Here is a 57,671-nt window from a genome sequence, read left to right as displayed (position 1 = left end):
GCATTAAATCCACTCGAATTGCAGCAGATAAACCTCCTGGAATCGTATAAGCAGCGACTATAAGCGCAAACACAATTGACAAAGTCAATATCGATGTTTCTGGAAAAATTATTTTCATAACCATTGCTGCTGCATATAAAGAACCAGCAGCATCTAAAAAGATATTTACAATTATGGTAATTGCTGAAAAGTAATATCTTGAAGCAGAGTTAAATCTTTTTTCTAGAAATTCTGGAATTGTAAATATTTTTGATTTGATGTAAAATGGTAAGATAAACCAAGCAAAGAAAACCATCACTAAAACAGAAATCAAGTTATAATTAAAAACTGCTATTCCTGTGCTGTAAGCATCACCTGCTTGACCAATTAGTGTTGAACTCGATATACTTGCTGCAAACAGCGAAAAACCAATTACAGGCCAACCAATTCCTCTACCAGCTAAAAAGTAGGATTTTTCATCTTTACTTTTACTGTATTTTGCCCCTAGGTAAACTATAAATAGAAAATACAATACAATAATAATGACGTCTGCCCATGAAAGTCCATTAACCCAACTTGGTCCGTCAGTTAGAAAATTAGTAGTTTCCATAAATATTAGTTTTGGTTTTGTTCATCACTCATTGTAAAATCAATAAGTTCATGTACGTTGCAAGTTGCTAATCCAATATATTTATCTGCACCACCATAATAAACGTATAAAGTATCATCAACAATCGTATTTCCTGTTGGAAAAACGCACCCCTTATAATACCCTTCAATTTCATAATCAAATTCTGGCTCCATGATATAATCTTTAGTTCTACCAATTACTTTTGTTGGATCATTAAGATCTAACATCACACAACCAACCCTATAATAGCCTAAACCACCATTTTCTACACCATGATATAATACCAACCAACCTTTATCCGTTCTTAAAGGAGGTGTGCTACCACCAACTTTTTCTTCCCAACCACCATTGATTCCTCCAATTATCATGGTGCTTGGTTCATTCCAAACTAACATATCATCAGAAAAACGAATCCAAACAGCAGGTTTTTCAACCCCATACTTTTTGCCAATCCATTCTTTTGGTCTATGTAACATGGCATATTTTCCATTGATTTTTTCTGGGAATAAAATCACATCTCTATCATCTAAATTAGAATCTGTAATTCTCCCTAATTTTATCCAATCTTTAAAATCTTTGGTCATAGCCAAGGCAGAATTCGCCATATTGTTTTTGATGAAATGCGGAGCATGATCTCCATGATCTTTGGTTAAAACTTCATCATGAGCAAATTTCCAATATTGTCCTGGAGGAAAAGGTCTGTAAGCATACGTTACATAATAATAGTCATCAAACTTAATGATTCTTGCATCTTCAACACAACCCATATCTGGTCCTTCTTTACTTGGGCCTAATACAGGTTTATCTGAAACTCTTTCAAATTTATAGCCATCATCACTCACTGCTAATCCAAACCGAATGATATGCTCTTCATCATCACCAGCGGCTCTATATAACATGTAAAATTTACCATTATCATAATACACACCTGGATTACATACGACTAAATTTTCCCAATCATTATTTTTATGTGGACTTAATATCGGATTTCCTTCAAATTTTGTTAGTTTCATTTCTTTTTGTTTAAAATATTTTACGTTGATACTTCAATATTAAAATGAAAGTTGGTTTTTAGGGTTTTCTATTAGGTCAAACAGTATAAAAAAATGGTCAAGCCATAAATTTTAGAAAGATTCCTTTTAAAATAGAATAATTTATCGATGGTTAGATAATAGAGGATTTTGCTCGGAAAATAAACTGAATATATTGTCTTAAAATTTAAATTTGTTCTATATCAAATCCATATTATGAAAAAAGCAGTACTACTTTTAGTTATCATTTTTATAAGTTGTCAAAAATCAACAAAAAGCTCATCAGAAAGTAAAAGACCTAATATTGTTTTTATTTTGTCTGACGATCATGCAACAAATGCAATTTCTGCTTATAGTGACATTTTTAAAGAATTTGCCCCAACACCAAATATTGATAAAATTGCCAAAGACGGTGCAATTTTAAAAAATGTTTTTAGCACCAATGCAATTTGTGGTCCAAGTAGAGCGTCCATAATCACTGGAAAATACAGCCATAAAAACGGATATTACAAAAACTATAAAGGTGGCTATTTTGACAGTTCTCAGTGGTCTTATCCAAAAACGTTGCAAAAATCGGGTTATCAGACAGCTATAGTTGGGAAATGGCACTTAGCTTCTGAACCTGTAGGTTTCGATTATTATAAATATCATATAGAACATGGTGAGCAAGGTGTGTATTGGAATCCGACGTATAATGAAAACGGAACACCAGTAAAAGAAGACGGATATGCAACAAACGTTACTACAGACAGTGCTTTACAATGGTTATCTGCTAAAAAGGAAGATGAACCATTTTGTTTGTTATTACAATATAAAGCGCCTCACAGAGAATGGGCACCAGACAAAAAATATGAACAACTTTGGGAAAATGAAGATTTACCAGTTCCTGCTAATTTTGATGATAATTATAAAGGAAGAGAAAAAACGGCTGGTGATACACATATGACAATGGATTATTTGAATCGAAGAGATTTAAAATTAGAACAAACAAACTCGCTATCGAAAAAAGAACTTCGCAAGTGGTTGGATTATGGAAACCAACCAGGGCAAACGGTTTCTTTAGATAAAAATCTTTCCGCTGAAAAATTACAGGAAGAAAAATATCAAATTTACATTAAAGATTATTTAGCAACTATTAAATCTGTAGATGATAATATAGGAAGAGTTTTAACATATTTAAAAGAAAATGGTTTGGAAGAAAATACAATTATTATCTACGCATCCGACCAAGGTTTTTTCTTAGGAGAACATGGTTGGTTTGATAAACGTTTTATGTATGAAGAATCCTTAAGAATGCCATTTGTAATTAAATACCCAAATGTGATAAAACCAAATACTGTGGTTGATGATGTTATTTCTAACATTGATATTGCACCCACTGTTTTGGAATTAGCTGGAGTTAAAATTCCTGATGAAATCCAAGGGAAAAGTTTTTTTAGTAATTTAAAAGGAAATACGCCAAAAGACTGGAGACAATCAATGTATTATCATTATTATGAATATCCAAAATGGCATCATGTCCAACCTCATTATGGAATACGAACAGATCGATATAAGTTAATTCACTTTTATTATGATGTTGATGTTTGGGAATTATACGACCTAGAAAATGATCCGTCAGAAATGAACAACTTAATTGACTCTAATGAACATGCAACTTTAATTAGTAAATTAAAAGAAGAACTTAAGGAATTGAAAAAAGGTTATGGAAACACCAAGTCTTTGGAAGAATTAAGAGCGATTACTGAAGCAGATTTTGGAGGCCATGAATCCACAAAAAAATAAAAAAAATGAAAAATACATTTAAATTGATAGTCTGTTTACTATTTCCGCTTTTAGCAAACGCGCAAGAAACAAAACCTAATATTCTTCTCATTACATTAGATGATATGAATTGGGATTCGCCAAGCAGTTATGGTGGCATCATCCCAAATCTGACTCCAAATATAGATGCAGTTGCCAAAAAAAGTGTGTTGTTTAAAAATGCCTATGTGCAAGCGCCAAATTGTTCGCCATCTAGAGTGGTGATACAAACAGGTTTATATCCGCATCAATCTGGAATGAGAGGGTTTTATTATGTGAAAAATACCATAAACACAGTTCCAGAACTACTTAAAGAAAGTGGCTATTTTACAGGAGTTATTAATAAAACAGCAGACACAAGTTTGAGTCCAAATTTTAACGATTTTTGGGACACTACACTTGGATTTAAAAAATCAGAAAAAAGAGACGCCAAATCATACGGAAAACAATTTAGTAGCTTTATAAATGAAAGAAACAAAAATAAAAAACCTTTTTATTGTGTGGTAAATATTGCAGACCCGCATAAACCTTTTTTTAATGATGCTGGTGCAACAAAAAAAGAACTTAAAGAATTTAAACCCTCAAAAGTATATACTCTAGATGATGTGGAAGTACCTGCTTTTTTACCAAATCATAAAAAGGTTAAACAAGAAGTATTAAATTATTACAACTCTGTAAGAAGAGGAGACGATTGTGTAGGTTATGTGTTAGATGTGCTAAAAAAAGCCAAATTAGAAGAAAATACGATTGTGGTTATTTTATCAGATCATGGTATGCCATTTCCTTTTGCGAAATCTACAGTGTATCAAAACGGAGTAAAAACCCCTTTACTTATTTCTTGGCCAAAAAAATATATTCCTAGAATTGATTATAATTCTATAGTTTCTGCTATTGATTTAGCACCGACATTTCTAGATATGGCAAAGCTTTCTGTTTCTAAAAGTATGGAAGGCAATTCTATTTTACCTTTGTTGAACCAAAAAAAGCAACAAATGGGAAAATATGTATTCGCCCAATTTGATGAAAACGCAGGCGGAATTCCAAGACCTTCTAGAGCTGTATTAACAAAAAAATATGGTTATGTATTTAATCCTTGGGCAACAGGTGCTTATGTTTTTCAATCTGCGGCAACTTGGCACACTTCCTATAAACAAATGGCAAAATTGGCGAAGGTTGATGATGCTGTAAAACAACGTTTTAATTTTTGGAAATTTAGAGTAGTAGAAGAATTTTACGATTATGAAAAGGACCCGAATGCTCTGAATAATTTAATTGATAATCCAAATTACAAAGAAATAATTGATGAATTAAAACTCCAACTTTCCTCGCAAATGAAAAAAACCGATGATTATGTATTGAATGCATTTGTAAATAAAGCGGATAAAACTTATCTAAATACTTGGATGGAAGACCAAGTTGCAGAAGCCAAAAATAGAAGGGAATCCATCAAATGGAAACGCGGAAAAAATTTTAGCGGTAGCACAAAGAAAAATACCATATTGTTTGATAATACTTTAGATTAGTAAAAAGAAATGACACCCAATTTATTACAGTTTGTAACTTCCAAATAAATGAAATACTTGGGGATGGCGTGAAGTAAAAAACTAAACTTTAATGAAAGCTCACTCAGAAACTATTATGAGTTTATCTTAAGGTAGTTTTGATGACACTTTCCCTGTAAGCAGATAAGTTAAAAATTTCAGAATAACTTTACTTATACACTTTTTGGCTCAATACCTAACCTATTATTAACCATAAAATGAAGAATTTTTATTCAAAAAAATTATTCTGTTTAATCTAATTTTGTTTTTAATTCGATTAACTATAAATTAATATTTTAAAAATTTAAGAATGAAAAACTTTTTACTTTCTATTACCTTAGCCTTTGTTTCTGCAATTAGCTATTCGCAAACTTTTCCAGTACACGACATTGATGAGTGTGTTGTAATCACTGAAGGATTTAATCAAAATGCAACCTATGATCAATCTGTTGCTAACCCAGTACCTGCAGATGCAAGCACAAATGTTTCAAGAATAACTCCAGATACTTCTGGAAATACTACTACACATGGTATTTATTTTACGTTACCTTACAGAATACCTAGAAATGAAGCTGTAAGTTTTTCAGTTCGTACTTATGTTGGTATTGCAGGCTCTGGTGCTTCAGGTTCTGGGCTATTTAAAATTTCTATTCAAGCAACTGATGGTAGCGGTAATATAGCAGCAAGTAACGTTACTTTAGGGCAAGAAAACAATACTGGTGGTTCTTGGCAAACCATATCAGGTTCTGGTTTAAATTTAACTACTGGAAATACTACCACAGATAACGCTATTGATGCAGCTGGTGGTTTTGATGTTTTGGTAATACAGCAAGTTAATCCAGGTTCTTCTGAGGTTTTCTATTTTGATAATGTAGAATTTCAAATAAACCCAAATTTAGCAGACGTAACTGCAGACTTAGACCCTGGAAATTTATGGCTGTATAATAATAGAGAAGGTGATAACCAACTAGCAGCTTCTTCTGAATTTAATGGTTCTGTAACCGAAAATGTTACTACGCCATCTACTAATGGTAATTCAGCTAGTACAGTACTTCAATTCAATAAAACAGGAAGTTTTTCTGTTTTAGAATATGCAATACCACCTATACAAACACCATTTTCGGGTACTGTAAAATTAAGAGTTTATTTAGATGCATGTACTTTAGATAATACTAATAATAGAATCCAAGTTAGATTAAGAACTGCTGCCAATGAAGATACAAACACTGCTCCTGCAGGTGTTATTTCAATTGACAAAAGATGGACAGAGCTTTCTTTTGATCTTTCTACAATAACTGGAACTTCTAGTACAGATTATACTAAATTACAAATTATAGTGGATGGAGGTGCTGCAAATAACACGTATTTCTTTGATGCTATTCAAGGACCTTTTGCTGGCGCTACCACTTTTACAGGTGCTGATAATAATAGTTGGACTAATGCAGCTAACTGGACCAATGGTGTTCCTAATGCTTTGTTTGATGCTACTATCCAAACAGGAAATAATGTAGGTATATTTAATGCACAAACAAGTGTAAATAACTTAACTTTAGAAGGAGACGCAAGTGTGTTTTTACAAGGTACAGCACCAGAGCTTACAGTTCAAGGAACAGTTACCTTAGGTACTGGTGATTTTAATTTTAGAAGAACGCTAGCTAGCAGTAACTGGTATTTAATGAGTGCACCTTTTGGTGGTGACATAAGCGACTTTCAATTAGCTACTGGTCAAGGTTCTAATGTTGGTGTTGGTACTTATAATACTGCAACTAACGACTGGACCTACAAACAAGCAAGCGCAACTTTTACAACCACAACAGGTGTTGGTTTTTCTGTTAAGAAAGATGCAGCAGGAAGAGTACAAGAACTAAGAGGAACTACACTTAATACTTCAGATGTTTCTGTAGCAGTAAGTAATGCAGGTAGTGGCTTTAACTTATTAGGTAACCCATTTGCTTCATCTATAAATAGTGATGCTTTTTTAACAGCAAATACAGGCAATTTAGTTAGCCAAACTATTTGGGTGTGGAATCAAGCTACTAGTAACTACGAAGCTAAAGTAACTGCAGATGCATTTGTACTAGCACCTACGCAAGGGTTCTTTGCAAGAGCTAATGCAAGTACTAACTTAACCATTGCTAAAGGTTCGCAAGCAACAGGAGGTACTTTTCAAAAAGCAGCCAAGCAAGAAGTTCGTTTACAAATGACTGATGGTAGCTCTGAGCGTTTTGCTAGAATTCTTTATGATGAAAATGCGACTACAGATTTCGATAATGGTTACGATGGTGAAGTGTTTGGTGGTATTGCCAACGAATTAGATGTATATACTAACCTTGTGGCTAAAAGCGAAGGTAAAAAATACCAAATTCAAGGTTTACCTAACACTGGCTTAGAAGATATGGTAGTTCCTGTTGGTATTACTGCAGAAGCTGGTAAAACTATTACCTTTACTGCTACAGCGAATAACTTACCTACTGAGCTTAATGTGTATCTAGAAGATAGACTAAACAATACGTTTACCAAACTAGATGAAAATAGTGAGTACACTGTTACTTTAGATGCTGCTGTAGATGGTTCTGGTCGTTTCTTTTTACATACAGCTAGTAGTGTGTTAAGCACAGACGATGTGGCTTTAACTGGCGTTAATATATACCCAGCAAACAACAACTTAAGAGTTACTGGTGTTAATAGTACAGAAGCTAATGTAGCCATCTACAACATACTAGGTAAAAAAGTGTTAGACCAAGATTTTACTTCTAGAGGCACTACAGCTATTAGATTGCCTAAATTGAGTTTAGGGGTTTACATTGTAAATCTTACTACTGAAAAAGGAAAAATTAGCAAGAAAATTGTATTAGAATAATCTAGTAACGTTTAAATAAAGCATATCATGACAAATAATAAGAAACAACAAGAAAACAAAGACAACATCACTCGTAAAGAAGCGATGAAGAAATTAGGAAATTATGGTAAATATGCTGCCTTAACAGCATTAGGTACCTATATGATTTTGAATCCGCAAAAAGCACAAGCTCAAAGTGTACCTGCAGATCCTGGATCAGGTTTCTAAAAACACTTAAATTAAATAATTAAAAAAGGTTGATCTGTTATATTTCAACCTTTTTTCAATATTAACTTTTAAAAAATATAAAACCATGAAAAAATCAATTTTATTTACTCTACTTTTTGTTAGTGTAACAATCGTTTCTTTTGGTCAAAGTAAAAAAGAACAAAGAATTATAAAGCAAGCTAATAAATTTGTAACAAGTTTATCAGAAAACCTTTCTGATGTTACAGAGGAAGAAAAGACTACATTTTTTGAATTAAAAAAAGCCCAAATTATTGAACTTAAAAAGATTAATAAAGAGTATGAAAGAGGAACAGATGAACATAAAACTAAGTTTAAAGCAGTTCTTTTGAATTTTCAGAAAGATGTTAAAGAAAAGTTTGGTAGAAAAAGAGGAACTGAAATAATTAGAGCTTCTTTAGTCCATAAAAAACAATAAACTCGTTTAAACTATTAAACAAAAATAGTTAATAGATAATTACCATTAAAAAAAGATGAGCTTTTAAGCTCATCTTTTTTTATTAATGTGTTTATTTTACCTTATTGTGTAATTTGGAGCAACTTATTAAACATTATATTTAAAGTGATTTTGAGATCATAGAAATTAAATTTATTGGAGATAATTAACTAAGCTCACAAACTGGTTATCTGTATATTTTTAATCACTCAATCATTTGGAGTTGATATATCTCTTATTACAGTTAAAATCGGCAATAGGTTAATGTAAAACAGATTCTATTAACAATTTTAAAGCTATTTTTCTAAACTTATTCAAAGCTTATATGTTTTATTAACTTAAATCTTCAGAAGAATTATTTCTTTTTTTCATTTCTGTAGGAGAAACACCAAAAGTTTCTTTAAAACTTTTACCAAAGTATTTTGGGTTAGAAAAACCAACCATATAAGCAACTTCGTCTATCCTAATTTTTTTATTATCAATAAGAATTTGTTTAGCCCTTTTCATTCGCATTTCATCTAAAAGTTCTTTCCCAGATTTACCAGTTAAACTTTTTACTTTTCTGTAAAAATTAGAGTGGCTCATACCTAGTTTATCTTCTAAAGAGGTTACACTGAACTCAGATTCTGGTATAGCTTCTTCTAAAGCTTCTAATAAGTCTTTTATAAATTTTTCATCTAATGAGTTTACAGTTACTGAAGATGGTTTGAGTGATAAATTTCTTTTTTGAAAAATTTTTCTTAACAATTCTCTTGACTCCAATAATTTTCTAATTCGTAATGCTAAATACTCTATTTCAAAAGGTTTAGGTATATAATCATCCGCTCCAATACTTATACCTTCGTATTTAGATTTTTTATCTGTTTTAGCAGTTAATAATATGATGGGAATATGGCTTGTTTTTATTTTACTTTTAATATGATTACAAAACGAAATTCCATCCATATTTGGCATCATAACATCACTTATAATTAAATCTACATCATTATTTTCTGCAATTTCTATACCTTTAATACCATCCCCAGCTTCTAAAATATTATAATTTTCTTTCAATTCGGATTTCAAAAAGATTCTCATATCAGTATTATCTTCTACTATTAATAATGTTTTTAATGATGTTCTAATTGCTTCTGTTTCTTGAGTAACCTTATCAGTAAAATCTTCTCTATAAATATCGTCTTCACCAATAATTATTTCTTCTGTTTCTTTTTTGAATTTATTAGAATATGGAATAAAAAAACGGATTGTTGTTCCTTGATTTTGTTTGCTTTCTGCTTCAATATAGCCAAAATGCGCTTCAATTAACTGAAAAGTATGAGATAAACCAATTCCATATCCTTTCCCATAAGTGGTATCCTCTTGATAAAATCTTTTAAAGACTTTTTTAAGTTGGTTTGGAGAGATTCCTTTACCGGTATCAGTTACTTCAACTTTAACAAACATGTCAAAATTTGAGTTGTTTAGAATTTGATAATCTTTTTGATTTACTTTTTCGATGAGGACATCTATTTTACCTTTTTCTGTATATTTAATAGCATTTGAAAATAAATTAAAGTACACTTTGGATAACATACGAACGTCAAATCCAACAATTAATTTTTCTTTTGGACAGTTAATAGTATATTCAAGACCTTTTTTACTAATTGCGTAGTTAAAATGTGAAATTTCTTTCCGAGTAAAATCTATAATATCTTTCATTTCAATCTGCACATCTAATTTGCTTTTTTCTGCTCTTCTAACATCTAGCAACTGCTCAATTAAATAATTTAAGCGATTTACGTTTCTCTTAACTAGAAGCAGCTTTTCTTTGGTACCAATCGTTAAATTATTTTCTTTAATAATACTGTCTAAAGGAGCTTTAATAAGCGTTAATGGTGTTCTTAAATCGTGGGAAATATTTATGAAAAACTGGGTTCTTAACTTGTTAAGAGATTTTACTTTTTTATTGTGTTCTTTTTCTAACTGTAATTTATTTTTTGTGTTGTAGCGAATAACAGAATAATAAGAATAGAAAATAAGAGCTGCAAATATAATTAAAGCATAAAGTATATACGCGTACCAACTGTACTTAAAGGGAGTTTGTATGTGAATAAAAATACTCCTGCCCTTATTTTCCCAAATTCCGTCCTCATTAGAGGCTTTGACTTTAAAAGTGTATTTACCAAAATCTAGATTGGTATATTTTACAAATTTTGTGTCGCTTTTTGTGTATTGCCAATTTTTATCAAAACCTTCTAATTTATATGCATATGTAATTTTTTTAACAACAGGATATAACATTGATGAAAAATTAAAACCGATATTATTCTGATTTGGCAGTAAAGTTATGCTGTCTGAAATTGCGATTCCTTTGGTTAAAGGTATAATTTCACTAATTTTTTGATTGGGTTGAATTCGAATATCATCAATAAAAAAGTCAGTGATTGTGGTTTTGGGTAATTTTTTACTTTTTTGAATTTTGTTAGGAAAAAAAGAAGTAATACCATTAATACCTCCCATGAATATTTCGCCATTTTTATTACTAAAAACGGTATGTTCTGAAAACTCATTGCCTTGAATACCATCACTTTCGTAGTAGTTAAAAAAAACAGCTTCTGTTAATGAGAATTTTGAAAGTCCGTTATTTGTTCCAATCCATAAATGTTTATTATTGTCTTCTACAATTGAGTTAATCATGTTGCTAGGCAATCCATCTTTTTTTGTGTATGCAATAAAATCATAATTGTTAGAGATTTTGTTTTTCTCCATTCTATTAAGTCCTTCATAAGTGCCAATCCAAAAAGTATTAAAACTATCTTTAATTATGGATCTAATGTAATTGTTACTTATTGAGCCTTTTTCGCCATTATTTTTATATTTCTTATCCATTATTACTTCATGCTTCTCATCTAAAGTAAGAACATGGAGTCCTCCACCTTCAGTACCGACCAAAAGGGTTGAGTCTTCGTTTTTATAATACAAAACTCTACAGTTGGCTGGAGCTGCTTTCAGGTTTGGTTTTAAAAGGTAGTGTTTATCTACGCTAATAAGATTATTCTCAACTTTTAACCGATACAAACCATTAAAAGAAGCTAGCCAGTAATAATCTTTAAGACCTTCAATAATATAAAAAGTTGCATTTGTTGAAAATTGGTCCAATACAACTACTTTATTATCGATATCTTTTACAAGGTAAAGGCCCTCTCCTGTACAAATAAAAAAATAATTTTGTTTGTACTTTTTGATATAAAAAACAGAGGTATTTCCTAATCCTTTTTTTTCTATGGCTTTGGTAAATTTATCAATTTCATAAAAACCGTTATTATGTGTGCCAGCCCACAACACATTATCGTCTTTCTGAATAATAGACCTGATAAAATTAGAACCATTGCCAGTAGCACTTTGAAGTCTATAATGCTTGAACTTTTTTTGTTCTGAATTATAATAGTTAATACCTGCGCCTATAGTTCCTAGCCAAAGAATATTATCATCAGAAACATATAAATTACGAACCAAATTTGAATTTATACTCTTAGGATTGTAAAGGTTGTATTTAATGTGTTGAAATAGTATGTTTTCTTTATTTTTTTCAGTTTCCTTTATAAGATTTAGTCCATTGTCAAGTGTACCGAACCAAATATTACCATCCATGTCAATAGCAATACTGGAACATTTAAGAGATGATGGTCCATCTTTTGATTTTGATTTATTGAATATTCGCTCTTGTTTCTTTTTTAAATCGTATCTAATTAGTCCCTTTTTGGTTGTTGTAATCCATAAATAATTGGCATTATCTTCTATTAAATCGAAAAAATTGTAGTTTTCGTTTAATACTGGGGTTTCTAAAGTTAATGCATTTTTATTGAGAGGCTCTGCAATAACTCTACGAATTGTTTTATTAGTTTGTAACCAGAACCCCCCAAAACGTGAACTTTTTAAATTGAGGACAGCAGTATTTTTTTCGTTTTCATTTTCTATAAAAATTTCTTCTAAAACAACCTTCTCATTTTTTTGTTCTGTAAAATCATCTAACTTAATTCTGTATAAACCCTTTCCTGTACCCAAATACAAATAATTCCCATATTGCAAAAGACTATGGATGATTAATTTTTGATTTGATAAAGAAACTGGAATTATTTGGTAAACTTTTTCAGATATATAGCTATACATATTTAAGCCATCATCAGTACCTATCCAAATTCTTCCTTGATTATCTTCTAGAAGGGTTCTTATAGTATTGTTTGTTAGCGAGTTTAGATTATCTTTTTCTGTATTAAAAATTTTAATACTATACCCGTCAAACCGATTTAACCCATCTATGGTACCAAACCACATGAAACCTTTACTGTCTTTTAAAAATGAATATACTTCACTTTGAGAAAGTCCATCTTTTGAAGTAATTTGATGAAAAGTTTTATTCTGTGACTGAACAGAAATAGTAGAAATAACTGTAAGAAGAATAAAAAGTTTAAAAGTAAATCTCATACCAACAATAATACAAAGAAATTAGTCTTTTTTTTATTGAATTAATTTCAAATTCAATTTTAAACTAAAATTACCCACAACTAGAACAAATTTATAGCCATTTTAGACTAATTTTTTCCAATTGAAACTAAAAATAAAAACTATTTTTGAAAACAATAATAATTAAAAATTGAGTAAACCCCTTTTTTAATTATCATAATCTTAGTTTAAGTATTATAATTTGTTTTTAAATTAATAATATACTAATTAAGATGATTTCTTACAACAATCACATTTTAATAAAAATCAACCAAATAATTATGAGAATTACTTTAATCGCTTTATTAATGTTTTCCCCCTTTTTTTTATTCTCACAAAAACTTGAGGTCTCAGGAAAAGTAGTAGATCAAAAAACAGGCAACCCAATTCCGGGTGTTTATATTAGTGAAGTAGGCACTAACAATGGTACTACTACCGATTTTGATGGGGTATATTCTATCTCAGTCAAGGATAAGTCTGCTAACTTATTTTTCAAATACTTAGGGTATCAAGAAGAAACTATTTTTGTTGGAAATAATAAAAAAATAGATGTAAAACTAAAAACCGTAGTTACTAATCTGGATGAAATTGTAGTAATTGGGTATGGTACTGCAAAACGAAGAGACTTAACTGGAGCAGTAGCAAGTGTTAAAGGGAGTGATATAGAAAAGGGTAAACCTGTTTCTATACAAAATGGTTTGGCTGGTAGAGTTTCTGGAGTACAAATAAGCCAAACAGACAATTCACCAGGAGCAGGAGTGCGAGTTATAATTCGTGGAGGTTCTACCTTAACTGGAGGAAATCAACCCTTATATGTAATTGATGATTTTCCTATTATACCAGATGATAGTGACCCTTCTCAAAACCCATTAGCAGATTTAAATCCAAACGATATAGCTTCTATAGAGGTACTTAAAGATGCTTCTGCAACAGCCGTATTTGGTGCTTTGGGGGCAAATGGTGTAATCTTAATTACAACCAAACTGGGTAAGTCTGGTAAACCTCAAATCAATCTCGAATACAATCGTGGCGTATCGGTTATGGATAACTCCCCAAATGTTTTAAATGATCAAGAATATTTAGATTTCCAAATAAGTAGAGGTCCTCAATTAAGCTTTTTGAATAGTGGTAACAGGACAAATGTTCAACAATGGTTAGATATTCAAAATTCAGGTCAAAGAGGAAATGTTTGGATAGATAGAATAACACGTCCAGCACAAATGGATCAAGTAGATTTAAGTTTTAGTGGTGGGGCTGAAGGTTTACGATATAGATTATCAACAGGGTTTTTAAATCAAGAAGGAGTAATAAAAAATTCAGAATTCAACCGAACCAACTTAAGTGCTAACATTACACAAAATATAGGCAAATCAATAAAAATAGGCACTAATATAACATACGCATTAAAAGAGACTAAAGGTTTAGTTTCTGTTTGGGATCAAAATTCATTGTTAAGGGGGGTTTTTAGAAATAATCCTTTTGCACCAGATGACTTTGATATTAATGATGACCCAGAAGATGATCCAACTGCCATTTTTAATGCTGAAAACGTGCTTACCTATATAGATGAAGTTCAAAATTTTGCTGAAACAGAAAGAATATTAGCAAATTTATTTTTAGACTATAAATTTTCAAATTCTTTTAGATTGTATACAAGTTATGGTCAAAATAGATTTACAAATACAGACTCTCAATTTTATCCAACATCGGTTAGAAGGGGTCAAGATCCAAACGGTTTTGCAACATTTAGGTCACGAGATACACAAACTTCTAATTTTCAAACACGATTAACGTTTTATAAAAGAATAAAAAAACACACTTTTAACGCTACAGCAGTATTTGAGTCTAGAACTAGACAACAAACCTTTCAAACTTTTGGGGCTTCAGATTTCGAAGAGCAGTCTCAGGGGTTATTCGATTTAACATCAGCAGCACAAACGGATTTTCCATTAAATATTGTTACAAAACAAACAGCAGTCTCTTTTTTAAGTAGATTAGGTTATAATTACGCAGGTAAATATTTAGTAACTGCTTCTTATAGAGGAGACGCTAATTCAGTTTTTGGCCCTAACAATAAATGGGGATATTTTCCTTCACTCGCATTGGGTTGGGTTGCTTCTAATGAGAAATTTATAAAAGATTTAAATGCTTTGGATTTACTTAAGTTTAGAGCTTCTTATGGTGTTACTGGAAACAGTCAAATCAATAGCTATCAATCGTTAGCAAGGTTAAATACACAAAGATATCTTTTTGGAGACGAGCTAGTTGTAGGACAAGTTCCTGGAAGTGTTTCGAATCCAGATTTAAGATGGGAAAGAACTAGACAATTTGACGTTGGTATAGATCTAGCTTTATTAAACAATCGTATATCCATTACAGCAGATGCATACTACAAAAAAACGAATGATTTATTATTAGAAGTACAATTACCTTTAACTTCTGGTTTTACTTCTGCTGTTAAAAATGTTGGGGCTATTAGTAATAGGGGGTTTGAGTTAGCTATAAATACAATAAACTTTGACACCGATAATTTTAAATGGACTACTAATTTTACCTATTCAACAAATAGAACAAAAGTATTAGATTTAGGTGAACGTGAAGAAATGTATTTTTCAAGAATATTTAATTTTAATTTTAGAGATGAAATTGTTTTACGTGTAGGTGAAGAAGTTGGCACTTTTATTGGATATGTAGAGGATGAGGTTTTGAATAGCCAGAATGAAATTGACAATAGCCCAAATAATCAGCTATTAGAAAATGTAGCTGGACAAGTTAAATTTAAAGATATCAATGGAGATGGTATAGTTGATGCAAACGACAGAGTAATTATTGGTAATACACAACCTGACTTTATTGGAGGTTTCAATAGTGAAATGAACTATAAAAATTTTGATTTCAGCTTTTTTCTAAGATGGAGTGTGGGTAATGATATTATTAATGGAAATACCTTATTTTTAGATAGAGTAGGGCAAGGAAACTGGAATACATTAACAGGCTTTTTACCGAATAAATTTACTCCTCTTAATCCTAATGGAACCATACATGGTGATGCGCCAGATACATATTCTAATTTTATGAGAAGTGGGTATGTAGAAGATGGTTCGTTTTTAAAAGTAGATTATATTACATTAGGCTATACGCTTCCAGAAAATATAATGTTCAAAAATCATATTAAAAAATTTAGATTATTTGCAAGAGTTAATAACCCATTTATGTTTACTAGATATAGCTGGTATGATCCAGAAGTCAGTACTGGTTTTGGTACAGTTGCTAAAGTTGGTCCTGGTGTGGACTTTGCTACTTATCCAAGATCAATTAGTTTTACTGTAGGAGTATCACTTAGCTTATAAACTATAAATTAAAAATATAAAAATGAAAAAATTAGCAAAATATTTATCAGTATTTATTATCATAATTTTCTTCAATGCTTGCCAAAGTTTCTTAGAGGAAGAACCTTTATCTCAATTATCACCAGAGAATTACTACAAAACTGCAGACCATGCAGAAGCGGCTCTAATTGGTGCTTATAATGCTTTACAACGTAGTGGTGTTTTAGGTACAAAACAATATTTTATTACAACAGACCTTGTTAGAACTGCAGACTGGAATACCCAAGGAGGTATTGGTACCTACACCTTTTCAGCTGATAATGTACAAGTAGTTTTAGAATTATGGAGAGATCATTTTATTGGAATAAATGAAGCAAATGCTGTGATAACCCATGTACCTAATATTGATATGAATGAAGATCGCAGAAACACATTAGTAGCAGAAGGAAAATTTTTAAAAGCCTTAATGTATTTTAATCTAATACGTTATTTTGGAGACGTTCCTTATTTTGAAACAGAAACTAATTCGTTAGAAAACTTAGAGGTTTCGAGAGACCCTGTAGCTATGATTTATGAAAAAATTATTAATGATTTAGAATTTGGAATACAACATTTAGATACTAGGGCAGAAGCACAACAAGGCAGAGCGACAGTAGGTGCTGCTAAAACATTACTGGCAAAAGTATACTTAACGAGAGCTAGTATGGCAAAACGTGATAATACTGGAAATGGAATTGCAGACCTTGAACTTGCAGCGCAATATGCTAAAGAAGTGATGGATAGTGGTGAGTTTGAATTAGTACCTTATTTTCCAGACGCTTTTATTGTAGAAAATAAAGGAAATAGCGAAATTATTTTTGATGTACAATTTAAAGGTGGTGGTATTGATGAAGGAAGTTGGATTGGCGCACATATGGGGCTTCAAGGAAACCCTCAAGCAGGTGGAAGCTGGGGTAACATTACAGCAACAGATTATTTTCATACCATTTATGAACCCAATGACTTAGTTAGACAAGAATGGACAACTCCGCAAATAAGGGTTAGTGGAAATGGAACTTTAGCTCTGAACAGACCCTCTTGGGAACCTTGGAAAATTGGAAAATTTAGACGTTATCCAGTTAGAAACCCAGGTTATCAATTTAGAGATGCAGATATGAACTGGCCAGTATTTCGTTACGCAGAAGTTTTATTGATTTATGCAGAAGCTACAAATGAGGTTAATAATGGTCCAAATGCAGCAATCTTTGATGCCCTAAATCAACTAAGAGCTAGAGCAAGAAATGTAAATGGAGATGGATCAAGAGAAACTTTACATGAAGATATTTTACCTAGAAAGCTTACAACAGATCCTAGTATTTTACCAGATATTTCAGCTACTGATTACCCAGATTATGCTTCTATGAAAGAATACCTAATGTTCGAAAGGGCAAGAGAATTAGGTGGTGAAGCGAAACGTTGGTTTGATTTAGTTCGTTGGGGAAATTTGGTTGATCAAATGCAAGCACCATTAAACACAACACCTGTAGAAAGTAGAGGTTGGAATATCACAGCAAATAATGTTAAAGACTTCCATCAACTACTTCCAATTCCAAATACAGAATTGCAATCAAATCCAAATTTAACTCAAAACACAGGTTACTAAGTCATTAAACCAAAACTTATCACAATGAAACATTATTTGAATTTTTTAATATTAATTTTCACTACCAGCATTCTAATTAGTTGTAGTGAAGAGGATTTACCAAATGTAGGCTTATCCATTAGTAATTTAGAACCACTAGCTGGCGAGTCATTAACATTTACAATTTCAGGGTCTGCAGATACTTTTGTAATATTTACAGGAGATGAGAATCATGATTTTGAAAAAAGTCATATCGCAATCACTACCGGACAAGATTTAGACCAAGAAATAATAGTATTGGTCTCAGATAGTTTACCAAAGATAAAAGATTACTTAATACCTTTTATTACTACCTACAATGGTAATGTCGGTATAAATCAACAATATGATATTGATAATGTGATGTCTGAAATCGCTACTCTAATTGATAAGGAGTATACTAATAAATTAACTGCTGCTTATGAAATTTGGGAATTTATTCCTGAATTAAATGGCGAAACTATTAGAAATATAGTCGATATCTTCTTTGAAAACAATAGTGTAATACTTGCTCCTGATAGTGGCTTTTCAACAGGATTCGCTGTAGATAAATACGAAAAAACTTTGCAGTATACTTACAATAACCCTGGTACTTATATTGTTACATTAATTGCAACGAATTTAAGTGAAAAAAATTATTCTGGTGACGGATATCAAAATGATAGAACTGCATCAGCAGATGAGTATGGCATTTATAGAACTTATAGAGAACTTGTTATTACAGTTCAATAAAATAAAATCCCATTATTTTAAACCTTTTTAATTTGGTTTAAATAATGAGTATATAATATTAGCATCAAAACAATGAAGAATGTACTATTACTATTTCTAATTAGTATAAACCTAAACTACTTAGCTCAATCAAAAAAAGCTGTAGAAATTAAGATAGAAAAAGATGAATATTGGTGGGCAGGCTTAAGCTCATTAGGAAATCAAACACCTTACACAAATCAAACTAATTTTAGTTTCGATTTATATGGCGATAATAAAGGTAATCAGGCACAACCGCTTTTATTATCGAGTAAAGGAAGGTATGTCTGGTCTGAAGACCCAATTAAATATAGTTTTTCTGATGGTTTATTAACGGTAACATCAAAAACCGGGGAAATCTTAACTGGGCAAGAAGGAGACAACTTAAAATCTGTCTACAACTATGTTTCAAATAAATTTTTCCCATCAAATGGGGAAATTCCAGATGAGTTACTATTCACTCACCCACAGTATAATACTTGGATTGAGTTAATGTACGACCAAAACGAAAATGATATTCTTAAATATGCACAAAGCATTATAGATAATGGTTATCCTCCTGGAGTTTTAATGATAGATGATAACTGGCAAGAAGACTATGGTACTTGGGAATTTTCATCCAAAAGATTTAAAAACCCTAAAGCTATGATTGCAAAATTGCATAAAATGGGTTTTAAGGTAATGATGTGGGTTTGTCCATTTGTAAGTGCAGATTCTCAAGACTTTAGACAGTTAGCTGCTGATGGAATGCTACTATTAGATAAAGAAAGAACTCAAGATATATTATGGGCTAATACTAGAAATAAAGCGGCTGTTATCAGATGGTGGAATGGTGCTAGCGCTTGTTTAGATTTAAGCAATCCAAAAGCAATGAAATGGTTTAAAGACAAACTAGACTATTTAATTAAAGAGTATGGTGTAGATGGTTTTAAGTTTGATGCTGGAGATGCACAATTTTACAAAGGTGGAATAATTTCGTTTAATAAGTCTATTCCTAATGATCATACTAGATACTTTGCTGAGCTAGGATTAAACTACCCTCTAAATGAGTACAGAGCATCATGGAAAATGGCAGGTTTGCCATTAGCACAAAGATTGAGAGATAAAAATCATGGCTGGGGAGATTTACGAAAATTAATACCAGATCAAATGTCTCAGAGTGTGATGGGTTATGCCTATACGTGTCCAGATATGATTGGAGGAGGTCAATACACATCTTTTTTAAAAGCTTCTACAATAGACGAAGAGCTCATTGTTAGGTCTGCACAAGTTCATGCATTAATGCCTATGATGCAGTTTTCTGTAGCTCCTTGGAGAGTTTTAACTTCAGAAAAATACAAGCAAATATGTTTAGATATGGCAAAGCTTCATTTAAAATTTGGAGAGCATATTTTAAAATTAGCAAAAGAAGCTTCGAAAACAGGAGAACCCATTGTTAAACCAATGGAATTGGCTTTTCCAGGAAATGGATATGAAATGATTAAAGATCAATTTGTTTTAGGAAATGATATTATTGTAGCCCCAGTAGTTACTAAAGAAACGTATTCTAGAAATGTAATCTTGCCCAAGGGAAGATGGATTGATGAACTAGGTAAAAAATATAGAGGAGGTAAAACTATAGAAATTGAAGTGCCTATTGAAAGATTACCTTACTTTAAAAAAATGAAATAAAAACGTCTATTATATAATTATGAAATCAAAAAAAATTCTACTCATTGTATCAGCATTACTATTATTTTCTGCAGTAATATTCGGTTTTTTACCTAAAAAAGATAAAGATCAAAAAAGTAAAACCAACACAAAACTGGCATATACACCACCTATGGGTTGGAATAGTTTTGATAGTTATGGTGTTTATTTACATGAAGATGCTGCCATGGCCAATTTAGAAGCCTTTGCAAAAAAGTTAAAACCTTATGGATACGAATATTTTGTAATTGATGCAGGTTGGTTTGGAGAGTTCAAACTTAAAGAAGGTACGATGTACCCCGCAGAAAAACATGCTCAAGAATTAAACATCAATGAATACGGACTTTTACAGCCTTCTAAAACTTATTTTCCAAATGGTATAAAACCAATAATTGACAGATGCCATGAACTAGGGTTAAAATTTGGCATCCACTTAATGCGAGGAATTCCTAGGGTAGCTTTCGAGAAAGATACACCAATAAAAGATACTAAATATACGGCAAGAGATATTGCAGATACTACCAGTATTTGTTTATGGAACGATCAAAATTATGGTGTGGACATGTCTAAAGGAGGAGCACAAGAATTTTATAATTCGCTAATTAACCAGATGGCAGATTGGGGGGTAGATTTCTTAAAATACGATGACTTAGTTCCTTTTCCAGAAGAAATAGAGGGTATTGCTAATGCTATAGAACAGAGTGGTAGGCCTATTGTTTTAAGTTTAAGTCCTGGAAATAAAGTTGATTCTTATGCAATTAATTCTTTCAAAAGAGCCAATATGTTGCGGGTTACTCACGATATATGGGATGAGCAGAAAGGAATAGACCAATGTTTTGCTGCTTGGAAAAAATGGCAAGGCAAAGAAGAACCTGGTTTTTGGATAGATATGGATATGATACCTTTTGGCAAACTACAGCTTATGTCTCCTAAACCAGAAGGTGTTAAAGGAGATGAATCCAAAAAAGAAATATTAGATAAAATACAATCTGGAGAATTAAGTAATGTGGAGCTACTTGCAGGTAAAGGTTGGACTAGACAAAGCGATTTAACTAAAGATCAAATGTACACTTTTATCACTATGAGAGCTCTTGCTGCATCTCCTCTAATGATGGGAGGAGACTTACCAACTTTAGAAGATTTCTCTTTAGAATTAATCACAAATCCAGAAGTTATTGCGTGTAACCAAAATGGAGTTATGGGAAGTCTTATTATGGAAAAAGACGGTATAGAGATTTGGAAAACCCCGAAAAAAGGAACAAGTGAAGGCTGGATTGGTATTTTTAATAGGTCAGAAAAACCCCAATTTGTTTCTTTACAAATGAAAGATTTAGCATTTCAAGATAGCAGAAAATTATATGATATTTGGGCTGAAAAAGAGTTGAAAAATTTAGATGTAAAAATCAATGGAAATGGTGTTACATTTTTAAAATTCTAATAAAAAAAATTGAAGTTGGATTACAAGAATTAATCTGTAAATACTAAACTAATATATAGGCTTTATAAGTTAGATAAAATTGCTAATTTATAAGGCCCTTTTTAATTATTCAATAATAATAAAAACTATTATACTTAAATGAATCCACTAATATTTCTTGTTTTCTCCATTTTTTTATTAGCTAGGTGTACAGAGAATAAAAAAGAAACTCAAAGACCCAATATCTTATTTTGTATCATGGATGATGCTTCTCCTCACATGAGCGCTTATGGATATGATTGGGTAAATACGCCAGCTTTTGATAAGTTGGCAGCAAATGGAATCTTATTTACCAATGCTTACACTCCAAATGCAAAATGTGCACCTTCTAGAGCTTCATTAATTACGGGTCGTAATTCTTGGCAATTAGAAGAAGGAGCTAATCATGTCAACAATTTTCCAGCAAAATTCAGAACCTTCCCTGAGGTTCTTAGAGAAAACGGTTATAAAACTGGAAAAACAGGAAAAGGTTGGGGTCCTGGTGATCCTGGAAAAATAAACGGTGAAAAAAGATTGCTGATAGGCGAATCTTATAATACCATCAAAACAAAACCTTGGGCAAATAAAATGAGTAATGAAGATTATGCATCAAATTTTAATGAGTTTTTAAAAGATACTACAGATAAACCATGGTTTTTTTGGTATGGAGCAAGAGAGCCACATCGCAGATATGAATATGGTTCGGGAGTTAGAAAAGGTAGAAAAATAACTGAAATTGACTCAGTTCCTTCTTTTTGGCCAGATAATGAAGTTATCAGAAATGACATGCTAGATTATGCTTTAGAAATTGAATATGCGGATTCTCATTTAGAAAAAATGATAGAAGAACTTGAAAAACAAGGTGTTTTAGACAATACAATCATCGTTTTCACTTCAGATCATGGGATGCCATTTCCACGAGTAAAAGCGCAAGAATATAAATATTCTAACCATGTGCCATTGGCAATTATGTGGGGAAAAGGAATAAAAAATCCTGGAAGAACTGTGAAAGATATGATTAGTTTCATTGATTTTGCACCTACAATTTTAGAATTGGCAGGTATAGATTATCAAAAATCGGGTATGAAAAGTTCTCCTGGTAAAAGTTTGACCGATATTTTTAATTCAGAAAAAAGTGGTCAAGTTAATCCAGAAAGAGATATGATTGTTATTGGAAAAGAAAGGCATGATTACAGTAGACCAAATAATCAAGGCTACCCTATTCGTGGTATTATGTCAGAAGACTATTTGTATCTATATAACTACGATATTTCTCTATGGCCAGCTGGAAATCCAGAAATTGGATATTTAGATATTGATGGTTCACCGACCAAAACAGAAATATTAAATCTATTTAGAGAAGGTAAAGAAGACAAATATTGGAAATGTTCTATGGGAAAAAGAACCACAAATGAAGAGTTCTTTAATATCAAAAATGATGTTGAATGCATGAACAATTTAGCATTTGATGCTAATTTACAAGGATTAAAATCAGACATGAAAGACAGAATGGAAAAGATATTAAAAGACCAAAAAGACCCTAGAATGTTTGGAAACGGAAATGTATTTAATACCTATGGTTATTCAGAAGAAAAAGGCTGGAATTACTATGAACATTTTATGGCTGGCGAGTTTACCATGGAAGACACCAATTGGGTAAATCCAACAGATAAAGAAGAACAAAAACTAGATTAAAAATATGATTAAGAAAAGTGTATCCTTTTTAATTTTAGTATTGTTAATTTTTCAAAACTGTAAAAAATCAAATATTACTGTTTCAACTTCAGAAAAACCACCAATTAAAGCTCCTTTTAAAGGGATAGATACGATTGCTACTAATGATTGGTGGAACCGAAAACCAAACAATATAATAAATGTAAAAGTAGACAGAGATGAAGTTGTTGCCTTTGGTATTTACACGCTTCATAACAATATTGTAAAGTTAACTGCCCAACTATTTCCATTATATCCCAATGAAATCAGAGAAGTTAGACTTGAAATAAAGCAAGATGACAATTGGCAGGAAATTCAGAAAAAAGAGGTCAATGATTTAGGTTGGTCTACCACATTTAGAGTTGAGAATTGGGACACCACAAAAGATTATAAATACAGAATATTACATGGTGAAAATGCATATTTCGAAGGTGTAATAAGAAAAGACCCTATAAACAAGCAAGAAATTACTATGGCTGCGCTCTCTTGTAACAGCAATAGGGATCGTGGAGATCGAGATAAAATTGTAAATAACATTAATTTTCAAAATCCAGATTTGGTATTTTTTGCTGGAGATCAATCATACGACCACACTGAACATACTGCAGCTTGGTTAAAGTTTGGAATGCAATTTAGAGAGGTTTTTAGAAATCGTCCTTGTGTAACTATTCCTGATGATCACGATTATGGTCAAGGAAATTTTTGGGGAGAATATGGGAAAAAAGCAACCACTCCTGCAGGTGATGATGGTGGTTTTTATTATCATCCAGCCTATGCGAAAATGGTAGAGCGTTGCCAAACAGCCCATTTACCAGATGCGTATGATCCTTTGCCAATTGAACAAGGCATAGGTGTGTATTATACCAGTTTAGTAGTTGGTGGTGTTGATTTTGCAATTATTGAAGACAGAAAGTTTAAATCTGGTCCTAATGGTGAAATTCCACAAGCGGGTCCAAGACCAGATCACATTTTAGATCCTAGTTATAATCCTGAAAGTATTAACTTAGAAGGTCTTGAATTACTAGGCGAAAGACAATTGAATTTTCTTGAAGATTGGGGAAAACAAAATCAGCAACATATGAAAGTGGTTTTATCGCAAACAGGTTTTTGTGGTGGAGCACATTTACATGGTAAGAAAAAAACTAGGCTTCATGCCGATTTAGATTCCAATGGATGGCCACAGACTGGGAGAAATAAAGCTTTAGAACTTATAAAAAAAGCAAATGCCATTCATATTGCTGGAGATCAACATTTAGCAACAGTGATACAACATGGAATTGATGAATTTGATGATGGTCCATGGGCTTTTGTTGTGCCTGCCATTGTAAATAACTACTACAGCAGATGGTGGTTGCCAGAAGATGAAAAAGCAGGAGCAAATACCAATGGTAAACTGCCATGGAATGGACAATTTTTAGATGGTTTTGATAATAAAATAACCATGCATGCCTATGTAAATCCTGATAATCCATCAAATGGTGCTGGATATGGACTCATAAAATTTAAAAAGAATAGTCAAAAGGTTGTTTTTAAGTGTTGGCCAAGAGATGTAGATGTTTCTGATGATGGAGCAAAACAATTTAATGGATTTCCTGTTGAAATAGATTTAAAATAATAATTCGTCAAAATCATTTACCCTAATTTAAAATTATAAAACAATGAATAGGTTTTTAAAAATCTCAATACTATCGATTATACTATTAGTTACGACTGCCTTTGTAATTTATCCAGTAAAAGATAAAATACGAATTTTATTAATGGGAGATAGTACAACCATTGGAGGTAAATATATTTTAGAAAAATCTATTTCGAGTCTACTTATGGCAGAAAAAGGAATGCCAGAAGTAGAAGTAATTAATGTAGGTAGAGGGGGTGATACTGCTTATGAATTCATCCAATCTGGTCGCTACAAAGAAGTTACTAAAGATTTAGAAGACATTGATTATATTTTTTTTAGATACGGAATAAATGATTATAATCCAGGGAAAGCACATCGAAAAAATAGACCTTTTAAAAAATTCTTTAAATCTGAAGTAGAAGATGCTATTAAAATGGTAAAAAAAGATTTTAAGAATTCTAAAATTATTATGATGAACATCATTTCTTGGCGAGGAGAAGAAAAAGATGGTTTAACGAATCGTATAATTGAAGAAGTAGCTAAAGAACAAAATTTAGATTTTTTTGACATTTACACACCTTATGAAAAAATGGAAGAAAAACTAGGTGAAAATAGTTTACGGGTTCGTTTTATTCCTTTAAGTGATTTACCTAAAAGATACCACCAGGTTTTAAAACCCTTTACAAAGTTTGTGCAATGGAAAAAAACAGATATGGTAAGACTAGAAACCAAAGAATTTGATGCTGTTTTTAATAATATACCTGATTGGTATAAAGATAGACATCCAAACAATGCAGGGTATCGTTTAATTGCAGAAGAAACAGTAGACTATTTAATACAATTAATTAAAAAATAAAATGAAGTTTTTAAAAATCGCTATAATTAGTATTTGTCTTTTTTCGTTTTTAGGTATAAACGGACAAACATTTCCAAAAGATGCATGGGGTGTATATTCTTGGGTAAATTACGATGCAAGAAAGGTGAATCGAGAAAAAACTCCACACTTAAAAGGCGGTCCATTAATACTTAGATGGAGTAAATTAGAGCCTAAAGAGGGCAAATTTAAATTTGATAGGTTAATAAAACAGCCTTTAGAACAAATGGCGAGAGATGATTACAATACCTTTCTAATGGTATGGGTTGCTTTTGCAACAAAAAATATTACTGAACGCGATACAACTTGGGCAATGACACCAAAATGGTTGTTCAATAAAGGGGTTCCTTTGGTGGCTTTTCCTGAAACTGTTAATCCATTAGGGCAAACTACAAAACGTTACTTTCCTTATTATTTTGATGAGAATTACAAGTTTTATTTTCACAGAATGTTAACCGAATTAGGTAAATACATTAATGCTTTACCAGCAGATTTAAGAAAAAGAATTTTATTTATACAGAGTGCAGAAGGTTCCACTGGAGATGGCTCTCCTTATAAAGGAAAACCAATAGACCCAAAATATAATATTACAAAAAAACAATGGAGTCAATTTAGAGTTGAAACATGGGAGAAAATGGTTGAAGCCTTCTCGAAAAATGGAGAATTACAAACACCTCTTTTAACAAATTACGACTCTAATGATGAAAAAGAATACAATTGGATTTTAGAAAAATTACCAAAAGCTGTAGGGCTTAAAAACGGAATGTTTTCCCATGGCTATCACATTAGTAATGCTCAAGAACGATTAGAAAATTTTAACAAGTTTAGAAAAGCTGTTGAGGCTAATGGAAAGGTGTTTTTTGCAAGAGGTGAACAAGATAAAGAATATAGAGTTCATGGTTGGAGCAAACAAAATATTCCTCAAGGATTGTATTGGTCTGCATTATACGCTACACATTGTGGATTAACTTTATGGAATGTACCATGGGATGCTTGTGATGATAAAGAAAACTTCCCCGCTCTTAAACTTTTTAATAGATATGCAGCACAAACCAACCCTGAAACTGCAGATTATGCTTTTAACGCCTTAAGACGTGGATTAGATGCAGCCGACGTTACTCAATTTCCTGAAAATGAATATGGAGAGGCAACAAAAAAGAATACAGATAGGTATCTTAAAATTGCTGAACAATTTAAAAGCTTTGGTGCTCAAATGAGTGATGTAAAAAAAGCTATTTATGGTGGAATGAAAAACCGAAAAAGAAAAGGATTTAACGATGTTGGTTGGAAAATTTTAACTACAAACTACAAACGTCACTTAACGCAAATAGATCCAGAGGAAACAAGTGTAGCGTTATGGAATGTAGACCAATCAATCTATGGAAGGTTTGCAAGAAGATTTGATTACTCTTCTGGTAAAAATGCTTTTTATTTTGATTTAGACGATCTATTTTTTGGCAAACACGCTACTAAAGAAAAATCTGGAGTGAAAATTAAAATTATTTATCACGATAGTGAAGTAGGCAGTTGGGATTTAATGTACCATGCCTCAAAAGGAAAAATGAAAAAAGCTATTACTCAAAAAACCAATGGAACTTCGAAATGGTTAGAAACTACAATAGAACTTAAAGATGCGTTATTTACCAATGGTGGAGAAAAAGGGGCAGATATTATTATAAAAAACTCTGGGACAGGCAATACAATTTTCCACTTGATAGAAGTTGATAAAAAAGGGGTGAGTTATAAGTAAAAGATAATTATAATGGTAAAAGCACATCACATAGTTCTTATAGCTCAAAATGATAAGCTATTTTCTTAAAATCTGTAATCTAATACAGTCTTCTGAGCTTATAGCTTTTAGATAATAATAAGCTGAATCTTTTTAGATTCAATAAAAAACTCCTTTAAAAAATCAATTTCAAAGGAGTTTAGTAATAAAAAATCTAATTTTACTCTAGTATAAGTCTATTTACAGATTGTATTGAATTATTAGAAGCTTCTATAAAATATACTCCTTTTGCATAACCTGAGAGATTTATATCACATTCCTTTGCATTAACTTTTTTCTCAAAAATTAACCTGCCTGATAAAGAATATATTTTAATTTTTTTTAGAGTAAAACTACTTGTAATTGAGGCATTATTTCTAGTTGGATTTGGAAAAATTGTAAAATTATCTTTATCCATATCTATAGTTGAAAGCGATTTTTGCGCACTAACATCTACACTTATATTATTGATAATTTTTTGATCTAATCTGTCTGGCCACCCAAGACCAACAGGTAATAGATTAGTAACAATTTTATAAGGACCATTTTCTACTGTTATATTAGCATCTACTTGAAAAGGTAAACTTTCTGAGCCAAAACCAGGATTTATTGTAACTCTTTTAGAGCCAAATTCTTGAGATGGTAAATTATTAGCTTTTATAAAAACACGTAAGTCAATAATTTCTTTTGCAAAATAATCTACATTAACTGTAATAGTCTCATTAGGCGATATTTGTTGAGGCGCTGTTACATTTATCAGCTCATCATTTCCTTCAACAGCATCTATATTAAAAGCAACTTTTTCATCTAATCTATCTGGCCATCCAAGTCCGACTGGAAGCAAATTGACTACAATTTTATATGCATCATTTTCCAAAGGAATATTAGCGTCTATTTCAAATGATAAACTTTCGGTTCCAGAGCCAGGATTAATGGTAACTCTTTTAGAGCCATAAGATGTCCAAGGAGACCTATTCAATTGAATAAAAGCTTGTAAATCTCTAGTTTCACTTGCAAAATAATCAATAGTTACAGTAGCTGTTTTGTAAGGAGTTACCTCCTCTGGGCTAGTAATATTAGTTAATTTATCTGCTAAAAAAACAACGGTAGTTGAATCTACATTTTCTGTATAAAAATCACCATCTGCAAAGCTAGTTAGTGTTTTACCATTAAAATAACAGTTCTTAAAAGTTATATTCTCCCAAAGTTGATTAGTATATCCTTTTAAAGTATTCTGTGGTTTAGTTTTATCATTAGGCAAATTAGTAACCACACCATCATGCTCTTGTTGAATATTCTCAAAAACAATATTGTTTAAAGTCATTTCTGTACCTGTAGCATTGGCATCCATTGTAGCGTAAAAAGGAGGAAAAGCAGGCAATGGATCTTCAACAAAAATATTTTTAATAGTTACATTAGATATAGATTTATTATCTCTAAACTGACGCATACTTACTATTCTTCCACCATTCCACCAATGCCAATGTGCTCTATGATAAATTACTTTTACATCTCTAAAAGTAGAGGTACTACCGTCCACAATATTTTGTAAAAATAAAACAGCACCATTTGCATCATTCCAAACTGTATTGTCATGTTGGTTTACGTTTTCTACACCATAGTAAAAGGCATCATCTTGTACTCTAAAAAAGCAATCAGAAACTTCAGAATTTTTAAATGCATTTATTCCATCGCTATTAATTCGCCATGCTAAAATTTTAAGGTTTTTATAGATATTGATATTATTTGGGTCTCCTGTATGATTCATATTAAATGTATGGAAAGCAGGGTCAACAACAACAAAGCCTTCTAAATGAGCGCCTTCTGCTTGATAGGTAAATGGCTTTACGGATTTGTTATCATCATCATCTGGATGTCTTACAATATGTTCGCTACTAAATGTTCCTGAGCCATACACTTTAAAATTTTTTGAAGCACTGTTACCCCAAGCGTCTTTTGGATGCATAGTTCCTTTAACAATAGCATCACCAGGAATAAAATAGGTTTCATGGCTATGAATTTTATAGCTTAACCCAACATCATGGACACCTGGAGCAAAAACAATTTTAGAGTATTGAGTTCTATCTATGGTTCTTATATCTTCATTTGTTTGCAGTACTTTTACATCGGTACCTGTTGGAGCATTAAAAATTGGATTGGCAAATAAACTAATGGTATGTACTTTGGCTCCATTGTATCCGTAACCTGTATAATTGTCTTCCATCTGCCCATTAATATCTACATTTACATTTGCAGGTTCTGTAAAAGTTACATAGGCTTTACCATTGGTAATAGTTGCAGGTTGAGCATCGCCTACTGGTCTTACCATGGCTTTTGTAATAGGTGTACCATCTCTTTTAGAGATTTCTACAACTACATTATTAGTAAAATCTGACTCAAAAGCTACCCAAGAAGCTGTAAAACCTCTTAGTGTACCATAATATGCTCCTTCTGGATCTTCAGATGCTTCTTTAGCTCTGGTTTGTAGCACATTAGCATCTCTAAATTCTGAGTCTGGTTCGTTAGCAAATTTAACCTTACATAAATAGTAATCAGAACTATTTCGATTTGGAATGCTATCAAAAGTAATAAGTTGTTGAGCTTGTATAGTTGTAACTGCAAACCATACAAAAATCGTTTTTAAAAAAAATACTGTTTTTTTCATAATTAATAAAATGTTGGAGATTATAATAAATCGTAAAAATGACACTATATCGATTTCGCGATGTCCTATAAAGATATATATGAATTTTTAAGGATATTGGTGAAATTTAGTTCTAAAAATAGGTCCTTTTATCTCGAAGTAATTTTAATACTTAGATGTATTATTAAAATCTATACAGATAGGTCTTTATAGGTTTGGTTAAGTTTATTTGATAAAAAACTCGTTAGATAATAGATTAAAAAGAGTTTAAAAGTTGTTTTTATTATCTAAGAAATCAGTTTTTTTTAATTAGTCTTTTTTGTTGATAAATTTTATCGTTTTATCATCTACAAATTGTGTGTAAAAATTACCATCTTCAAAACTAGTTAACGGTTTACCTTTAAAGGAACAATTTTTAAATGTGATATTTTTTATCATTCTAAGGTTATCCAATCCTTTTAAGGTGTTTCTTGCTTTACCTTTTTTTGCATCAAGGCTTGTGGAAACTCCATCATGTGTTTGATGAATATTTTCAAATACTATGTTTTTTAAAACAACTTCTTTATCAGACTTTTTATTTCCAGTTATTCTTCCATAAAATGGTGGAAAAGCAGGTAGAGGATCTTCTACCAAAATATTTTTCACATGAATATTGGCAAGTTTTTTTCCAGGTCTTAATTCACGGAAACTTACAGTTCTTCCTCCATGCCACCAATGCCACATTGCACGTTGATAAATTACTTTAACATCACTAAATATACAAGAGCTTCCATCTTCAATATTTTGAAGAAATAATACTGCCCCATTTGCATCATTCCAAACAGTATTATGATGTTGATTCACATTTTTTGTACCTAAGTAAAAAGCATCGTCTTGTACTCTAAAAAAACAATCAGAAACTTCAGAATTTCTAAATGCGTTTACCCCATCACTGTTTTTTCTCCAAGCTAAAATTTTAAGGTTTTTATAAATATTAGGAGCACCTTTTCCTGTGGAATGATTCATGTTAAACGTGTGAAACGCAGGATCTGCAATTACAAAACCTTCTAAGTGAGCACCTTCTGCTTGATAAGTAAATGGCTTTACAGATTTGTCATCATCATCATCTGGATGTCTTACAATATGTTCACTACTAAACGTTCCTGAGCCATACACTTTAAAATTTTTTGAAGCGCTGTTACCCCAAGCGTCTTTTGGATGCATAGTTCCTTTAACAATGGCATCACCAGGAATAAAATAGGTTTCATCGCTGTGAATTTTATAGCTTAACCCAACATCATGAATGCCTGGTGCAAAAACTACTGTTTTAAATTTAGAGCGATCTAAAGTTCTAATGTCTTCATTGGGTTGTAAGACTTTTATTGTTGGATTATTAACATCTGGTTTTTTAAAAATAGGATTACCAAATAAAGTTATGGTGTGCACTTTAGGACCATTATAACCAAAACCCGTATAATTATCCTCCATTTGTCCGTTGATGTCTACATTCACGTTAGCTGGCTCAAAAAAAGTAACATAGGCTTTACCATCTATAATGTTGGCAGGTAAAGCTTGACCCACAGGTCTTACCGTGGCCTTAGTTATTGGTGTTCCGTCTTTTCTAGAGATTTCTACGATTACTTTTTCTTTATAATCAGATTCAAATGAAATCCAAGAAGCAGTAAAACCTCTTAGAATTTTATAATAAGCGTCTTCAGGATCTTCCGATTTTTCTTTTGCTCTAGTTTGTAATACAAATGCGTCTTCCCATTTAGATTTGTTTGCATTCTCAAATTTAACTCTACATTGGTAATAATCTGAAGTTGCACGACCAGGAATATTATTATAAACGATAAGTTCTTGTGAACAAATATGATTAATTGTAAAAAAGAAAAACGTTATTGTAAATGTAAGTACTTGTTTTTTCATAGAGATAATTAATTGATAATTAATTTTGAGTGTAATTTTCCTTTTGAATTTTCAACTTCTATAAAATACATTCCTTTTGAATAATTAGATAGATTTAATTGATATTGGTTTGTTTGGTTTAAAACTTTATTAAAAAGAAGTTTACCTCTTATAGAATAGAGCTTTAGATTAGAAATAGGTGCTGCACTTTCAATTTTTAAATGATTTGTTGCTGGATTAGGAAAAATAGTTACTCCAATGTCTTTGTATTCATTTGTTGACAAAGTTGACACAGCATTTATATTAGGAACTGTAATTTCATCTAGTCTTTCTGGCCAACCTTCACCTTCAGGAATTAAAATAGCTACTATTTTGTAGGCTCCATTGGCTAAAGGAATATTTTCGTTTATTGTTAGCGAGATATTGTTTGTGCTTAATCCTTCTTCTACAGTAATTCTTGTTGAACCATAATTTGTCCAAGGAGAAGAATTTAATTGAATATAAACTTGTAAGTCTCTACGTTGAGCAGCAGAATATTCAACCCCAACATTTATAGTTTCATTTGGTGAAACATTCTTTGGAGCAGTTACATTAATTAAATTATCTTGGAAACCTTCACTAAAAACTACAGTATTTTGATCTACAAATTCGTTAATTAAGAAATCTCCATCTTCAAAACTGCTTAGTATTTTTCCATTGAAATAGCAATTTTTAAAATAAATATTTTCGAATTTTCTGTTTTCGTCTAAACCTAATAAGGTGTTTCTTGGTTTTCCCCGATTAGCATCCAAAATACTTGTTACACCATTATGTTCTTGTCGAATATTTTCAAACACAATATTTTCAAACACAATATTTTCATTAGAACCAGAATCTATCTTTCCATAAAAAGGGGGAAATGCTGGTAGCGGATCTTCAACCAAAATATTTTTTACATGTACATTTGATATTGTTCTTCCTGGTGCAGTTTCACGCATGTTAATGATTCTTCCTCCATTCCACCAGTGCCAGCCTGCTCTGTGGTATATTACTTTAACGTCACTAAAGTTCGAGGTACTTCCATCAACTACATTTGGTAAAAATAATACAGCACCATTGGCATCATTCCAAACGGTATTGTCGTGTTGATTTACATTACCAGTTCCATGATAAAAAGCATCGTCTTGTACTCTAAAAAAACAATCAAAAACTTCAGAACTTCTAAAAGCATTTATACCATCACTATTAACTCTCCAAGCTAAAATTTTTAGATTTTTATAAATATTAATTTCAGCACCTTCACCTCTAGAATTACCCATATTAAACGTGTGAAAAGCAGGATCTGCAACTACAAAACCTTCTAAATGAGTTCCTTCTGCTTGGTACGTAAATGGCTTTGTTAATAAATTATCGTCATCATCAGGACGTCTCACAATATTTTCGCTACTTAAAGTCCCAGAACCATAAACTTTGAAGTTTTTTGCAGCTTGGTTTCCCCATAAATTTGGTGGATGAATGGTACCATGTACAACAGCATCTCCTGGAATATATAAAGTTTCATCAGTTAAAATTTGAAATCCTAGTCCAATGTCATGAACACCTGGCGCAAAAACAATAGTTTGCCAAGTTTCTCTATCTATAGTATTGATGTCTTCACTTGGCTGGACTACCCTTACATTGTTGTCATTTACGTTTGGTTTTTCAAAAACTGGATTTGCAAATAAGGATATGGTATGTACTTTTGGCCCAGTATAGCCATGCCCAGTATAATTATCCTCCATTTGTCCGTTAATATCAACGTTCACATTGGCAGCTTCTGTAAAGGTTACATAAGCTTTTCCATTTGAAATAACAGCAGCAGAAGCTTCCCCAACAGGTCTTACCATGGCTTTGGTTATAGGAGAACCATCTTTTTTTGCAATTTCAACAATTACATCATCCCCATTAAAATCAGATTCAAAAGCAATCCAAGAAGCAGTAAAACCGCTTAAAACATCATAATAAGCTTCTTCAGGATCTTCTGATGGTTCTTTGGCTCTTGTTTGAAGCACGAATGCATTTCGCCACTTGGTGTCATCTTCGTTCGCTAATTTAACTCTACAAGTGTAGTGATCAGATGGTGATCTGCCGGGAATTGCATTATAAGTGACTAATTCAGTTGTAGATATGGAATTATCATTGTCTACAAGAGTTACTTGCTCTTCAAAAGGTGATGCTGGTAAATCTGCCTCGTTATATAAATTTGTTAACGGAAAGTTATTCCAGCCAAATCTAACTTTAGCAGGTTCTGAAACGTTAACAGATGTCACTGTTATGATACTGTCATTCTCTATTTTCGCAACTGCTTCATGGAAGATGTTATCTTCACCTGCCAATTCAAAACTATATAAGCTATCTACTTTTAAATTGAATTGCTCAGAGCCATTGGTGTTTAAAGTAACAGCTTTTGCTTCTAATCCCTCACCAAAATGTTTAAATTTTAGGATGGCTTTATCTGTTTGGTTTACGCGAACCGCTGCTCTTATTTTGGGTCCTGTGTATACAATATTTTCTCCATAAACTAATTTTCTTGCAAAAAGTGCTAGTCTGCTACCTACATCTTCTTTATTTGGTGGGTGTATATCATCTGAACCACCATTTACACCACCATCTATAGAAACAACCATACCAGTATTAGAAACATTTTTCCACGTCTGTAATTGCTGATTTCTTACGATTGCAATATTACTTTCTACAGGCGAATTATTTTGTTTTGCCCAAGCCGAAAGTTGCGTAAATAGAAATGGCATATCATTTTGATTCCAAGCGGTTCGCCAAGAGCTTATAAGATCTGTAAAAATGGAACTTAAAGTTGTTCTATCTGCAAGTCTGTTAGCTTCATTTTCTCCTTGATACCAAATAACCCCTTTAACAGCTTGTTTGGTCAATGGATGAATCATAGTATTGTATAACGTAGAAGGTCCTGATAAATTAATTGCATTGTAATCGTACTTATCTTTAATATTTGCGTTAGCATTTACAGTTTCTAAAGGAATAAAAGACCCCATACCTGTGCCTCCTCTTGCTGCTAGTATCAATCCAATAGGGACGTTTACTTCCTCGTGTAAATATTTGCCAAAAAAGTAACTCGTTGCAGAGAATTGTAAAATTGAGGTTTCATTTGCAGCTTCCCAATTTGATGAATATTGAATATTATCTTGTTTTTCGTTAGACTCATAAATTCTTGCTTTAGCAAATCGGATTTGATTATTTTCATAACTACCAGGAACATTAGTAAATTCTGAATATCCACTATCTTTAAAATAACCAACATTTAACTGCATATTAGACTGCCCTCCACAAATCCAAACGTCTCCCATTAAAATATCTGTAAAATTATACCTATCTGTTCCAGTAATAGATAAGTTTAAACTACCAATTCCTGCTTCTTTTGCATCGAAAATAACTTCCCATTTTCCATTACTTGCTGTTGTGGTTTTAGTTTCGCCATCTAAAGTTACAGAAACACTTAAGCCATCACTTGCTTCTCCATAAATAGGAATTGGTTGTTGACGTTGTAAAATCATATTGGATTGAAAAACAGCATTTACATTAAAGGTTCCTAGCTCAGGTATAATATGACTGTCCCCAACTATACTATCTGAAAATAAAGTACTTCCTGCTAGTAATTCTACATAGCCAGTATTTCCTGTTAACTGTCCGTTGACAATTAAAGGTTTACTATTTTGTACTAATAATCTGGCACCATCTGCAATTTCTAAATTTTTTACTCGAACTTCTGCATCACCAATTATAGGTTGATTTGTTGTATTTGTAACGAGTACACTATCATCTTGGGTTGGTATTTGATTTCCTTCCCAATTCCCAGCATCGTGCCAATTGGTAGATATTGCACCTGTCCAGGCGATTCCCTCTATTTGTAGTTTTATGTTATCATAACTTAATTCACCTGCATTAACTTTTATAGTAACAAAATCAACATCTTCACTGGCTAATGCTGTAAAAGTTGATGTATAGGTTTCCCATTGATTTGTACCCGGAATTTGCCCGTTATTAAAATAACTCCCTGCACCATTAGGCCTTGTTATTCTTAAAGGATTGTGGGTGTTAGTACTTGCCGTTTTTACTGTAGTAGTAAATCTATATTGCTTAGTATTTATAAGAGAAAATACTTTACTGATACCAACAGTATTAAGGGTGTTTGTAGTAGTTATAAATCGATTACTACTATTAGCACCATTACCTGCTGATTCTGTAATTATTGAATTGAAACCCCACCATTTAAAATCTAAATCTCTAATTTGTGTCCCTACATCAATAGACTCAAAATCTTCTACATACATTGTTACATAGGTTTGAGCATTTACAAACGAGAAACTCATGATGAATAGTAAGTTTAATAAAACAAATGATTTATTGTGCTTATTTCTTTGAAGTGTCTTTTTCAAAATTTAAACTATTTTTTTGATAAGATTATATTATTGAAGTTAATCTTTAATTTAATTTTTTTTTGCCTCAATTCAATTATCAAAAGTTTTGCCATCTGTTATTCCTGGCCAATTGTCTGTTCTAAATGGAATAGCAGGTAGTTCTTCTTTATTGTATAAATTAAATTCAGCAGGGTTATTTGCCCAAGCAAATCGAACTGCGGTTGGATTTTTTACTTGATTTGCCCAAACCACAATTTTATTGCCTTCTATCTTTGCATTTGCTTTATAAAATTGTTTGTTCTTACCTGCAATCGTAAATTCCTTTACCTCGTTTTCAGTTCCTTTTATCATTAATCCACTCCCCAAATGAGTAAAAGAGATATATGCTTTATTACCCTTAAATTCTACAGATTTATATTTTGGTCCAGAAAAGACAATATCTTCTTTATACGCTACTTTTCTTGCAGCTAGAGCCAATCTTTTACCAACATCTTGTTTGTTTTTTGGATGGATATCGTAAGCCTTACCAATATCAATAGCTAAGGCCATAGCTGTATTTTTTAATTCAAGTGTTTTGGTTTGTGACTCCCTTAGTTCTGCCCAATTAGAATTAGATGGTTTTTTTGCTGGAGCACCAAAGTTGGCAAGTTGAACAAATAAAAAAGGAAAATCTCCTTGATTCCAATCTTTACGCCAGTTGTTTATCAAATTAGGAAAGGTAATCGCATAATCTTTTCCTCTTCCTGCATTGTTTTCTCCTTGATACCAAATTACTCCTCTAATACCATAAGGGATTAAAGGGTGAATCATTGCATTATACAATAAACTTGGTAATTCATTTGGTAATACTTCAAAATTCTCATAAACTTCATCAACCTTCAGTTTCCAAGTTCCGCTTAAATTGATTTTATCAGTTCCTATTTTTAACGCAAAATCTTTAGGTCTAGCTCTAAAGCCTCCAGGCCTTTGTCTATCTTGAACTCTTATAGTAATGTTATTCTTCCCTTTTTTTAATACATCATCAGGAATATGATACACTCTTTTTTTATTGAAGCCCCAATTGGTTTCGCCAACTTTTACGCCATTTACCCAAACTATATCAGAGTCATCTATACCTCCTAAATGAAGTGTTGCTTTTTTAGAGTTTAGATTATCATCTAGATTTACATCTTTACTAAACCAAACCAAACCATCTAAATCCTCAAACCCTACTCTTTCCCAAATTGCTGGTAATTTTATCGACAGCCAGTTGCTCTTATCCGTTTCAGGTAGCATCCATTTGCTAGTAATACCAATTGCTTTTTGGGGAAATTCTCCTATCTTTTCTTTTAAAGCTTCTTTTTTTCTTACGATTTCTTTTTCGATGCTGAAGTTTTCGATTTTTTGTTTATACTTTTCATATCCATCAAGTTTTGTAAAAGATTCTTTCGATGTCCAAGCCTCAACGCAAGTACCTCCATAATTAGAGTTTATTAAACCAATAGGAATATTTTTTTCTAAGTGAATATCTCTACCAAAAAAATAGCCAACTGCAGAAAAATTTGTTGCTGTTTGTGGTGAACAAACTTCCCAAGATTCAGTAGGTATTGTGTTTAAAGGTGTATCACTTACGCTCTCTGGAACAGAAAAAAATCTAATATTAGGGTAATTGGCCATGTTGATTTCTTCCTCTGCATTTTTAGCTCTTTTAAGTTTCCACTTCATATTAGATTGACCAGAACAGACCCAAACATCTCCTATTAAAATATCTTTTAAAACTAATTTATTAGTGCCTTCCACAGTCATTTCAAAAGGCCCACCAGCATCCATAGGTTTTAAAATTACTTGCCATTTTCCATTATTGTCAGCTTTAGTTCTATAGCTTTTCCCCAAAAAAGTAACCTTAACTTTCTCTTTAGCATCTGCAGTACCCCAAATTTTTAATTTGAGGTTTCTTTGCAATACCATGTGATTAGAAAATATATCAGCTAATTTTACTTCTGCTTTAGTGAAATTTGAAACAAAAGTGAATACTAAAAAAAATGATAAAACCTTAAAACCTTTCATGTTTATTATAAATTAATGATTAATTTGAAGCTTCAGCTTTAAATGGAAAATCTTCATTTTCTACATGTTCACTTTCCATAATTAAAGAAAGCTCTTTAACTACTTCTGGATGAAGGGCTGCAACATTATTTTCTTCTCCTATATCCACACTTAAATCGTATAGTTCCACTCTTGTTTTTTCTGGATAAAAACAGTTTAATTTTACAGCTTTCCACTTTCCTTTTCGTACTGCTTTTTTACCTCCTTGCTCATGAAATTCCCAGTACATGTGGTCGTGCGTTTTTTGCTCATTACCAGTTAATGTAGGTAAAAACGAAATACCATCTATGTTTTCTGGAGCACTTACATTGCTAATTTCTGCAAACGTTGGTAACACATCCCAAAAGGCAGAAATATGCTCTGTTTTAGAATTTGGTTTAATTTTACTTGGCCATCTAGCAATCATTGGTACACGAATTCCTCCTTCATATAAATCTCTTTTTAATCCTCTTAATTCACCATTACTATCAAAGAAAGTTGGGTCTGCACCTCCTTCTTTATGCGGACCGTTATCAGAAGTGAAAATAACAATAGTATTATCATCTATACCCAATTCTTTTAGTTTATCTAAAATTTCGCCAACTTGTTTGTCTAGTAAACCAACCATTGCTGCAAAAGTAGTTCTTGGTTCTTTTTGAGAAGTATAGTACTTAACTTCAAAACTTTCGTCTCCATAATCAGAACCAGATCGTTTATTTACATATGGTGTTTCTTCAAATTTACCTCTGTATTTATCCATCATCTCACCTTCTGGCATAATTAACTCTGCATGTGGTGCTACGTTTGGATAAAACATAAAAAATGGGGCCTCTTTGTTAGTTTCTATAAATTCTAATGCTTTGTTATGAATTAGATGCCCTGCATATTCTTCGGTTTTTTTGAAATTTTCGTTTCCTTCTAGCATAACTTTTTTACTATTATGCCATACGTGAGATGGATAATAACGGTGTGCATATCGTTGACAGTTATATCCATAAAACTCGTCAAAGCCCTGATTATTTGGATCACCTTCTGTACCCACAAAACCAAGACCCCACTTACCAAAAGCTCCTGTTTTATATCCAGATTTTTTTAGCATTTCAGCTACAGTGTATGCCTCTGCTTTCATTGGGTGTTGTCCTTCAGGTATAATTTCTTTATTCCCTCTAACAGGGCTATGTCCAGTGTGCAAGCCAGTCATTAAAACGCTTCTTGAAGGCGCACAAACCGTGCTTCCTGCATAATGCTGAGTAAACAACATACCTTCTTTAGCCATTTTATCTATATTGGGGGTTTCAATTTTGGTTTGCCCATATACTCCAACATCTGCATAACCTAAGTCATCAGCTAAAATGTAAATGATATTTGGTTTTGTATTTTCTGCTGTTTTAGTCTCCTTTTTACAACTAGACAATGAGGCTAAAAATAAGATTGAAAAATATATTATTTTAATTCTGTTCATTTTGAAATTATTATTAGTTAGAGATTTTTATATTATTTTGAGTACGTGAATCTAATCTATCTGGCCAACCTTTTCCTGAAGGCAAGATGTTTACAGAGATTTTATATTCAGCTCCTGCTTTGACATCTTTAGGAATTATAATATTAAATTCCACGTTTCCTGTTCCTTCGTTAATTTTTTTTGTTGATGCTGCTACTGTAGTCCAAGGATCTTTATTTAATTGAACAAAAACAGCTAAATCTCTTTTTTCTGTTGCAGCATAAGAAGCATTTACTTTTATTTCATCACCAGCTTCAAATTCTTTTGGTGCAGCAAGCTGATAAATTTTATCGCCCAATTTTTTATCTTCTTTTTTAGATAATGATAATCCTTTGGTATTCTTTTTCAATTCTGGTAAGATATAATTTGCAGTTTCTAATGCTAACAAACGATATCCCATTGGATTTGGATGGCGATCTCTATACCAACCATCTACATTATCAAAAATTGGGTCTAATTCTGTTGTTAGTACTCTTACCATTTCTGTTTTTTTCCATTCAACATAAGATGTAAATTCTAAAGCCACATCTTTATAATCTTCTGGAATTTCAGAAAAAGGTACAAACCTTACATTCATTGAATTCTGTCCATGAGTTTCTAAACCTCTCTTGTATAATGGATATACATCAAATACCTCTAACTTTTCTTCTTTAGCTAATTCTTTAACCATTGTATTTACTATTTCAGATCCTTTTTCACTTAAAAAAGGAATGATGGTAGTTAAGATAATTTTTGCAGAAGGAAAATCAGTTTTTAATTTATCAATCAGAATTTTATAGTCCTTAGGAAAATTTTCTTCAACAGGTTTTCTTTTGAAAGAATCATTTATTCCATATCTAACAAAAATATAATCCATTTTACCCAATGGTTTAATATCTCTATCATATCTTCCACTTTCAACTACAGAAAAAGCGGTTTCTCCTCCTAATGCCGAATTTATAACTTCAACATTTGGAGTTTCTGTATTTTTATTGATAATATCTTCAATAGTAGTTTCAAAAATACCTTTACCACCAATAGTTGTGCTATCTCCAATTAAAAGTACTTTAATTTTGTTGTTATTTTCTGATTGGTAAAAAAATGCCGTAGAAAAAACAATCATCCAACTTAGGTTAATGACTTTTAATAATTTCATTTTTAGATAATATTTTAATTTTAAAAATAATTTATACATCAAATGTATGAGTTATTTTAAAAAAAAAATACATGGTTTTATCTCAAAAAAGGGTAAGTTATCGGTCTATTTGTTATAAGAGTTTTAGCCTCAAAATTGCTAGTTGATCGTTTATTTTTGCTAAGAAAAAATCAATTTTATAAAAAAATATGGTTACAAAAATAATTAGTAGAAATAAAGAACTTTTTTAACTAGAATTGAGTTAAAAACTAAAAACATCCAAATAATGAAATATAAATACGCAACAACTTCAAATTTAAAAAGTGAACTTTGTTTCCTGTAACAAATAAAACAAACCACAATATGAAAAAAAATATTATTTTACTTGCTATTTTTTCAAGTTCATTCATTTTTGCGCAAACAATAATTCCTTTAGAAAACGGAGATATTGAAGATACAGGTGCAATGTATCAAAATAAAAGAAATGGTAAAAAATGGTCTATAAAGGGCATTTGGTTTAACGAGAACTCAAAACCAAGTAAATTTAATGTAGCCAACAGTGGTTTAGCTATTGGTGAAGGAGTAGAGGGGTCACAAGCAATAAAATCTACAGTGGTAGATGGTGAAGGTAAGACTGCACAGGTAACCTTAGTTTTAGGTAGAATAGATATTAGTGCGTATGGTCCGGGTACTTATAAGTTTGATTTCAAAGTAAAATCTAAAGAAACAACCCCTCAGAGACCTTTTTGGCTGGTGGTTAATGCTGATGATAGCAGAAAGAAAAACATTACAAAAGAAGCTATTTCTACCGTAGATAATGGGGGGACTGTTTCATTTAGAGGATTGGAAAATGTTTATTCACGTCAATCTATTACTGTGAAAGTATCTGGAGATGACACAAAATATTTATTACTACAAGTTCAACATGGCAGATTTTCTAACACTTATTGGTTTGATAACTTTACCTTAACTAAGCTAGACTAATTACTATAAAATCCCCCGAAAATTAATGTAATATTAATTTTAAATAAACACCATTAATTTGGTGTTTTTTGTTAGTCGAGATTTTTAAAAAAAATTATCCAATTAAAAATGATTTTCTTTGTTAAGAATATCAAATTTTTATAATTCTGAAAAAACTAATCGTGGGTTCAAAATTACCTTCCCCATATATTCCTATGTCAAAAAACATTTTTTATTAACAAAATTAGCATTAATAAAAAATGTAGCTGTTTTTATTTTACCTGTATTTTCGTTTTTTAACGTTTTTCTTTTTTCGCCTTTTTTTCCATTAAATAATAAAGACCAAGATTTAGTATCGTCGTCTAAATAGGAGATTTTATAGCAAATTTATTGTGATTAGCAACAAATTTATTGTTAAAGTCAAAACCTATTTTATTCGCTTTTCTAGCAATATAATCGTAATACATTCCTGGTTTTACCATCCACATTTCAATAGGTTGCTTAATTTTAACAACAGGTGTAGTTTTATAATTTAAGGTATCTCTTTGAGATACCCATCTTTCAAAATTTTTTAACAGGCGTGCCACCTCCTTTTCTAAGATAGCTTTCTCTAAGGAAACACCAAGCATCTGGACTATCTTCAACAGTTCTACCTAAACTAAAACTAACCCAAGAAAGCATTTCTGGTAATAAGGAAAATTCATTGTGTAACAGATAATTACTTGGAATTTGTAGTAAACGTATGCTAGAGGTAAAGTAGCGATAAGGGAAAGATGTTGTGGTTTTACCAAAGCGAAAACCTCTTTCGGAAATTATCCATTTTTTTTAATGATAGGATTGGTTTCATCTAGGTATAAATAACCTCTTGTGCATTATGATTTAAGATAAAATAGTTGCTCATCTTACTGAAAATCAGTAAATTGATTTAACTACAAATCATTTACAATGAGCAACATAAATGCAAATTACGAAAGAATATTGGAAGTATTAAGAAAAATATCAAAAGAACAACTTTTAACCTATCAAAGACGTACACCTAAATTAAGTGATTTAGAATTGATAAGTTTAAGTCTTACTGCTGAATTTATGAGTATAGACAGCGAAATGGATTTATTTAGACAGTTACCAAAAAGTATTTTAAGTAAAATAGAGCGGAGTGTTTACAATAAAAGGAGAAGAAATTTAGTGAATCACTTAAATGAAATTTGATTAAAATTAGCTGCTAAATTTAATGAATTTGAAGAATATTTTATTGTTGATAGTATGCCTTTAGAAGTTTGTAAACTATCAAGAAGTACACGTTCTAAAATATGCAAGGAAGTGAATTATTGCTATCCAGACAGAGGATATTGTGCCTCTCAATCTTCCAATTATTATGGTTACAAATTACATGCGGTCTGTTCTATAAGTGGAGTTTTTCAGAGTATTGATTTAAGTCCAGCTTCTGTGCATGATATTCATTATTTAGAAGATATTAGAAATCAAATTAGCGATTGTGTTTTAATAGCAGACAAAGGATATTTATCAACAGAAATCCAATTAAATCTTTTTGAAACTTGTAACATAAAATTGAATACTCCAATGAGAAAAAATCAAAAAAACTTTAAAAAACAACCCTACATATTTAGAAAGAAAAGAAAATGAATTGAAACATTATTTTCGCAGTTATGTGACCAATTTATGATTAGAAGAAATTACGCTAAATCTTTTTGTGGATTTAAAACTAGGGTTTTATCTAAAATAACAGCGTTAACAACTATTCAATATATAAACAAATTTGTATTTAATAGAAATATAAACAATATTAAAATCAGCATTATTTAATCAGCATTATTTAAAATGCACAACAGGTATAAATAATTATTTTCATCTAATTTCTGACCAATTTTAGCATCTGGAATGTGGTATAAATACATTTCTACAAATCATCTTCTATTGCCAAATCCTTTGCTTAATCCATAATTAGATAAACCGCCCATAAACACTTTATCCTCAACTTTTTTACAAGCTTTTGCCCAAGCATCTATTGGTTTTCTAACATGTTTTACCCTGTCGTTTGCTTTATACTGTTTATCATGATACGCCCCTATACCTTCATCACCATTAGAAGGTGAAGCATATCCAAGAAATAAGCCTTTTACTTCTTTCATTTGTTGAATTCCACTTTTACCCAACGCATGGATAAACTTTAAATATCGTTTATGAAATTCTGGATGACTTACTTCATAATTTATGCTAAAAGGATTTTTCTTTTTCTCTTTTCGTATCGGAATATTGTATTTTTCAATCTACTTTGGAGCAAAATTTGTAGAAGAAAAATGAAATCTAACAATAGAGCCATAGCCTTTTTTTGTGGCTAATTGTATATTTCTTATTAAAGGATCAATGTTAATTTGTCCTTCAACAGGTTCTAACTCTCTCCATTTTACCCAATGAGAAACCACGGGATTTGATAAAAAATTTACCTTTGGTAATTGCTCTATTTTTTGTGGGTTTAAACTAAAATTCCTAGCAATACAAAGATTTGAACGATTAGAAGGTGTAATACCGTTTGGTAAAGACCAATCCCAGCCTTCTACAACTGCTTCTTTATCAACCTATTTTGGATTTTTTATATCAGATATATCGGTATTTTTATATGTTGACCAAAAAGGATAACCGTCAACTAAATTTTTGGAATTGGAATTCTGTGCTTTTGTAATTAAACAAAAAAGTAAATACCATTCTATATCTAACCATATTTTTATTTTTTCTGATGAAAAATATCATTAACTAAAAAAAGGAAACTTTTTTAAAGTTTCCTTTTTATATATTTAGTATTCAAACGAAACTATTGTATAACCAATTTAGAGGTTGATTTACCTTTTGAGTTAGCCACTTCTACTAAATAAATACCTTTTGCGTATTTAGAAGTATCAAATCTAAATTCATTTGTATTTATTTTTTCATTTAATATTTGCTTTCCAGTTAAAGAATATAAAGTGATATTTTCTAAACCAGAAGTACTTTTGATGGTAGTAAAATCAGAGGCTGATGAAGGATTTGGATACATTTTAACACCGATAGTTTCAAAAGACTTTGTTGATAACGAAGCAGTAGTTGATAACGAAATATCATCAAAATAGTAAGTATTATTAACAGTGGCATGCATAATTCTAAAATCTAAGGTTTTTACTGATGGATCTGTAAAAGTAACTGTTGCAGTAGCTTCTACATATCCATTATGCCAATTTGCAACATCTGTCATAGTTCCTCCATTATCAACTCTTGTCAACAGGCCGTTAACTGCCTTTCCATCTGCATCTCTTGCACCAACGACTAACCATAGAGCTTTATTGCCCACCTCAGTCTCTACTTTAGTCCAAATAGAAAAAGTATATTCGCCTGGTTGATAAGTACTAACATCTACATTGCTGCTAAACAACATTACATCACCTCCAGTTCCATTTGAATCTCTGATAACAGATTTTAATGCTTGTGAGCCGTTTCTCCCTTCACCAGGAGCTAAGCCACTTTCTGATGCCACAAAAATTCCGGTTTTATTTTCTGCAATTCTATAGCCATCTATATAATGGTTTGTTCCATCAGAGGACATAGCAGTATTAGATTCAAAATCTGCATTAGTTATGCTAAATTGAGCATTGATAGTACCTACTAAAAGGATAGCAATAATAAAAGTAATTGTTTTTTTCATAATATCTATTTTAATTGATTCAATAGTAAAACTAATTATACTTATTATAGTAGATGTAATCTTTTTGTACCAAAAAATGGGGAATAATTGTTCTATATAGTCGAATACTTTAATTAGAAATGTTTACTTTATTTTCATTATTAAATCTTTTTTAACAACTAATGTTTTTTGATAAAAAGATTTAGCAATAGCACTGCTACTATTTTACTTAAATAAACCTAATATATTGAGTATGAATAGTTATTTATATAACTTTTTCAATGAATACTAATCCTATTTTGATTTATTAGAAACCAAAGAAACCACAATGGATAGTAAAAATGTAATAAATCCTTTTTTAGGAAAATCATCAAAAGGGAGAGATAATTTAATTATTGAAGCTACTGAAAAACGGCATTAAGAAGTAGAGATTGTTAAATATCTCAGCTTATAAAGGGACTAATTTTAGAAAAGCAGTAGGTATAAAAGTAGGTTATTTTCCTTTTGAACAACTTTATAATCCTAAAGAATATAAAGTACAATAAAATAATTTGGCAACATCAAATCCTAAAAAACCAAACAGATGAAACAAACTTATCAGTTTAAGAGGTAAAGATTATCAAGAAGGAGTAAAAGAATTGGTTTTTAAATAATAATACCCCACATTTGAGCCATTATTTACCCTTATTTTATAAATTTCAAACTTATTTTTACAAATATTTTTTAAATCATATAAATTATTCAGTACTATTTTTAATGAGTAATAAACAACCAAACTAAAAAAAAAACAAACAAATGAACGCAGGATTTCAATTTTGGGACTACGCAATATTTATTGCCTATGCAATCATGATTTTAGGAATAGGATTATGGGTTTCCAGAGATAGAAAAGGAAAACAAAAAAATGCAGAGGATTATTTTTTAGCAAGTAAATCATTGCCTTGGTGGGCTATTGGAGCCTCTTTAATTGCAGCAAATATTTCTGCAGAACAATTTATAGGGATGTCTGGTTCTGGTTTTGCTTCAGGTTTGGCCATAGCTTCTTATGAGTGGATGGCTGCATTAACTTTAATTATTGTTGGTAAATACTTTTTACCCATCTTTATTGAAAAAGGTTTGTATACCATTCCAGAATTTGTAGAAAAAAGATATTCAACAAACTTAAAAACAATCTTAGCTATCTTTTGGATTGCATTATATGTATTTGTCAACTTAGCATCTGTTTTGTATTTGGGTGCTCTAGCTTTGGAAACTATAATGGGAGTTCCTTTAATTTATGGAGTTATAGGATTATCTTTATTTGCTGCAGCGTATTCTTTATATGGAGGCCTTTCTGCTGTTGCTTGGACAGATGTAATTCAAGTGGTGTTTTTAATTTTCGGAGGTTTAATTACTACTTATTTATCCTTAGATTATGTTTCTGGAGGAGAAGGTTTTTTAGCAGGATTAGAGGCAATTTATGAAGCAGTTCCAGAAAGGTTTGAAATGATTTTAGACGAATCTAATCCAGAATATAAAAACTTACCAGGTCTTGCTGTTTTAGTGGGTGGTATGTGGGTTGCAAATCTTTATTATTGGGGATTCAATCAATATATCATACAAAGAACTTTAGCAGCAAAATCTTTAAAAGAAGCTCAAAAAGGTATTCTTTTTGCCGCATTTTTAAAGTTATTAATTCCGTTAATTGTTGTTATTCCTGGAGTAGCTGCATTTGTAATGATAAATGACCCAGAAATTATGGCAAGATTAGGGGCTATGGGGCAAGAAAACTTACCATCATTAGGTGCTGCAGATAAAACATATCCCTGGTTGTTACAATTTTTACCTGTTGGTTTAAAAGGGGTTGCATTTGCTGCGTTGACTGCTGCTATTGTAAGTTCCCTGGCTTCGATGCTAAATTCAACCTCTACTATTTTTACGATGGATATTTACAAACAGTATATCAATAAAAGTGCAAGTGATAAAGCTACTGTAAATATGGGAAGATTATCTGCAGGTGTTGCTTTAATTATCGCTTGTATTATGGCACCTTTATTAGGTGGTATTGATCAAGCTTTTCAGTTTATACAAGAGTATACAGGTGTAGTAAGTCCAGGAATTTTAGCTGTTTTCTTACTAGGTCTTTTTTGGAAGAAAACTACCAACAAATCTGCTATTATTGGAGTAATTGCCTCTGTTCCAATTGCGATGTATTTTAAAATAGCACCAAAAGGTTGGTCTACTTCTAGTCTTTTTGTTGACATTCCTTTCATGAATCAAATGGGATATACCTTGTTAATAACCATAGCTGTAATGTTGGTTTATAGTTATATACAACACAAAGGAGCAGATGATAAAAAAGGGATTGAGATTACCAAAGAGCTTTTTAAAACATCACCATTGTTTAATATAGGCGCTTTTGCTGTGATGCTAATTTTAGTGGCTTTATATGCGATGTTTTGGTAAATTCAAATCAAAACTAAACATAATAATGATATGATAAATAGTTTTAGTTGTAAATAATTATAAAACACATTTCAGATTTTAGAGGTAATAGATGCCGTTATTATTCCTGTAATAATTCTTCTTTAAATCTATTTATATAAAAATATATTATGAGCAAAGCATTACTGAAAGAAGTAAAAAACAATTTTTTAGAAACTTTTAATGCAGCACCTTTACTTATTTTTTCTCCTGGGAGAATAAATATTATTGGAGAACATACAGATTATAATGATGGTTTTGTTTTTCCAGCAGCAGTAGACAAGGGCATTGCAGCAGCTATTCAAAAAAGTGATACAGGAACTTCTACTGCTATTGCCTTGGATTTAGAAAGTACCATCAATTTTGAACTAAACAAAATTAAACCCTCAAAAGAAGGCTGTTGGGAAAACTACGTCTTTGGTGTGTTTGCCGAAATTCAGAATAGAAATAAAGTTATTGGCGATTTTAACATCATCTTTAGAGGAAATATTCCTGGCGGTGCAGGTATGTCATCTTCAGCAGCACTAGAAAATAGCGTAGTTTTTGGATTGAATGAATTGTTTAATTTAGGATTAACCAAAGATGAGATGATTCTCATATCTCAAAAAGCAGAACACAATTATGTAGGTGTTAATTGCGGAATTATGGACCAATATGCAAGCATGTTTGGCATTAAAGACCATGCATTGCATTTAGATTGTAGAACTTTAGAGTCGAGTTCTTACAAATTAGATTTCAAAGAGCATCAACTCATGTTAATCAATACAAATGTAAAGCATAGTTTGTCTGATAGTGCCTATAATGACAGGAGATCTGCCTGTGAAAGTATTTCTAAATTACTAGGTGTTGAAGCTTTAAGAGATGCAACAGAACCAGATTTAGAACAAATTATTGATAAGGTAACTCCAACCAATTATCAAAAAGCTTTATTTGTTATTCAAGAAAATGCAAGAACCATTAAAGCAGCAAAGGCTATAGAAAACAATGACCTTGAATTATTAGGTTCATTAATTTATCAATCGCATGCAGGGTTATCAGATCAATACAAAGTAAGTTGTAAGGAATTAGATTTTTTGGTAGCTCAGGCAAAAAAGAACAAACATGTTTTGGGAGCAAGAATGATGGGGGGTGGTTTTGGTGGCTGTACAATAAATCTAATTGCTAAAACAGCAGCAAAAGCATTTGCAGAAACCGCATCCAAAGCATATAAAAATAAATTTGATAAAGATTGTTCTGTATATTTTATAGAACTATCTCAAGGAACACATTTAGTAGAATAATCAACCAAAATTTAAAAAAATGAGTAACACCAATCTACAAGATTATTCGCACAAGCGATTTAATATTTTAACAGGAGAATGGGTTTTAGTTTCACCTCATAGAGCAAAAAGACCTTGGCAAGGTCAAAATGAAGCTGTAAATAATGAAAAGCGACCAACTTATGATGAAAAATGTTATTTATGTGCAACCAATACGAGAATTAATGGTGAGGTAAATCCTGATTATAAAGATGTATTTGTTTTTACAAATGATTTTGCAGCATTACAAAAAGATTCACCAACATTTGATATAAATGAAGGATTGTTAAAAGCACAAAGTGAAACAGGAATTTGTAAAGTAATTTGTTTTAGTCCAGACCATTCTAAAAGTTTGGCAGATATGTCATCAGAAGAAATACAAAAAGTGGTTTTTGCTTGGCAAAAAGAATATGCTGAACTTGCAAAAGAACTAACTATAAATTATGTGCAAATTTTCGAAAACAAAGGTGCTGTAATGGGGTGTAGCAATCCTCATCCTCATGGACAAATATGGAGTCAGTCTACTTTACCAAATGAGGTACAAAAGAAAGATGACCAACAACGCAATTATTATAAAGAAAACAACTCGAGTCTTTTAGGAGATTATTTACAACAAGAATTAAAATCTAAAGAAAGGATTATTTTCGAAAATGATGATTTTGTAGTTTTAATTCCTTTTTGGGCTGTTTGGCCTTTTGAAACTATGATTGTACCCAAAAAACAAAAGACAAGTATTCTAGATTTAAATGATGATGAAGCATTCAATTATGCAGAAGCTATTTCAGTAATTACTAAAGCATATGATAAATTATTTAATACATCTTTTCCTTATTCAAGTGGAATCCATCAAGCACCTACAAACGGCTTAGACAATAGCCATTGGCATTTTCATATGAGTTTTTATCCACCATTATTAAGAAGTGCAACTGTAAAGAAATTTATGGTAGGTTATGAAATGTTTGGCACACCTCAAAGAGATATTACTGCAGAACAAGCTGCTAAAAAATTAAGAGAATTATCATAACTTGTAAAATACAATAATTATTATGAAAAACTCTAAGTATAGTGATTCAAACAAGTTCTTATAAATTAACAAGTATTTACAGTATTTAATAAGTTATAGCACTTAATTAATATTTGTTATTTGTGTTGTCTTTAGCTTGATTTGGAAAAGCTATTTATTTAAATAACTCACTTAAGCTACTTCTATGCTGTAACATTATTCTATTTCTAAAGTTAATAAGTGTTTGGTTAAATGTGTTAAAGCTTTTCTAGGATTAATATTATCACAGAAGCTATTGATAGAACTATTTATAACATTCCGACCATGACATTGCTTTCTATTCCTAAGTCGTCAAAAATAACTTCTTTTTTCTATTAATATAATCTTGGTTTCCTGTATTTATGGATTACATCATAGCCTTCTTTCATGCATTCGAAACTTTCTTCAAAATAGAAATAATTCACTAAAAACCTTACAGCGAGATTCTAATAAAGAAGTTTTTATTATTTGAGTTTACCACGTTTACCAAAACCTTACCACTAAAATAATCGCTGTACCACTTGCTACCATTGAGCTTTACCACGTTTACCACATTTACCACCAGTATATAAGTAAAGAAAATAAATATGCAACTATATGTTGCATATTTATTTTAATTTTCACTTTCTACAAAAGAGATTACTTCACTGATTGTATTCTCCCAAGAAAACCAGGCTAGCCAATTATAGTAGAGGTCTTCGTCTAAAGGACTTGGTTTTCTCTCCAATTTTCCACATTCATTTTCGAAATCATCTAGAATTTGTAAAATTTTAAGATGGTGCCTCTTGGCGAAATTTATTGTCTGGTTGTAATAGATAAAACCAGGAACAGATCCACTATCTGCTGCATAATAATTGTATGGATATTCATTTATAAGTTCCCAATCGATTCCACCTTGTTTAAGGACTATTTTGTCTATTCAGGATCTGAGCTGAATTCTTCTAAAAATCATTTCTTGCTTAGTTTTGACATAATAGATTTGTTTATTATTAAGGCGTTTAACTCATTTAAGCGACATTTAAAATCTCCTATTAAATCTACTTCTTAATCAAATCTAGAGGTCCTTTTTATTCTCTGACGACCTTAGGTATATAAACAAGAAAAAATAAATCAATCCAGTTCGGATTGATTTACTACTCACTCTTATAGATGAGGTTTTGCTAAATAAAAATTAGCTATTAACAGCTAATAAATTTTCAAATCCTTATCAATGACGTCGATAGTTGTGGATTAAAAATAACTCTTTTAATAACAATAGAGCTTCCACAACTACTGCACGTATTTCATTAATAAATCTCATTAAACATTAATTTTATATGAGAGAAAGCAAATACATCTATTTCGCGACTCATTTATCCAACCCAGAAGTAATTACCAGAGTTATAGCTGGTGCAAACTTTGAAATTCTTGATGACCATCTAAAACTAAAAATCAAAACCCTTGCCCAGAATTTCAATCCAAAGAAAACAAAATTAAGCCTTTATAAATATTGCCAAAAATTTATCGAAGATAACCAAAACAACCTCATAGAGTTAATAAATGAAATAGGAGAAAACGAATTAGAATTGTTTTTAGTCACCTATATTAAATATGCAAAAGGCTGGAATGCCAGTTCCAGGTCATATGGAGAGAATTCTAATATGTATGCTGATAAAATTTCTGAAGAGGACCTCATCAATGAAATGACAGATCCAAACGGTTCAATTAAAGAATTATTAGATGCTGCTCAAGGTAATCTTAGTGTGGTAAAGCCCTTTTTGCCAGCAACTCTGATATCTCTAGACACCAATACTAGAGCCCCTTCAAAAATGAATTTTGAACATACTGGTAGATTTTGTTTCGATATTGACAAATTAGAAAGTTTAGAAGATGCAATGTTTTGGATGAATAAAATTTGGAAAGGGACGCAAAACATAAAACCGTATATGATCTTTATTTCACCTAGAGGTAAAGGTGTAAAAGTATTTTGTCAAATTGATAGAAATTCCGATGAATTTCAAAAGGACTTTAATAGTTATAAAAAGGAGGTCGTAGTGAAAAACCACAAAGTCTGGTATGAAGGAGGAGTGAAAGAACTGATCAAGACTTTTCCTGCCTTTGAAAAAAAAATTGATCTTGATACCATCGATCCGCAACGATTAACTTATCTACCCTTTATCCAAGATAAAAAGAATCATTTCAAATATGATTCTAACAGATACTCCAAGTATATTGAAGTCGCTAAAATCGAAATAGATTTTCAAAAACGAAAACTAGAAGAGAGCATTAGAAAAAAAAGAAAAGAGATTGATAAAGTTAAAAAAAGTCAAAAAATATCTTCTGACGACAAAGCTTACCAATACCTCTTACAAAATAGAAGTTCAAATTATGATATTGATTATGAAAAAGAGAAATTCATAAAAACAATCGATTTTATTGAGGAGTTGGCAACAAAAGATGTTCGCATAAATACTTGGGTAAGCGAAACCTTTAACGATTATTCTACCTTAAATAAATTGGGGTGGACACTTTATGCAACTTTTGGCGATATGGCAATTGAACAAATAAAGAGATTGATCCCTATTGGTTCTAACAAGTTAGATGAAGATCATAATGATTATCGTTGGGCAATTAAGTCAAAAGATGATTACACTACAGAACAATTAAATTCAATGACAGCTGGAGCTTTTTATGAATTAGTTAGAAAGCAAGAAAAGATTAAAGATTTTCTAAACAGTACTTATGGAGTAAATGCAAAACAGGTTTCAGAATTCAAAATAATCAGGAACATCCACGAAAACTATATTCAAAATAAAGAATTGGATGCTAAAGGTGAAAGCAAGGTAGATCCAGCTGAATTTATTAACCATCTGACTGACTACTTAGATAAAGGAAGAAAAAGACTTCCATTATTTGATAGAATTGAAAACATCAAACCCGAAATAAATCTTATTCCACAAAAATATCTGGATAAAAAAACAATGGAAAATCTTTATCAAAACAAGTATCAAGATAAAACCATATTCTATTTAATCAGTCAGTGTGGCTCTGGAAAGAATAGTCTTGCCGGTCATCCAACATACAAACTAAAAGGCAAATCACTGATATTATGTCCATTTCAATCTATTGTTAATCAAATTGCGAAAGAGGCCTGGATACTTCAAAATAGAGAAAATCAAGCTTTCATTCATTCAAAGATTCATAAAGTAATTGATGAATTTAAAGACAAAGATGGAGATAAGAAAATGATAAATTATGAAAAAAGCTTGCACGATTTTAATTTTTATAACATAGATACAGTTCATACTACTTACAATCAATTATTAAACATCTCAAATAGAGAAATGGCTCTTTGGGATTACATCTATATAGATGAGGCACACACTTTTGCAAACAGTTTAGATTATAGAGATGAAGTGATAGCAAAATTAATATACCGAATTGTCGATTTTATTGCGAGTAATCCCAACACAAAAACTAAAATCATTTTTCAATCTGGAACACCAAATTTAGAATATTTAGTGATTGAAGAGATGATGAAAGCAAATGGTATTGATCATCTTTTTCAAACAATTAAAGTTGATAAGAAATATAAAAAAACTCCTGTTTTACATTTAACACCTTTAGAAACAAGTAATAGTTCAGAAAGAACAGATGCTGTGATTTCTCAAATCCTTAAATACCATAATAAAGGAAGAAAAGTCTGTCATATTTTCAACAATAAAAAAGGTATGAGTAAGTATATCAGGGAGATTCAAACCAAACTTAGTAAAAATCTGAAGGTAGGATTGTTTTATTCAGGTTCAAAAGGTAAGTGTACTCAAAATATTTTATCAGGAAAGTTTGATGAGTATGATGTGATTCTAACAACTACCTATTTCTTTAATGGATTAAACATTAATACAGACGGGTTATCAGAGGACGACATCCTCAAAGGAAAAACCTCAACACAGAAATATGGCGTTGTAATAGATCTCGGAAAAAAACATACTAAAGTAAGCGCTATTGATGCAATTCAAGCAATAAATAGATTTAGAAATCGTGAGTGTCAAGCTACAATATTTTTACCTCAATTCTTCAAAGAAGACAAGAGGTTCCCTTCAAGAAAATTCAACTACAACCATGCTGGAAAAGTAATTTTAGGATTAAATAGATATAATCAATCTTTATTGTCTAAAGATTCAAATGCAAAAAGCGCAGCAGTTGAACCAATTGAAAGGAAAGAGAAAGTACATTTACTAGATGCAGTAAGATATCATGAAAAACCAGTCACATATGATGCAATTAGTGAAATGAGCACACAAGATAAAAACAAGCGTCAAATCTTAAACCAATTTGATGAAAAATCGATAGTTTATGAAGATTGGTTGTATTCAGCCGATGGTTATTATTACCTAAGTGAGAAGGCAAAAATGCTGGCAATTCCAAAGTATAATACAAATCACAAGCCTCTAAAAAAAATGACAAAGGATCAGATTGAATTAGAAAATAAAGTGGTTTGTAATTTTATTAATAACGACAAAGCGTTGATCTATTTATCAAATCAATTAGAAATCAATCGTCGATTCTATGTTGAAGCCTCTAATAAAGTAAAGGATCCTAAAATTGATCAAATTGATAATTTAGTTGCAATAGATAAAAAGGGAGATAAGTATGTTATTGAAGGAGATTTTCATTATTCACATGAGCGAATTATCAATAGATTAATCCATTATCATTTACAATTGTCATATTGGTATGGAACAGAGACAGGAATTAAAATTTTAAGAGAATTGATCAAACCTAATTCCAAACTGTTAATAAAGAAGAGTAAAATGTACATTGAGAATATTTCAATGTATGTTAAACAAGGGCATGCATCAGGAAATAAAAAAAACTTAAAAGCTTTAAACTATATCAGAGGTTTATTTTCCTTACGTGATTCTAATGTAGGTGTTACCAAAAATGAATCACTTACTTCAATTACCCTCTCTATTGATGATCCCAAAACTTTAAATTTATGCAAAGAGATGTGGGCTAAACAACAGTATAAGATGATTTCCTACAACTTAAAGAGCAAGGATAATCGAGACAATAATGAATTAGAGGAATATTTTAAAAACGAAGAAGCGATAAAATCTCAAGATTTAGAGGATTTGAAAACGCAATTGAACTACATAGCATATTACAAACCGATGAAAGTTGATGAAAATGAAAATGCATTACGTCCAGAAATAATAACAATTCCAAAAATTTTATATAGTAAACTATTAGTGTCTCAATGGGGTAATTTTAATGAAAAACACACTGAACCAGAACAATTCAGTTTAGATAGAAATAACAAAGAATTAGAGCGATTTAAAGAGGACTTCTTAGACAAAATGAAAACATATGTAAAAGATGGGAGAAGTTCTTTTTCAGTTTTAAAAACATATGTTGAGATTAAAAACAATTTGATGAATAAAGGAATTGAAAACGCTAAAAACTTTATAAACTCTCTACATATAAATGTGGATAAACAAACACTAAATCAAATGACAGATACTTTAGATAAACTAAAAAAAGATTTAAGCCAATTAGACCAAATATTCTTAGCGGCTTTTAAAAATGCAGAATATATGACCCATAAAGAAAATCATAAAATGGGTATTTTCCCTTTTATTGAGGATAACTTCTTTTTAAAGAAAGATTTTAATTTAGAAGATCTTAATGACGATTTAAAACTTAGTCTTGATGATAAATCAACAACTGAAATTTATGATTCTTTAAAAGCAAATGACAACACATATATTAGAGCGAAAAGACAATCCTTTAATAAGGATACCATTAAAAAATGCTATGTAGCATTAGATGTGAATAATAATATCATTTTTAGTTATTTCTCACGTATGCAAACCATAAAAAATTTATGTGTTTATGCTTCTAAAAACAGCCCATTTAAATTGAAAGATGGTTCTATTCCTCAAGTTTTATGGAATAGAGGAACATACAATATTGATACTTTTAGAAAGAATTATTATAATAACAATTGTCCTAGCAAAACTATTGCAAATTATAGTATTAAAATCTTTCCAGTTAAAGTACAGGAATATGTAGATTATGCAAAATCACTAAAGAAAAATGCTAGAAAAATAAAAAACTGATGAGGTCTTAAACCGCAGGCTAGTACCACTAGGTGTATTTTAGAAACGAATTGAATGAATTGAATTAAGAGTAAATGGCTATTTCCATCCCTACTTTAAATTTATAAAAAAACAAACCAACCCATATCGGGTTGGTTTTTCTTTGTTTAATGCAAAACGTTTTTTCTCCTTCTCATCCAGATAAACATCAGCTGACATCCATCACTGATCATTCTAGAAATTAACTCGTTTGCATAATCTCTCTGTTCCATAATTATATAGGTTTTTATGATTATATTTATAAGGTTTTTAGAAAATGTAAAAGGCCTGAATAACTTAACTATCAAAACATAAATAGAAGCTCTAAAATATTTTTGCGTTTTGATGATTCAATTAAGTAGAGTTTAACTTATCTCCTGCTCAAAACGGAGGGATTAACTATTAAAACTTTTAATAAAGTGGGAGTTTTAAATTATAAGAATAAATGAAAAGTCTAATTTGTTGTACCTATGTTGTACCCAATAAAAAAGCCTTTCAAAGAAAAACCCTGAAAAGCCTTCGTACTCAAGGTGGGAACATTTATATTAAACAAAAGAAATTATAGATAATTATAATCCTTAAAATCAACTATTTAAAAACATAAAATTATTTTTTATCGTCTATTTTTGCACTTTTTTTCATACTTTCG

32 protein-coding genes and 1 pseudogene (1 of these 33 running past the window's edge) are annotated in these 57,671 nt (G+C 31.2%); 20 read left to right on the top strand and 13 right to left on the bottom strand.

The features are described from left to right. Positions 1 to 589: the start of a sodium:solute symporter gene (locus tag ACTG3V_RS04235; protein ID WP_439130892.1), read on the bottom strand. It extends 1,040 nt beyond the left edge of the window; only the first 589 of its 1,629 coding nucleotides appear in the window; it begins with the start codon at positions 587 to 589; its stop codon lies beyond the left edge, outside the window. Positions 590 to 594: 5 nt separating this feature from the next. Further along, positions 595 to 1,623, bottom strand: a complete 1,029-nt coding sequence (locus tag ACTG3V_RS04230; protein WP_439130891.1) for a glycoside hydrolase family 130 protein — start codon at positions 1,621 to 1,623, stop codon at positions 595 to 597. A gap of 234 nt (positions 1,624 to 1,857) precedes the next feature. On the opposite strand from ACTG3V_RS04230, the gene ACTG3V_RS04225 reads away from it, so the two are divergent. From ACTG3V_RS04225 to ACTG3V_RS04205, 5 genes are all read left to right on the top strand, one after another. Further along, positions 1,858 to 3,426, top strand: a complete 1,569-nt coding sequence (locus ACTG3V_RS04225; RefSeq protein ID WP_439130890.1) for a sulfatase family protein — start codon at positions 1,858 to 1,860, stop codon at positions 3,424 to 3,426. 5 nt (positions 3,427 to 3,431) lie between these two features. Further along, entirely contained in the window at positions 3,432 to 4,967 is a 1,536-nt protein-coding gene (locus tag ACTG3V_RS04220) for a sulfatase family protein (RefSeq protein ID WP_439130889.1), read from the top strand. 328 nt (positions 4,968 to 5,295) lie between these two features. Beyond that, positions 5,296 to 7,845 (top strand): T9SS type A sorting domain-containing protein, encoded by a 2,550-nt coding sequence (locus ACTG3V_RS04215; RefSeq protein WP_439130888.1) that lies wholly within the window; start codon positions 5,296 to 5,298, stop codon positions 7,843 to 7,845. A gap of 27 nt (positions 7,846 to 7,872) precedes the next feature. Next, positions 7,873 to 8,052, top strand: a complete 180-nt coding sequence (locus ACTG3V_RS04210; RefSeq protein WP_439130887.1) for a hypothetical protein — start codon at positions 7,873 to 7,875, stop codon at positions 8,050 to 8,052. 85 nt (positions 8,053 to 8,137) lie between these two features. After that, on the top strand, positions 8,138 to 8,488 hold the full coding sequence (locus tag ACTG3V_RS04205; protein ID WP_439130886.1) for a hypothetical protein: 351 nt from the start codon (positions 8,138 to 8,140) through the stop codon (positions 8,486 to 8,488). Positions 8,489 to 8,839: 351 nt separating this feature from the next. Here ACTG3V_RS04205 and ACTG3V_RS04200 read toward each other — a convergent pair whose 3' ends face one another. Continuing rightward, positions 8,840 to 12,970: a hybrid sensor histidine kinase/response regulator transcription factor gene (locus ACTG3V_RS04200; RefSeq protein ID WP_439130885.1), complete on the bottom strand. Its 4,131-nt coding sequence runs from the start codon at positions 12,968 to 12,970 to the stop codon at positions 8,840 to 8,842. Positions 12,971 to 13,269: 299 nt separating this feature from the next. On the opposite strand from ACTG3V_RS04200, the gene ACTG3V_RS04195 reads away from it, so the two are divergent. The 9 genes from ACTG3V_RS04195 (at position 13,270) to ACTG3V_RS04155 (ending at position 27,827) form a co-directional block, all read left to right on the top strand. Next, positions 13,270 to 16,338 (top strand): SusC/RagA family TonB-linked outer membrane protein, encoded by a 3,069-nt coding sequence (locus ACTG3V_RS04195; RefSeq protein ID WP_439130884.1) that lies wholly within the window; start codon positions 13,270 to 13,272, stop codon positions 16,336 to 16,338. A gap of 22 nt (positions 16,339 to 16,360) precedes the next feature. Then, positions 16,361 to 17,959, top strand: a complete 1,599-nt coding sequence (locus ACTG3V_RS04190; RefSeq protein ID WP_439130883.1) for a RagB/SusD family nutrient uptake outer membrane protein — start codon at positions 16,361 to 16,363, stop codon at positions 17,957 to 17,959. Positions 17,960 to 17,983: 24 nt separating this feature from the next. Continuing rightward, positions 17,984 to 18,709: a hypothetical protein gene (locus ACTG3V_RS04185; protein ID WP_439130882.1), complete on the top strand. Its 726-nt coding sequence runs from the start codon at positions 17,984 to 17,986 to the stop codon at positions 18,707 to 18,709. Positions 18,710 to 18,781: 72 nt separating this feature from the next. Next, positions 18,782 to 20,398, top strand: a complete 1,617-nt coding sequence (locus ACTG3V_RS04180; protein WP_439130881.1) for a glycoside hydrolase family 31 protein — start codon at positions 18,782 to 18,784, stop codon at positions 20,396 to 20,398. Positions 20,399 to 20,417: 19 nt separating this feature from the next. Then, positions 20,418 to 21,854, top strand: coding sequence for a glycoside hydrolase family 27 protein (locus tag ACTG3V_RS04175; protein WP_439130880.1), 1,437 nt, complete (start codon positions 20,418 to 20,420; stop codon positions 21,852 to 21,854). A gap of 138 nt (positions 21,855 to 21,992) precedes the next feature. Next, positions 21,993 to 23,567, top strand: coding sequence for a sulfatase family protein (locus tag ACTG3V_RS04170; RefSeq protein ID WP_439130879.1), 1,575 nt, complete (start codon positions 21,993 to 21,995; stop codon positions 23,565 to 23,567). Positions 23,568 to 23,571: 4 nt separating this feature from the next. After that, complete coding sequence (locus tag ACTG3V_RS04165; RefSeq protein WP_439130878.1) at positions 23,572 to 25,200, top strand: alkaline phosphatase D family protein; 1,629 nt, start codon at positions 23,572 to 23,574, stop codon at positions 25,198 to 25,200. A 43-nt stretch (positions 25,201 to 25,243) separates the two neighbouring features. Then, positions 25,244 to 26,059, top strand: a complete 816-nt coding sequence (locus tag ACTG3V_RS04160) for an SGNH/GDSL hydrolase family protein (RefSeq protein WP_439130877.1) — start codon at positions 25,244 to 25,246, stop codon at positions 26,057 to 26,059. Between the two features lies 1 nt (position 26,060). Next, on the top strand, positions 26,061 to 27,827 hold the full coding sequence (locus tag ACTG3V_RS04155; protein WP_439130876.1) for a hypothetical protein: 1,767 nt from the start codon (positions 26,061 to 26,063) through the stop codon (positions 27,825 to 27,827). Positions 27,828 to 28,026: 199 nt separating this feature from the next. Here the strand turns inward: ACTG3V_RS04155 and ACTG3V_RS04150 are convergent, their stop codons facing one another. The 6 genes from ACTG3V_RS04150 to ACTG3V_RS04125 form a co-directional block, all read right to left on the bottom strand. Further along, positions 28,027 to 30,510, bottom strand: coding sequence for a T9SS type A sorting domain-containing protein (locus ACTG3V_RS04150; protein ID WP_439130875.1), 2,484 nt, complete (start codon positions 30,508 to 30,510; stop codon positions 28,027 to 28,029). 288 nt (positions 30,511 to 30,798) lie between these two features. Then, positions 30,799 to 32,397, bottom strand: coding sequence for a hypothetical protein (locus ACTG3V_RS04145; protein WP_439130874.1), 1,599 nt, complete (start codon positions 32,395 to 32,397; stop codon positions 30,799 to 30,801). An 8-nt stretch (positions 32,398 to 32,405) separates the two neighbouring features. Next, on the bottom strand, positions 32,406 to 36,803 hold the full coding sequence (locus ACTG3V_RS04140; RefSeq protein ID WP_439130873.1) for a sialate O-acetylesterase: 4,398 nt from the start codon (positions 36,801 to 36,803) through the stop codon (positions 32,406 to 32,408). A gap of 72 nt (positions 36,804 to 36,875) precedes the next feature. Beyond that, positions 36,876 to 38,831 carry a sialate O-acetylesterase gene (locus tag ACTG3V_RS04135; protein WP_439130872.1) on the bottom strand — a complete coding sequence of 652 codons (1,956 nt, stop codon included), beginning with the start codon at positions 38,829 to 38,831 and terminating at the stop codon, positions 36,876 to 36,878. Between the two features lie 19 nt (positions 38,832 to 38,850). Then, on the bottom strand, positions 38,851 to 40,311 hold the full coding sequence (locus ACTG3V_RS04130) for an arylsulfatase (protein ID WP_439130871.1): 1,461 nt from the start codon (positions 40,309 to 40,311) through the stop codon (positions 38,851 to 38,853). A gap of 13 nt (positions 40,312 to 40,324) precedes the next feature. After that, the gene (locus tag ACTG3V_RS04125; protein WP_439130870.1) at positions 40,325 to 41,485 is read right to left on the bottom strand and encodes an SGNH/GDSL hydrolase family protein; all 1,161 of its coding nucleotides are present in this window, start codon (positions 41,483 to 41,485) and stop codon (positions 40,325 to 40,327) included. 342 nt (positions 41,486 to 41,827) lie between these two features. Between ACTG3V_RS04125 and ACTG3V_RS04120 the strand changes: the two genes are divergently transcribed. Next, positions 41,828 to 42,448 carry a hypothetical protein gene (locus ACTG3V_RS04120; RefSeq protein ID WP_439130869.1) on the top strand — a complete coding sequence of 207 codons (621 nt, stop codon included), beginning with the start codon at positions 41,828 to 41,830 and terminating at the stop codon, positions 42,446 to 42,448. 341 nt (positions 42,449 to 42,789) lie between these two features. On the opposite strand, the gene ACTG3V_RS04115 is transcribed toward ACTG3V_RS04120, so the two are convergent. Next, positions 42,790 to 43,071 (bottom strand): hypothetical protein, encoded by a 282-nt coding sequence (locus tag ACTG3V_RS04115; RefSeq protein ID WP_439130868.1) that lies wholly within the window; start codon positions 43,069 to 43,071, stop codon positions 42,790 to 42,792. 301 nt (positions 43,072 to 43,372) lie between these two features. Between ACTG3V_RS04115 and ACTG3V_RS04110 the strand changes: the two are divergent. Further along, positions 43,373 to 44,251, top strand: a pseudogene (locus ACTG3V_RS04110) (IS982 family transposase). Positions 44,252 to 44,352: 101 nt separating this feature from the next. Here ACTG3V_RS04110 and ACTG3V_RS04105 read toward each other — a convergent pair. Together ACTG3V_RS04105 and ACTG3V_RS04100 are read right to left on the bottom strand one after the other, a co-directional pair. After that, entirely contained in the window at positions 44,353 to 44,577 is a 225-nt protein-coding gene (locus ACTG3V_RS04105; RefSeq protein ID WP_439130867.1) for a hypothetical protein, read from the bottom strand. Between the two features lie 680 nt (positions 44,578 to 45,257). Beyond that, entirely contained in the window at positions 45,258 to 46,121 is an 864-nt protein-coding gene (locus tag ACTG3V_RS04100) for a T9SS type A sorting domain-containing protein (protein ID WP_439130866.1), read from the bottom strand. Positions 46,122 to 46,895: 774 nt separating this feature from the next. Between ACTG3V_RS04100 and ACTG3V_RS04095 the strand changes: the two genes are divergently transcribed. From ACTG3V_RS04095 to ACTG3V_RS04085, 3 genes are all read left to right on the top strand, one after another. Next, positions 46,896 to 48,545, top strand: a complete 1,650-nt coding sequence (locus tag ACTG3V_RS04095) for a sodium/sugar symporter (RefSeq protein ID WP_439130865.1) — start codon at positions 46,896 to 46,898, stop codon at positions 48,543 to 48,545. Between the two features lie 149 nt (positions 48,546 to 48,694). Then, entirely contained in the window at positions 48,695 to 49,843 is a 1,149-nt protein-coding gene (galK, locus tag ACTG3V_RS04090) for a galactokinase (protein ID WP_439130864.1), read from the top strand. A 19-nt stretch (positions 49,844 to 49,862) separates the two neighbouring features. Next, a complete protein-coding gene (locus ACTG3V_RS04085) occupies positions 49,863 to 50,885 on the top strand; it encodes a UDP-glucose--hexose-1-phosphate uridylyltransferase (protein ID WP_439130863.1) in 1,023 nt (340 codons plus the stop codon). Positions 50,886 to 51,516: 631 nt separating this feature from the next. On the opposite strand, the gene ACTG3V_RS04080 is transcribed toward ACTG3V_RS04085, so the two are convergent. Further along, positions 51,517 to 51,777: a DUF7222 domain-containing protein gene (locus tag ACTG3V_RS04080; protein ID WP_439130917.1), complete on the bottom strand. Its 261-nt coding sequence runs from the start codon at positions 51,775 to 51,777 to the stop codon at positions 51,517 to 51,519. Positions 51,778 to 52,219: 442 nt separating this feature from the next. On the opposite strand from ACTG3V_RS04080, the gene ACTG3V_RS04075 reads away from it, so the two are divergent. Continuing rightward, positions 52,220 to 57,004 carry a BT4734/BF3469 family protein gene (locus ACTG3V_RS04075; protein WP_439130862.1) on the top strand — a complete coding sequence of 1,595 codons (4,785 nt, stop codon included), beginning with the start codon at positions 52,220 to 52,222 and terminating at the stop codon, positions 57,002 to 57,004. The last annotated feature ends 667 nt before the right edge of the window (positions 57,005 to 57,671 follow it).

The organism is Polaribacter sp. (genome assembly GCF_965660385.1).
Classification (GTDB): Bacteria; Bacteroidota; Bacteroidia; order Flavobacteriales; family Flavobacteriaceae; genus Polaribacter.
The sequence above is the reverse complement of the archived record's forward strand: the minus strand, read 5'-3'. Positions and strand labels throughout refer to the sequence as shown.

Excerpts from the sequence above, each read along its gene's own strand:
- ACTG3V_RS04230 (WP_439130891.1), bottom strand. The coding sequence starts at position 1,623 with ATGAAACTAACAAAATTTGAAGGAAATCCGATATTAAGTCCACATAAA.
- ACTG3V_RS04225 (WP_439130890.1), top strand. The coding sequence starts at position 1,858 with ATGAAAAAAGCAGTACTACTTTTAGTTATCATTTTTATAAGTTGTCAA.
- ACTG3V_RS04220 (WP_439130889.1), top strand. The coding sequence starts at position 3,432 with ATGAAAAATACATTTAAATTGATAGTCTGTTTACTATTTCCGCTTTTA.
- ACTG3V_RS04215 (WP_439130888.1), top strand. The coding sequence starts at position 5,296 with ATGAAAAACTTTTTACTTTCTATTACCTTAGCCTTTGTTTCTGCAATT.
- ACTG3V_RS04210 (WP_439130887.1), top strand. The coding sequence starts at position 7,873 with ATGACAAATAATAAGAAACAACAAGAAAACAAAGACAACATCACTCGT.
- ACTG3V_RS04205 (WP_439130886.1), top strand. The coding sequence starts at position 8,138 with ATGAAAAAATCAATTTTATTTACTCTACTTTTTGTTAGTGTAACAATC.
- ACTG3V_RS04200 (WP_439130885.1), bottom strand. The coding sequence starts at position 12,970 with ATGAGATTTACTTTTAAACTTTTTATTCTTCTTACAGTTATTTCTACT.
- ACTG3V_RS04195 (WP_439130884.1), top strand. The coding sequence starts at position 13,270 with ATGAGAATTACTTTAATCGCTTTATTAATGTTTTCCCCCTTTTTTTTA.
- ACTG3V_RS04190 (WP_439130883.1), top strand. The coding sequence starts at position 16,361 with ATGAAAAAATTAGCAAAATATTTATCAGTATTTATTATCATAATTTTC.
- ACTG3V_RS04185 (WP_439130882.1), top strand. The coding sequence starts at position 17,984 with ATGAAACATTATTTGAATTTTTTAATATTAATTTTCACTACCAGCATT.
- ACTG3V_RS04180 (WP_439130881.1), top strand. The coding sequence starts at position 18,782 with ATGAAGAATGTACTATTACTATTTCTAATTAGTATAAACCTAAACTAC.
- ACTG3V_RS04175 (WP_439130880.1), top strand. The coding sequence starts at position 20,418 with ATGAAATCAAAAAAAATTCTACTCATTGTATCAGCATTACTATTATTT.
- ACTG3V_RS04170 (WP_439130879.1), top strand. The coding sequence starts at position 21,993 with ATGAATCCACTAATATTTCTTGTTTTCTCCATTTTTTTATTAGCTAGG.
- ACTG3V_RS04165 (WP_439130878.1), top strand. The coding sequence starts at position 23,572 with ATGATTAAGAAAAGTGTATCCTTTTTAATTTTAGTATTGTTAATTTTT.
- ACTG3V_RS04160 (WP_439130877.1), top strand. The coding sequence starts at position 25,244 with ATGAATAGGTTTTTAAAAATCTCAATACTATCGATTATACTATTAGTT.
- ACTG3V_RS04155 (WP_439130876.1), top strand. The coding sequence starts at position 26,061 with ATGAAGTTTTTAAAAATCGCTATAATTAGTATTTGTCTTTTTTCGTTT.
- ACTG3V_RS04150 (WP_439130875.1), bottom strand. The coding sequence starts at position 30,510 with ATGAAAAAAACAGTATTTTTTTTAAAAACGATTTTTGTATGGTTTGCA.
- ACTG3V_RS04145 (WP_439130874.1), bottom strand. The coding sequence starts at position 32,397 with ATGAAAAAACAAGTACTTACATTTACAATAACGTTTTTCTTTTTTACA.
- ACTG3V_RS04135 (WP_439130872.1), bottom strand. The coding sequence starts at position 38,831 with ATGAAAGGTTTTAAGGTTTTATCATTTTTTTTAGTATTCACTTTTGTT.
- ACTG3V_RS04130 (WP_439130871.1), bottom strand. The coding sequence starts at position 40,311 with ATGAACAGAATTAAAATAATATATTTTTCAATCTTATTTTTAGCCTCA.
- ACTG3V_RS04125 (WP_439130870.1), bottom strand. The coding sequence starts at position 41,485 with ATGAAATTATTAAAAGTCATTAACCTAAGTTGGATGATTGTTTTTTCT.
- ACTG3V_RS04120 (WP_439130869.1), top strand. The coding sequence starts at position 41,828 with ATGAAAAAAAATATTATTTTACTTGCTATTTTTTCAAGTTCATTCATT.
- ACTG3V_RS04105 (WP_439130867.1), bottom strand. The coding sequence starts at position 44,577 with ATGAAAGAAGTAAAAGGCTTATTTCTTGGATATGCTTCACCTTCTAAT.
- ACTG3V_RS04100 (WP_439130866.1), bottom strand. The coding sequence starts at position 46,121 with ATGAAAAAAACAATTACTTTTATTATTGCTATCCTTTTAGTAGGTACT.
- ACTG3V_RS04095 (WP_439130865.1), top strand. The coding sequence starts at position 46,896 with ATGAACGCAGGATTTCAATTTTGGGACTACGCAATATTTATTGCCTAT.
- galK (WP_439130864.1), top strand. The coding sequence starts at position 48,695 with ATGAGCAAAGCATTACTGAAAGAAGTAAAAAACAATTTTTTAGAAACT.
- ACTG3V_RS04085 (WP_439130863.1), top strand. The coding sequence starts at position 49,863 with ATGAGTAACACCAATCTACAAGATTATTCGCACAAGCGATTTAATATT.
- ACTG3V_RS04075 (WP_439130862.1), top strand. The coding sequence starts at position 52,220 with ATGAGAGAAAGCAAATACATCTATTTCGCGACTCATTTATCCAACCCA.